53 protein-coding genes (2 of these 53 only partly in view) are annotated in these 55,930 nt (G+C 65.5%); 28 read left to right on the plus strand and 25 right to left on the minus strand.

Annotated features, from left to right (window positions below):
• Window positions 1-42, plus strand: partial view of a xylulokinase gene (locus AC4D2W_RS10925; RefSeq protein WP_490927424.1) — the end only. 1,365 nt of this gene lie to the left of the window's left edge; only the last 42 of its 1,407 coding nucleotides appear in the window; its start codon lies beyond the left edge, outside the window; its stop codon occupies window positions 40-42.
• 98 nt (window positions 43-140) lie between these two features.
• Window positions 141-497: a DUF3021 domain-containing protein gene (locus AC4D2W_RS10930; protein ID WP_490926933.1), complete on the plus strand. Its 357-nt coding sequence runs from the start codon at window positions 141-143 to the stop codon at window positions 495-497.
• 277 nt (window positions 498-774) lie between these two features.
• Here AC4D2W_RS10930 and AC4D2W_RS10935 read toward each other — a convergent pair whose 3' ends face one another.
• From AC4D2W_RS10935 to AC4D2W_RS10945, 3 genes are all read right to left on the minus strand, one after another.
• Window positions 775-1,746, minus strand: coding sequence for an acetylxylan esterase (locus AC4D2W_RS10935; RefSeq protein ID WP_490926934.1), 972 nt, complete (start codon window positions 1,744-1,746; stop codon window positions 775-777).
• Window positions 1,747-1,906: 160 nt separating this feature from the next.
• A complete protein-coding gene (locus AC4D2W_RS10940) occupies window positions 1,907-2,659 on the minus strand; it encodes a ZIP family metal transporter (RefSeq protein ID WP_490926935.1) in 753 nt (250 codons plus the stop codon).
• 60 nt (window positions 2,660-2,719) lie between these two features.
• A complete protein-coding gene (locus AC4D2W_RS10945; RefSeq protein ID WP_490926936.1) occupies window positions 2,720-4,018 on the minus strand; it encodes a multidrug effflux MFS transporter in 1,299 nt (432 codons plus the stop codon).
• 255 nt (window positions 4,019-4,273) lie between these two features.
• On the opposite strand from AC4D2W_RS10945, the gene AC4D2W_RS10950 reads away from it, so the two are divergent.
• Entirely contained in the window at window positions 4,274-5,182 is a 909-nt protein-coding gene (locus AC4D2W_RS10950; RefSeq protein ID WP_490926937.1) for a DUF5996 family protein, read from the plus strand.
• Between the two features lie 27 nt (window positions 5,183-5,209).
• On the opposite strand, the gene AC4D2W_RS10955 is transcribed toward AC4D2W_RS10950, so the two are convergent.
• Both AC4D2W_RS10955 and tcuA read right to left on the minus strand, forming a co-directional pair.
• A complete protein-coding gene (locus tag AC4D2W_RS10955; RefSeq protein ID WP_490926938.1) occupies window positions 5,210-5,893 on the minus strand; it encodes a GntR family transcriptional regulator in 684 nt (227 codons plus the stop codon).
• A 65-nt stretch (window positions 5,894-5,958) separates the two neighbouring features.
• Window positions 5,959-7,443 (minus strand): FAD-dependent tricarballylate dehydrogenase TcuA, encoded by a 1,485-nt coding sequence (gene tcuA / locus AC4D2W_RS10960; RefSeq protein ID WP_490926939.1) that lies wholly within the window; start codon window positions 7,441-7,443, stop codon window positions 5,959-5,961.
• 237 nt (window positions 7,444-7,680) lie between these two features.
• Here tcuA and AC4D2W_RS10965 point away from each other — a divergent pair, with 237 nt between their 5' ends.
• The 13 genes from AC4D2W_RS10965 (at window position 7,681) to AC4D2W_RS11025 (ending at window position 21,047) form a co-directional block, all read left to right on the plus strand.
• Entirely contained in the window at window positions 7,681-8,661 is a 981-nt protein-coding gene (locus AC4D2W_RS10965; protein WP_490926940.1) for a Bug family tripartite tricarboxylate transporter substrate binding protein, read from the plus strand.
• Window positions 8,658-9,305 (plus strand): tripartite tricarboxylate transporter TctB family protein, encoded by a 648-nt coding sequence (locus AC4D2W_RS10970; protein WP_490926941.1) that lies wholly within the window; start codon window positions 8,658-8,660, stop codon window positions 9,303-9,305. Before AC4D2W_RS10965 ends, AC4D2W_RS10970 begins: the two co-directional genes overlap by 4 nt.
• The gene (locus AC4D2W_RS10975) at window positions 9,305-10,843 is read left to right on the plus strand and encodes a tripartite tricarboxylate transporter permease (protein ID WP_490926942.1); all 1,539 of its coding nucleotides are present in this window, start codon (window positions 9,305-9,307) and stop codon (window positions 10,841-10,843) included. The genes AC4D2W_RS10970 and AC4D2W_RS10975 overlap by 1 nt, the downstream gene beginning before the upstream one ends.
• A 121-nt stretch (window positions 10,844-10,964) precedes the next feature.
• Window positions 10,965-11,915, plus strand: a complete 951-nt coding sequence (locus AC4D2W_RS10980) for a sugar-binding transcriptional regulator (protein ID WP_490926943.1) — start codon at window positions 10,965-10,967, stop codon at window positions 11,913-11,915.
• Between the two features lie 99 nt (window positions 11,916-12,014).
• Complete coding sequence (deoC, locus tag AC4D2W_RS10985; RefSeq protein WP_490926944.1) at window positions 12,015-12,671, plus strand: deoxyribose-phosphate aldolase; 657 nt, start codon at window positions 12,015-12,017, stop codon at window positions 12,669-12,671.
• Window positions 12,671-14,017, plus strand: coding sequence for an L-fucose:H+ symporter permease (gene fucP / locus AC4D2W_RS10990; RefSeq protein WP_490926945.1), 1,347 nt, complete (start codon window positions 12,671-12,673; stop codon window positions 14,015-14,017). The genes deoC and fucP overlap by 1 nt, the downstream gene beginning before the upstream one ends.
• A complete protein-coding gene (locus tag AC4D2W_RS10995) occupies window positions 14,004-15,026 on the plus strand; it encodes an aldose 1-epimerase family protein (protein WP_490926946.1) in 1,023 nt (340 codons plus the stop codon). The genes fucP and AC4D2W_RS10995 overlap by 14 nt, the downstream gene beginning before the upstream one ends.
• 4 nt (window positions 15,027-15,030) lie before the next feature.
• Window positions 15,031-15,948 (plus strand): ribokinase, encoded by a 918-nt coding sequence (gene rbsK / locus AC4D2W_RS11000; RefSeq protein WP_490926947.1) that lies wholly within the window; start codon window positions 15,031-15,033, stop codon window positions 15,946-15,948.
• Between the two features lie 244 nt (window positions 15,949-16,192).
• Window positions 16,193-16,648: a DUF3817 domain-containing protein gene (locus tag AC4D2W_RS11005; protein ID WP_490926948.1), complete on the plus strand. Its 456-nt coding sequence runs from the start codon at window positions 16,193-16,195 to the stop codon at window positions 16,646-16,648.
• Window positions 16,649-16,923: 275 nt separating this feature from the next.
• On the plus strand, window positions 16,924-17,862 hold the full coding sequence (locus AC4D2W_RS11010; protein ID WP_490926949.1) for a carbohydrate ABC transporter permease: 939 nt from the start codon (window positions 16,924-16,926) through the stop codon (window positions 17,860-17,862).
• Window positions 17,859-18,773, plus strand: a complete 915-nt coding sequence (locus tag AC4D2W_RS11015) for a carbohydrate ABC transporter permease (RefSeq protein ID WP_490926950.1) — start codon at window positions 17,859-17,861, stop codon at window positions 18,771-18,773. Before AC4D2W_RS11010 ends, AC4D2W_RS11015 begins: the two co-directional genes overlap by 4 nt.
• A gap of 74 nt (window positions 18,774-18,847) precedes the next feature.
• Window positions 18,848-20,248 carry an ABC transporter substrate-binding protein gene (locus AC4D2W_RS11020; RefSeq protein WP_490926951.1) on the plus strand — a complete coding sequence of 467 codons (1,401 nt, stop codon included), beginning with the start codon at window positions 18,848-18,850 and terminating at the stop codon, window positions 20,246-20,248.
• Between the two features lie 7 nt (window positions 20,249-20,255).
• Window positions 20,256-21,047: a glycerophosphodiester phosphodiesterase gene (locus tag AC4D2W_RS11025; protein ID WP_490926952.1), complete on the plus strand. Its 792-nt coding sequence runs from the start codon at window positions 20,256-20,258 to the stop codon at window positions 21,045-21,047.
• 34 nt (window positions 21,048-21,081) lie between these two features.
• On the opposite strand, the gene AC4D2W_RS11030 is transcribed toward AC4D2W_RS11025, so the two are convergent.
• The 3 genes from AC4D2W_RS11030 to AC4D2W_RS11040 form a co-directional block, all read right to left on the minus strand.
• On the minus strand, window positions 21,082-21,936 hold the full coding sequence (locus AC4D2W_RS11030) for an NAD-dependent epimerase/dehydratase family protein (protein WP_490926953.1): 855 nt from the start codon (window positions 21,934-21,936) through the stop codon (window positions 21,082-21,084).
• 6 nt (window positions 21,937-21,942) lie between these two features.
• Window positions 21,943-22,644: a type 1 glutamine amidotransferase domain-containing protein gene (locus AC4D2W_RS11035; RefSeq protein WP_490926954.1), complete on the minus strand. Its 702-nt coding sequence runs from the start codon at window positions 22,642-22,644 to the stop codon at window positions 21,943-21,945.
• Window positions 22,645-22,720: 76 nt separating this feature from the next.
• Complete coding sequence (locus AC4D2W_RS11040; RefSeq protein WP_490927425.1) at window positions 22,721-23,587, minus strand: aldo/keto reductase; 867 nt, start codon at window positions 23,585-23,587, stop codon at window positions 22,721-22,723.
• Between the two features lie 147 nt (window positions 23,588-23,734).
• On the opposite strand from AC4D2W_RS11040, the gene AC4D2W_RS11045 reads away from it, so the two are divergent.
• On the plus strand, window positions 23,735-24,124 hold the full coding sequence (locus tag AC4D2W_RS11045; protein WP_490926955.1) for a VOC family protein: 390 nt from the start codon (window positions 23,735-23,737) through the stop codon (window positions 24,122-24,124).
• 31 nt (window positions 24,125-24,155) lie between these two features.
• On the opposite strand, the gene AC4D2W_RS11050 is transcribed toward AC4D2W_RS11045, so the two are convergent.
• The 4 genes from AC4D2W_RS11050 to AC4D2W_RS11065 all read right to left on the minus strand — a co-directional run bounded on the left by AC4D2W_RS11050 (window position 24,156) and on the right by AC4D2W_RS11065 (window position 30,763).
• A complete protein-coding gene (locus tag AC4D2W_RS11050; RefSeq protein ID WP_490926956.1) occupies window positions 24,156-25,121 on the minus strand; it encodes an aldo/keto reductase in 966 nt (321 codons plus the stop codon).
• A 79-nt stretch (window positions 25,122-25,200) separates the two neighbouring features.
• Complete coding sequence (locus AC4D2W_RS11055) at window positions 25,201-28,020, minus strand: FAD-binding and (Fe-S)-binding domain-containing protein (RefSeq protein ID WP_490926957.1); 2,820 nt, start codon at window positions 28,018-28,020, stop codon at window positions 25,201-25,203.
• Between the two features lie 94 nt (window positions 28,021-28,114).
• Window positions 28,115-28,861 carry a FadR/GntR family transcriptional regulator gene (locus AC4D2W_RS11060; RefSeq protein ID WP_490926958.1) on the minus strand — a complete coding sequence of 249 codons (747 nt, stop codon included), beginning with the start codon at window positions 28,859-28,861 and terminating at the stop codon, window positions 28,115-28,117.
• Window positions 28,862-29,026: 165 nt separating this feature from the next.
• A complete protein-coding gene (locus tag AC4D2W_RS11065; protein WP_490926959.1) occupies window positions 29,027-30,763 on the minus strand; it encodes an L-lactate permease in 1,737 nt (578 codons plus the stop codon).
• Between the two features lie 192 nt (window positions 30,764-30,955).
• Between AC4D2W_RS11065 and AC4D2W_RS11070 the strand changes: the two genes are divergently transcribed.
• From AC4D2W_RS11070 to AC4D2W_RS11080, 3 genes are read left to right on the plus strand one after another with little or no spacing between them, the layout of a single operon-like run.
• Complete coding sequence (locus AC4D2W_RS11070; RefSeq protein WP_490926960.1) at window positions 30,956-31,756, plus strand: (Fe-S)-binding protein; 801 nt, start codon at window positions 30,956-30,958, stop codon at window positions 31,754-31,756.
• Window positions 31,753-33,255, plus strand: a complete 1,503-nt coding sequence (locus tag AC4D2W_RS11075) for a LutB/LldF family L-lactate oxidation iron-sulfur protein (RefSeq protein WP_490926961.1) — start codon at window positions 31,753-31,755, stop codon at window positions 33,253-33,255. Before AC4D2W_RS11070 ends, AC4D2W_RS11075 begins: the two co-directional genes overlap by 4 nt.
• On the plus strand, window positions 33,252-33,887 hold the full coding sequence (locus AC4D2W_RS11080) for a LutC/YkgG family protein (RefSeq protein WP_490926962.1): 636 nt from the start codon (window positions 33,252-33,254) through the stop codon (window positions 33,885-33,887). Before AC4D2W_RS11075 ends, AC4D2W_RS11080 begins: the two co-directional genes overlap by 4 nt.
• Window positions 33,888-33,914: 27 nt before the next feature.
• On the opposite strand, the gene AC4D2W_RS11085 is transcribed toward AC4D2W_RS11080, so the two are convergent.
• Complete coding sequence (locus AC4D2W_RS11085; protein WP_490926963.1) at window positions 33,915-35,018, minus strand: alpha/beta hydrolase; 1,104 nt, start codon at window positions 35,016-35,018, stop codon at window positions 33,915-33,917.
• A gap of 139 nt (window positions 35,019-35,157) precedes the next feature.
• Window positions 35,158-35,469: a primase-like DNA-binding domain-containing protein gene (locus AC4D2W_RS11090; RefSeq protein WP_490926964.1), complete on the minus strand. Its 312-nt coding sequence runs from the start codon at window positions 35,467-35,469 to the stop codon at window positions 35,158-35,160.
• A 146-nt stretch (window positions 35,470-35,615) separates the two neighbouring features.
• Between AC4D2W_RS11090 and AC4D2W_RS11095 the strand changes: the two genes are divergently transcribed.
• The 3 genes from AC4D2W_RS11095 to AC4D2W_RS11105 all read left to right on the plus strand — a co-directional run bounded on the left by AC4D2W_RS11095 (window position 35,616) and on the right by AC4D2W_RS11105 (window position 38,438).
• Window positions 35,616-36,332, plus strand: a complete 717-nt coding sequence (locus AC4D2W_RS11095; protein ID WP_490926965.1) for a TetR/AcrR family transcriptional regulator C-terminal domain-containing protein — start codon at window positions 35,616-35,618, stop codon at window positions 36,330-36,332.
• A gap of 163 nt (window positions 36,333-36,495) precedes the next feature.
• Window positions 36,496-37,377, plus strand: coding sequence for a manganese catalase (locus tag AC4D2W_RS11100; RefSeq protein WP_490926966.1), 882 nt, complete (start codon window positions 36,496-36,498; stop codon window positions 37,375-37,377).
• A 68-nt stretch (window positions 37,378-37,445) separates the two neighbouring features.
• The gene (locus tag AC4D2W_RS11105; protein WP_490926967.1) at window positions 37,446-38,438 is read left to right on the plus strand and encodes a glycosyltransferase family 2 protein; all 993 of its coding nucleotides are present in this window, start codon (window positions 37,446-37,448) and stop codon (window positions 38,436-38,438) included.
• A 20-nt stretch (window positions 38,439-38,458) separates the two neighbouring features.
• Here AC4D2W_RS11105 and AC4D2W_RS11110 read toward each other — a convergent pair whose 3' ends face one another.
• The 4 genes from AC4D2W_RS11110 to AC4D2W_RS11125 form a co-directional block, all read right to left on the minus strand.
• Complete coding sequence (locus tag AC4D2W_RS11110) at window positions 38,459-39,484, minus strand: alpha/beta hydrolase (RefSeq protein WP_490926969.1); 1,026 nt, start codon at window positions 39,482-39,484, stop codon at window positions 38,459-38,461.
• Between the two features lie 48 nt (window positions 39,485-39,532).
• On the minus strand, window positions 39,533-41,266 hold the full coding sequence (locus AC4D2W_RS11115) for an L-lactate permease (protein ID WP_490926970.1): 1,734 nt from the start codon (window positions 41,264-41,266) through the stop codon (window positions 39,533-39,535).
• A gap of 229 nt (window positions 41,267-41,495) precedes the next feature.
• Window positions 41,496-42,053: a GNAT family N-acetyltransferase gene (locus AC4D2W_RS11120; protein WP_490926971.1), complete on the minus strand. Its 558-nt coding sequence runs from the start codon at window positions 42,051-42,053 to the stop codon at window positions 41,496-41,498.
• 52 nt (window positions 42,054-42,105) lie between these two features.
• The gene (locus AC4D2W_RS11125; RefSeq protein WP_490926972.1) at window positions 42,106-42,810 is read right to left on the minus strand and encodes a YoaK family protein; all 705 of its coding nucleotides are present in this window, start codon (window positions 42,808-42,810) and stop codon (window positions 42,106-42,108) included.
• A 165-nt stretch (window positions 42,811-42,975) separates the two neighbouring features.
• On the opposite strand from AC4D2W_RS11125, the gene AC4D2W_RS11130 reads away from it, so the two are divergent.
• On the plus strand, window positions 42,976-44,724 hold the full coding sequence (locus AC4D2W_RS11130; RefSeq protein ID WP_490927426.1) for a gamma-glutamyltransferase family protein: 1,749 nt from the start codon (window positions 42,976-42,978) through the stop codon (window positions 44,722-44,724).
• Between the two features lie 55 nt (window positions 44,725-44,779).
• Here AC4D2W_RS11130 and AC4D2W_RS11135 read toward each other — a convergent pair whose 3' ends face one another.
• Both AC4D2W_RS11135 and AC4D2W_RS11140 read right to left on the minus strand, forming a co-directional pair.
• Window positions 44,780-45,487, minus strand: a complete 708-nt coding sequence (locus tag AC4D2W_RS11135) for a hypothetical protein (RefSeq protein ID WP_490926973.1) — start codon at window positions 45,485-45,487, stop codon at window positions 44,780-44,782.
• Window positions 45,484-45,921 (minus strand): hypothetical protein, encoded by a 438-nt coding sequence (locus AC4D2W_RS11140; protein WP_490926974.1) that lies wholly within the window; start codon window positions 45,919-45,921, stop codon window positions 45,484-45,486. Before AC4D2W_RS11140 ends, AC4D2W_RS11135 begins: the two co-directional genes overlap by 4 nt.
• Before the next feature lie 198 nt (window positions 45,922-46,119).
• Between AC4D2W_RS11140 and AC4D2W_RS11145 the strand changes: the two genes are divergently transcribed.
• The gene (locus AC4D2W_RS11145) at window positions 46,120-47,082 is read left to right on the plus strand and encodes an L-lactate dehydrogenase (RefSeq protein WP_490926975.1); all 963 of its coding nucleotides are present in this window, start codon (window positions 46,120-46,122) and stop codon (window positions 47,080-47,082) included.
• Between the two features lie 49 nt (window positions 47,083-47,131).
• Here AC4D2W_RS11145 and putP read toward each other — a convergent pair whose 3' ends face one another.
• The 3 genes from putP to AC4D2W_RS11160 all read right to left on the minus strand — a co-directional run bounded on the left by putP (window position 47,132) and on the right by AC4D2W_RS11160 (window position 50,751).
• Window positions 47,132-48,643 (minus strand): sodium/proline symporter PutP, encoded by a 1,512-nt coding sequence (gene putP / locus AC4D2W_RS11150; RefSeq protein ID WP_490926976.1) that lies wholly within the window; start codon window positions 48,641-48,643, stop codon window positions 47,132-47,134.
• A gap of 175 nt (window positions 48,644-48,818) precedes the next feature.
• Entirely contained in the window at window positions 48,819-50,207 is a 1,389-nt protein-coding gene (locus tag AC4D2W_RS11155; protein ID WP_490926977.1) for an aspartate aminotransferase family protein, read from the minus strand.
• Between the two features lie 229 nt (window positions 50,208-50,436).
• Window positions 50,437-50,751 (minus strand): DUF3253 domain-containing protein, encoded by a 315-nt coding sequence (locus tag AC4D2W_RS11160; protein ID WP_490926978.1) that lies wholly within the window; start codon window positions 50,749-50,751, stop codon window positions 50,437-50,439.
• Between the two features lie 224 nt (window positions 50,752-50,975).
• Here AC4D2W_RS11160 and AC4D2W_RS11165 point away from each other — a divergent pair, with 224 nt between their 5' ends.
• The 3 genes from AC4D2W_RS11165 to AC4D2W_RS11175 all read left to right on the plus strand — a co-directional run bounded on the left by AC4D2W_RS11165 (window position 50,976) and on the right by AC4D2W_RS11175 (window position 53,885).
• The gene (locus tag AC4D2W_RS11165) at window positions 50,976-51,965 is read left to right on the plus strand and encodes an LLM class flavin-dependent oxidoreductase (protein ID WP_490926979.1); all 990 of its coding nucleotides are present in this window, start codon (window positions 50,976-50,978) and stop codon (window positions 51,963-51,965) included.
• Between the two features lie 25 nt (window positions 51,966-51,990).
• Entirely contained in the window at window positions 51,991-52,458 is a 468-nt protein-coding gene (locus AC4D2W_RS11170) for an acyl-CoA thioesterase (RefSeq protein WP_400927133.1), read from the plus strand.
• 137 nt (window positions 52,459-52,595) lie between these two features.
• Window positions 52,596-53,885 (plus strand): TetR family transcriptional regulator, encoded by a 1,290-nt coding sequence (locus AC4D2W_RS11175; protein WP_490926980.1) that lies wholly within the window; start codon window positions 52,596-52,598, stop codon window positions 53,883-53,885.
• Here the strand turns inward: AC4D2W_RS11175 and AC4D2W_RS11180 are convergent.
• On the minus strand, window positions 53,882-55,084 hold the full coding sequence (locus AC4D2W_RS11180) for a flavin reductase (RefSeq protein WP_490926981.1): 1,203 nt from the start codon (window positions 55,082-55,084) through the stop codon (window positions 53,882-53,884). The two genes, AC4D2W_RS11175 and AC4D2W_RS11180, sit on opposite strands and share 4 nt — an antisense overlap.
• Window positions 55,085-55,115: 31 nt before the next feature.
• A protein-coding gene (gene dmpG / locus AC4D2W_RS11185; protein WP_490926982.1) for a 4-hydroxy-2-oxovalerate aldolase crosses the window boundary here: on the minus strand, window positions 55,116-55,930 show its 3' portion. It continues 193 nt past the right edge of the window; only the last 815 of its 1,008 coding nucleotides appear in the window; its start codon lies off the right edge, out of view — the gene reads right to left on this strand; the stop codon is at window positions 55,116-55,118.

Consider the following 55,930-nt stretch of genomic DNA (forward strand, 5'->3'; position numbering starts at 1 on the left):
ATTCTGGAGCGTTACCGGAAGGCAGCCGCCACGGCGCGGTGATGTTCGGCTTGGGCTTCCGTGCGTGCGCGGGCCGGTAAGTTGGGCGCATGAAGCTTTGGGGGCAAGCAGTATTAAGGGGCGGAATTCCGCTCGTTCTGATGTCCGGAATTGCCGTTGCGCTCTATACACAGGGGCAGGCGGAGGACGGCCGCAGCACGCTGTGTGCCGCGATCATTTTCGGCGTGGTGTCGGCGGCGTCAGCTATTTACGACGTCGAGAAATGGTCGCTCTTTTGGCAGACGGCGGTTCACTTCGCCGTGATGATCGGGACCGTCCTTCCCGTGCTCTTTGTCAGCGGCTGGTTTCCGACCCGGACGGCGTCGGACTACCTCGCCATCGTGGGCATGTTCCTGCTGGTGGGGCTCGTGCTGTGGACTGCTGCGTTCCTGGTGTTCGGCGTGCTGGTTCCCCGGCTTCAGTCGCGGTCTGCCGCTCGCAGCCGAGTGTCGAGCTAAGGCCCCTTCGCTGCGTCCATTGTTGAGATGATGCGGGAATGCGCGCCTGAATGAGACATGACGTCGACACTCGGCGAGGGCATGCGGCGCGACGTCGACACTCGGCGAGGGCAGCGGCACGACGTCGACACTGGGCGGGCGCCGGCAGCGTGTCGGGGCTGCTCCAGCAAGAGGCCGCTCTGACCGCGCGGTGGTGCTGGCCGCCGTCGTCACCTTCTCCTTCGCCGTGGGATAGGCCGATGCTCGACTAGCCGGCAGCCCCGGCGGCGGCGACGTCCTAGCCGGCAGCGGTCATTTCACGCAGGAAGTGCACGGCGGCGACGTCGTCCTCGGCGCCTCCGCCTTCGTGCCCGTTGAACGGCCACGCAGTGATCTGCTTCGGACCGGCGTAGGCGTTGTAGGCCGCGTAGACGGTGGACGGGGGAGTGGTGACATCCATGAGTCCGGCAGTGAACATAGCCGGAATGGTTGCGTGGGGGGCGAAGTTCACGCCGTCGAAGTAGCGCAGCGTCGCCTGCGCCCGCTCCGCTTCGGTGCGGTGGACGGAGAGGAAATCGCTGACTTCTCGGTAGGGATACGCGTCGGTGATCTGCAGGGCCCGCGGAAAGTCGGAGAGGAACGGAACGCGTACGACGGCGGCACGCAGGTCCGGGCAGAGCGCCGCGGCGGCCAGCGCGACGCCGCCGCCCTGACTGATCCCGGTGACCGCCACCCGGTCCGGGTCCACAGCCGTCAGCTCGCGCGCTGCCTGAACGGCACGGACCGCGTCGGTGATCAGCCGGCGGTAATAATAGGTCTGCGGGTCCAGGATGCCCCGGGTCATGACGCCGGGAACCTGCGGCCCGGCGCTGCCCGCACCGTCCGGCGTGGCACCCCGGCTCCAGCTGGCTCCCTGGCCGCGGGTATCCATCTGCAGGTGGGCAAATCCGGCCCCGGCCCAGAGCAGATTTTCATGGGCCTCGCCGCGCCCGCCGCCGTAGCCGACAAACTCCACCACACAGGCCAGCGGTCCGGTGGCGCCGTGCGGCACGCGCAGCCAGGCCCGGACCGGTTCGCCGTTCCAGCCGGCGAACTCAACGTCGTAGATGTCGATGGTTTCCAGGACCGTCGGCTTCGGCGTGATTCTGAGGTTCAAGGGATGGGACTGTGCCTGCTCCAGGGTTTCGGACCAGAACCCGTCAAAGTCCTCCGGGCGGGTCTGGGAGCTGGTGTAGGCCTTGAGCTGGTCGGCGGGCAGATCGGAATACATGGCGGGAGAGGTCCTGTCTGTCAGGGGAAACGGCCGTCCTGCTGCGCGGGGACCGCCCACGCAGGACCGCGAGGAGACTAATGTGCGGTGAGATCCACGACACAGTGTAACCGCCGGAAGGGCGGTGTTCCTGACAGCGGGTGCGCAGTGCCGGAGCGGCTCAGCCCAGCTCGTGGATGGAAAAGGCCGCAAGGAAACCCAGTGCGGCAATCAACCCGGTGAACATGTGGCTTTCCTCGAAGGCTTCCGGAATCATCGTGTCCGCCAGCATGGCCAGGATTGCGCCGGCGGCAATGGCCGTGATGAAGGCGATGAGTTCCACGGGGGCGTTCTGCAGGGTCAGAAAGCCAACCATTGAGGCAATGCCGCAGATGACTGCGATGCCGCCCCAGACACCAAAAACGTATTTGGCGCTGCGCCCCGAGCCCTTCATGCCGGCGGTGCTGGAGAGACCTTCAGGGACGTTGGAAATAAAAACTGCCGCCAGCATCGCCGGGCTGACGGCCGAAGCGGTCACCAGACCGAGCCCGAGCACCACGGATTCGGGGATTCCGTCCAGCAGGGCACCGATGGCAAGGGCACTGCCGCTGCCGGGCTGGTCGGCTTCGCTGGGCTGCCGGGAGCCGGAACGCTTGCGGTGCCGCGCACCGGCCCGGGCCAGCAGGAGGTTGGCCCCAACGTAGGCAACCGCGCCGGCCAGGAAACCGCCGATCGTGGGCCGGAGCCCGCCGCCTTGGACGGCCTCGTCAACAAGTTCAAAGGCCAGCGCCGAAATCAGCACCCCGGAGCCGAAGGCCATGATCGAGGAAACAACCTTGGGGTTGATCTGCCATTTCCAGGCGATACCGGAGCCGACCACCAGCGCCGATCCGGCAACCGTTCCCCACAGTAATGCCGCAAACCACGAGCCCAAAGCGTGTCCTTCTCCTGAATGCCGATATCCGGTACTCAGGATACTTACTTTTTTCCGTGGCTAATTTTTACCCAGGTCCACGGTGGCCGCGGTATCGGCCTGCTCGCCTGCGCCGTCGCCCGGGCCGTCCAGCCTGGCCACTCCGCCGCGCCGGTAGGCCGGCGTGGCCAGGGCAAGGATGAGGGTCATCAGCACGCAGCAGCCGATGATGACGCCGGACATCGCCAGCGCCCCGCCGCCGAACACTCCCACCAGAGGACTGACGACGCCGGCGATTCCCACCTGCAGGGCGCCAATCAGAGCGGCTGCGGAACCGGCCATGTGGCCGTAGCCGCCCAGGGCGGTGACGGTGGCGTTGGCGGCGATCAGTCCGTGCATGCCCAGCACCAGCCACAGGCCGGCGGCCAGACCGAAGACCCCGCCCAAACCGGTGAGGATGATGACCGGCAGCAGCAGGGACAGTCCCAGCAGGACGGGGACGGTGACGCGCATGATCCGGGTGGGGGAGGAGCGGTGGACCAGGGCGGCGTTGAGCTGTGCGGAAAGGACCATTCCGGCTCCGTTGATGGCGAACACCAGGGCATACTGCCCGGGGGTGAGGCCGTATTCGTCCTGGAACACAAACGGGGAGCCCACCACGTAGCTCATGATCACGGCCATGCCGAGGCCGGGAATGATGGACAGGGCCAGGAAATGCCGGTCCCGCAGGAGCACCTTGTAGCCGCGGAAAACGCTTGGCCCGCCGCTGGTGCGCCGCCGTTCCGCCGGCAGCGTTTCAGGCATGAACCGCCAGACAATCAGCACCAGCACCAGGCCGATCAGGGCCAGCGCCACGAACACGGCCCGCCACTGCCAAATGCCGGCGACCGCCTGGCCGATCGTGGGCGCCAGCAGCGGCGCCAGTCCGATGACCAGCATCAGCCGCGACAGCAGCCTTGCGGCGTCCGAGCCGACAAAACGGTCCCGGATGACGGCGATCGCCACCACCCCGGCCGCGGCGTTGAAGAATCCCTGCAGGACCCGCAGGCCAATGAGCGTGCCGATCCCCGGTGCAACGGCACACAGCAGGGACACAATGACGTGGAGGCTGATACCGATCAGCAGGGGCAGGCGCCGGCCGAAGCGGTCCGAAAAGGGTCCGATCACCAGCTGCCCGACGGCGGCTCCAATGAGCGTTCCCGACATCGTGAACTGCGCTGCGGCCTGGCTGGTATGCAGTTCCGTGGCGACGGTGGGCAGCGACGGCAGATACATGTCCGTAGTGACCGCCGGCAGCGCCGCCAGGGCGCCCAGCATCAGGACGTATTTGATCCCCGGGCGATGCTGGGGGCGGGTGCCGGTCCTGGGGGGAATGCTCAACGGTGCTCCTGGGTTCAGTGCAGGGGAAGAAGGAGGAAAGGACGACGGCGGCCCCGTCCAGCCTAGGGGTGCCCCCGGTACGGAACAAGAGCGGCCCGCAGTGGCGTGCACCACTTCCGCACACCCCGGGTCCGGCGAAGCAGCCTCCGGATGCCTGCAGTTCGTTGACCCCGAAACAGCCGTCTTTCACACTGGGAGGAGCCCGGAGGTGCAGTACCGGCTGCGGCTCCCGCCACTTTCGAAGGGGCACATCCCATGGACAAGAGATTCCTCAACTACGACGACTGGCAGGACACCGCCGACACCCTGCATCTGTTCCTGCAGATGGCGGGCAAAGTGAAGCTGGAGCGCAGCTACAAACGGCCCCAGTGGGCGCACATCCGCCTGGACACCACCATCCATGGCATCGGTACCGGCATCATTCCCGCCGAGAACTGCAATTTCGAGATTTATTTCAATCTCGCCCGGCACCATGTGGATGTGCAGAACAGCCTGGGCACGCGGGTCCGGATACCACTGCTGGACGGACTCAGTGTTGCCGATTTCCACCGCGAGCTGATGGCGTCGCTGGATACGATCGGCACGCCGACGCCCATCAACACAACGCCGCAGGAGTTTTACGACCCCACACCTTTCGAGCGGGACACCAAACACCACTCCTATGACCGGGACGCGGTGGAGCTGTTTCTGGCGAACCTGCAGTTCGCCTACCGGTCGCTGGCCGGGTTCCTGGCGCCGATGCGCGGAAAGGTGGATATGCCGGCATTCTGGTTTGGCACCATGGACCTCTCCGGCAACGTCTTCAGCGGCCAGCCCGCACCCTACACGGGAACGGATTCCATTGGCCGGAACGGCTTCGATGAGAAGTTCTGCGAGTTTGGCTTCTGGCCCGGGGATACCAAGTGGGATGCGCCGTCGTTCTACGCCCTCCCGTATCCCTTCGTGGCGGATATCGGCAGCTACGGATCCCTGCTGGCGCCGCGAAAGGCACAGTTCCTGGCCGAGGAGAGCGAGTTTGTCTTCCGGCTGGAGGATGCCTTTGCCGCGCCGGATCCGCAGCGGGCGGTGGAGGAATTCTGCCGGAGCAGCTTCGCGGTTCTGCAGCGGGTGGACCGCTGGAAAGACTTGGACTGGATCACCGAACCGCTGACCTACGGGAGTTAGCTGCCGCGGAACCCGGCGGGTAGGAACCTAGCGGGTGTAGGGACGCAGCGGCTGTTCCAGGGCGCCCTCGCGCAGCAGCATCAGCCGGATCCGCCGCGCGGTTTCCATGTGTTCGCGGGCCACCCGGCGCGCGGTCGAAACATCCTGCCGGTCAATGGCGCCGATCAGCGCTTCATGTTCGTCCAGGGCATCAGTCCAGCGCTGCTCCACGGACAGAGTGGAGCGGGGCGCGTGGATCAAGTGAGTGGAGAGGCGTTCCAGCAGGTCGGTGAGCACCGGGTTGTGCGCGCACTCCCACACCGCGGCGTGGAACTCGAGGTTGGTGGTGATCCGGGTGTGGTCATCCGGATCCGAAAGCTTCCGGTCCCGTTCCAGCAGTGCTTCAAGCCGCATGAGGTCAGTGAACTGGCGGGACCGGGCCGCCTGTCCCGCTGCTTCTTCCTCCAGCAGGATGCGCATGTCGTAAACCTGGATGACCTGCGCAGGGTCCACCTGGGGAACCTGCAGCCCCCGGGCCACCCGTTCCAGCAGCCGTTCCTGCTGCAGGCGGGAGAGCGCCTCCCGGACCGGAGTGCGGGAGACGCCGAAGCGCTCCGCCAGTGTTATTTCCCGCATCGGGGTCCCGGGGCCGTGCACGCCGGAGAGGATCTCGCTGCGGAGCGCCGCGAAGATTGCCTCGCCGTCAATACGTGCTGATGCTGCTGGGGCCACGGGCATGTCCTAGGAAGAGTAAAGGAAAAGTGCTGAAACGAACGGAGCCAACTTTACGCCCGGTCCTAGGCCAGCGAACCCGCCCGCCGGCCAAACACGCAGCCCGCCGCCAGGCCTGATCCGCCGGGGTAGTTGATGCTGAACAGTCCGCCCAGCATCTCGCCGGCGGCGAAGAGCCCCGGGATGGGGTTGCCCTCGGCATCGAGCACGCGGCCCGAGGTGTCGCCCTTAACCCCGCCGAAGGTGAAGGTGATCCCGCAGGTGACGCCGTAGGCGTAGAACGGTCCGGTCTCCAGGGGAACCGCCCAGTTGCTCTTGGCCGGTTCGGTGGCTGCGGCGCGGCCGTCCAGGACGTTGGGATCAAAGTCCACGCTGCGGTCAATGGAGGAGTTGAATACGGTGACGGTCTTCTCCAGCGCCTCGGCGCTGATGCCGATCTTCGCGGCCAGTTCGCCGATGGTGTCCGCGGTTTCCACCGAGACCCCGGGCATGTCATATTCCTCGGTGCGCAGCATGGGCCGCAGCATGGCATCGAAGATCTGCCAGGCGACGGAGCCGGGCTGCTTCAGGATTTCGCGCCCGTACTTGGCATAGGTGTAGTTCCGGAAGTCCGCGCCCTCGTCCAGGAAGCGCTCGCCGTCGCGGTTCACGATGATTCCCAGCGGATAGCTCTGCCGGGTCAGGCGGTTGGTGAGCTCGCGGTTGCTTTCGTTGTCCTCGGTGAAGGCATCCCACTGCACGCTGTGGCAGGTGTTCCAGTCGCCGCCGCGTGCCGCGCCGATTTCCAGTGCTGCCAGGATCATGTCGCCGGTGTTGCAGGGCGTGCCGCGCACCTTGGCGTTTTCCCAGCCTTCGCCGAGGTGCTCGCGGCGCAGCGCCGGGTCAGATTCGAAGCCGCCGGCAGTGAGGATCACGGACTCGGCCTGGATTTCATAGTCGCCGTCCGGACCGGCAACGACGACGCCGGTCACGCGGCCGCCGTCGTGCAGCAGCCTGGTGGCCGGGCTGGCGTAACGGATGTCGACGCCGTGTTCCCGGGCCGCGCGGGTGTGGTCGGCCATCATGCCCTCGCCGCCGCCCACATTGCCGACATGCAGCCCGCCCCAGAACAGGTAGCCGCCGTCCGGGCGCTCGTAGGCCTGGCGCTCGTACATGAGGCGGTACTTCAGCCCGAGGCTGTTCAGCCAGCGCAGCGTTGACTGGCTCTCCTTGATCAGCACCTCGGTCATGTCCGGGTCATTGCGGCCCTCGGTGACCTTGGCCAGGTCGGAAGCGTAGTTCTCCGCCGTGTAGGGAGGCACCTCCGTAGTGGCGTGCCTGTCGTCAGGCTCGATGAGTCCGGCCAGGTCCTCCAGGCCGCCATGGACAATCCGAGTGGCACCGGCCGTATAGAAGCTGTTGCCGCCGGAGAGGGCCTCGGAACCCTTCTCCAGCAGGATCACCGACCGCCCGCGCTCGGCGGCGGCGTGTGCGGCAGTGAAGCCGGCGTTGCCGCCGCCCACCACCACTACGTCCGTGCTGACGGAACCGGGATTTTCTGCCACTGCCATGTGCTGCTCCTGACTCATTGCATACCGTTGTATACATCGACGCTGCGAATGGCATTGAGTCTACGGTTTCCGGCGCCTGCGTCAAATACGGGTCACGACGGTTCCGATTGTTACCTGGGACACACGGGTTTATTGTGGTGATCCACGTCACCTGCGATATATGTATGTCCTTGTGTACAACCAATACACCTGCACGGGGCATCGTCCGTCCGACAACGAAGTAATGGAACGGGAACAATGAAACAGTCCATCCGCACGGGGGTCTTTGCCCTCGTAGTCGCCGTGGTTACGGTCCTGGCGTTCGTCAACGCGGCAGCATCAGGCGGCACCGCCACCGCGCGCAGCAAACTGACCCTGATTGCGCCGGCAGCGCCGGGCGGAGGCTGGGACGGGTTCGCCCGCGAGTCCCAGCAGGCTCTGCGCAGCAACGGAATCGTCAACAATCCGCAGGTGGTGAATGTCCCCGGCGCCGGCGGCACCATTGGCCTGAGCCAGTTTGTGCAGACTCCGGGCCGGGAGGACGCCCTGCTGGTCACCGGCGGCGTGATGATCGGCGCCATCGAGCTTGCCGACAACCCCGAATCGATGGCGGACGTCGTGCCGATTGCCCGCCTCGCGGACGACTTTGACGTCCTGGTGGTCACGGCTGATTCTGACTTCCAGACCCTGGACGACTTCCTGGCGGCCTGGAAGGAGAACCCGGGCGGCAACTCCATCGGCGGCGGTTCGCTGGGCTCCATCGACAACCTGCTTAGCGGCCTGCTCGCCCAGGAAGTCGGCATCGACCCCAGCGAGGTGAACTATGTGGCCTACTCCGGCGGCGGCGAGGCCCTCACCTCGCTGCTCTCCCACACCACCGCCGTGGGCATGTCCGGCTACAACGAAGTTGCGGACCAGATCGAGGCCGGCACCCTGCGGGCTTTGGCCATCTCCTCCGAGGAGCGGCTGGACGGTGTGGACGTCCCCACCTTCAAGGAACAGGGCGTGGATGTTTCCATGTCCAACTGGCGCGGTGTGGTGGCTGCCCCCGGCATCACCGACGAGGCCAAGGCCGAGTTCATTGCCATCATCACCGAAATGCGCGAGTCCGATGAATGGAAAGACACCCTGGAGCGCAACAGCTGGACTGACAGCTTTGCCACCGGGGAGGAATTCGAAACCTTTATCGAGGACGAAGTCTCAACGGCCAGCACAATCGTAAAGGAGCTTGGACTATGAGCCTCGCCCAGGACAAGCCCGCACCGCTGAAGACTGACGCGCCGCCGCGCCGGCCGGCGCTGGAGGGCCGCAGCGAACTGGTGGTGGTGGCGGTGCTTTATGCCGTGGCCGTTTTCCTGACCATTGGCACCGCCACTATGAACGTCCAGGGCAGCGCCTCGCCCGGACCCCGGTTCTTTCCGATCCTCGTGTGCATTGCGCTGTATACCGTGGCTACGACCCTTGCCATTTCCGTGATCCGGCGTCCCAACGTTCCCGATACCCGGATCCATCCGGGCCGCGGCAACTTCTCCGGCGCCATGCTGGATGACCTGTCCGGCGAGCATGAGTTCGCCGCCCGGCATAACGACGACGGCGGCGATGCCGCCCGAGCAGGGGCTCCCGCCGTCTACAAGACCTATTCCGACTGGCGCACCGTCGGCCTGGTGATCGGCGGCGTCGTGGTCTTCACCGCAGCGCTGAACATCCTCGGCTGGATCATCAGCGCCGCCTTCTTGTTCTGGGTCATCTGCTACGCCATGGGCAGCAAGCGTCCGCTCTTTGATGTGGGCGTCTCACTGCTGTTCGCCTCCGCCGTCCAGCTGGCGTTCAACGCCGGCCTGGGCCTGAACCTGCCCTCCGGCTTCCTGGGAGGGATGCTCTGATGGATCAGATTGGACTGCTTTTTGAGGGATTCGCGCACGCGCTGACTCCCGTGAACCTGCTCTGGGTGCTGATCGGCGCCGTGCTGGGCACCGCCGTCGGCGTCCTGCCCGGCCTGGGCTCCGCAATGGCCGTGGCGCTGCTGCTGCCGGTGACCTTCTCGCTGGAACCCACGGCCGCGTTCATCATGTTCGCCGGAATCTACTTCGGCGGGCTCTTCGGTGACTCCACCGCGGGAATCCTGCTGAATACCCCCGGCAACTCCTCCGCCATTGCCTCCACCTTTGAGGGCCACCGCATGGCCAAGAACGGCCACGCCGCCAAGGCGCTGGCCACGGCGGCCATCGGCGCCTTCATCGGCGGGCTTATCGCCACCACGCTGGTGGTGTTCTTCGCTCCCACGCTGGTGCGCCTGGCCACGGTCTTCGGCCCGGCGGAGTACTTCGCCCTGGCCGTCTTCGCCTTCCTGGCCATCTCCGCCGTCGTGTCCGAATCGGTAATCCGGGGCATCGCCGCCCTGGGAATCGGCCTGGCCTTGGCGCTGGTGGGCATCGACGGGCCCAGCGGCACCGCCCGCTTCACCCTCGGCCTGCCGCAGCTCTTTGACGGCATCTCCGTCATCGTCATCACCGTGGGCCTGCTGGCACTGGGCGAAGTGTTCCATGTGGCCTCCCGCATCCACCGCGACCCGGTGGCCACCCGGCTGGAAACCCGCGGCAACGCGCGCATCAACTTCAAGGACTTCCGCAAGGCCCTGCCGGCCTGGCTGCGCGGCACCGCCTTCGGTGCCCCGTTTGGCCTGATTCCCGCCGGCGGCGCCGAGGTTCCCACCTTCCTGGCCTACGGCACGGAAAAGACGCTGGCCAAGCGGCGCAAGGACCCGGAGTTCGGCACCACCGGCTCCATCAAGGGCCTCGCGGCGCCGGAAGCGGCAGCCAACGCGACGGCGGGAACCGCCATGGGCGCGCTGCTGGCCCTCGGTTTGCCGACGTCGGCCACGGCGGCCATCATGCTCGCCGCATTCCAGCAGTACGGCATGCAGCCGGGTCCGCTGCTCTTTGAGCGCAGCGGCGATCTGGTCTGGGCGCTGCTGGCCTCGCTGTTCATCGGCCTGGTCATGCTGCTGATCATCAACCTGCCGTTCGCCAGCGTCTGGGCCAAACTGCTGACCATTCCCCGGCACTACCTCTACGCCGGCATCACGGTGTTCTCGGTGCTGGGCGTGTACGCGGTGAGCTCCTCGTTGATCGACCTGTGGCTGCTCATCGCCGTCGGCCTGGTGGGCTTCATGATGCGCCGCTACAGCATTCCGCTGGCCCCGGTGCTGATTGCGGTGATCCTGGGCCCGATGGCGGAGACTGAACTGCGCCGCGCCCTCGCCGTGTCCGAAGGGGATCTGGGCATCCTGGTGGGCAGCCCCATCACCGTCACCCTCTACCTGGTGCTCGTGGTTGCCCTGGTGGTCAGTGCCCTGCAGCACCTGCGGCACCGCCGCGAGGACCGCCGGGCGGCAACTGCACCGGAGCTTGAAACGGTGTAACCTCCCGTCACGAAAACCTAAGGGCCGGCCGCGGTTAACCGCGGCCGGCCGTTTTGTGCGCCGGAAGATGGAAGAATCACTGTGGGCAACCTCACGGTGAGGGGCGGACAAAGGAGTTCCAATGGATGCGCGCGAGAACCAGGCGCTGGACGCGGTCAAGCTGTATTACGAGGCCGGACTGTCCCAGGGCGAAGTGGCACAGCGCCTCGGTTTGTCGCGTCCCACGGTTTCCAAGCTCATTCAGTACGGCAAGGACCGGGGTTACGTCACGATCGCCATCCACGACCCCCGGGAGCAGGGATCCACCCTGGCAGCGGAGCTGCGCGAAGCTTTCGGCCTCGCGGATGTCCGGCTCGCCGTCGTTCCCGATGCCCCGCAGCTGCTGGGCGAACTCGGCAAGGTGGGAGCCGGCGTGCTCGCCGAGAACGTCCGCGACGGGGATCTTGTGGGCGTCACCTGGGGTTCCACCATGTACTCGGTGGCCCGGAGCCTGTCCCGGCAGGAACGTCACGGCGTGGAAATCATCCAGCTCAAGGGCGGGGTTTCCTACACAACCCGCGCCACCAATGACTTCGAAACCATCACCTTGTTCTGCAATGCCTTCGGCGCGTTTGCCCGCACCCTTCCGCTGCCTGTCATTTTTGACAGCGTGGAGGTCAAGCGGCTCGTGGAGGAGGAAAAGCACATCCGCAAGGTGATCGAGATGGGCCGGGAGGCCGACGTCGCCGTCTTCACCGTCGGCGCCATCCGCCCCGATGCCATGCTGTTCAACCTCGGCTACCTCAGCGAAACTGAAAAGGCCGGCATCTCCGCCCGCGCCGTCGGCGACATCTGCTCCCGCTTTATCGACGACGACGGCAACGCCTGCGTGCCCCAACTGGACGAGCGGACGGTCGGCATCACCCTGGCAGACCTGCGCGGAATCCGCACCCGGCTTCTCGTCGCCGGCGGGGAAGAAAAGGTGACAGCCATCGAGGCCGCCCTGCGGGCCGGCTACGCGACGCACCTCGTGATCGACTCCGATACGGCGCAGCGCGTGCTGAATGCTACCCGGCGGCGGGCAGCCTCCTAACGCGGCGTGCCGCAGGCAGGCACACATGTAAAACAGCAATTTGACATGTGTTCCAAGCCACTTCTACAGTGAGTAAAAACCCTCAATGAGGAGGCTCACATGTCGAAGATTTCGCAGCTCATCGATCACACACTGCTTGCCCCGACGGCAACAGCCACGCAGATCGAAACCCTTGTCCAAGAAGCCGTTGAACACGAGTTCAAAACGGTCTGCGTCAACCCGGCCTGGGTGGCCCTGGCCAGCCGTGCCGCTGCAGGCACACCGGTTGGCGTCTGCACCGTCGTCGGGTTCCCGCTGGGCGCCTCCACCACCGCCGTCAAGGTTTTTGAAACCAAGGACGCGCTGGCCAACGGTGCGGATGAAGTGGATATGGTCATCAACATCGGCTGGGCACTCGCCGGAGCCTGGGACGACGTCGAAGCGGAAATCCGCGCCGTCGTCGAGGCCGCCGGGGGCAAGGCGCTGGTCAAGGTCATCCTGGAAACCTGCCTCCTCGATGACGAGCAGATCGCCGAAGCCTCCCGCTGCAGCGTCGCCGCGGGTGCCGACTTCGTCAAGACCTCCACCGGCTTCTCCAAGCACGGCGCCACGGTGGAAGCCGTGCAGATCATGCGCGAAACCGTTGGCCCGGACCTGGGCGTCAAAGCCTCCGGCGGCGTCCGCACCGCCGAGGATCTGGCCCGCATGGTCGAGGCCGGCGCCACCCGGATCGGCGCTTCGGCGGGAGCAAGCATCCTCGCAGGCAGCACCCTCTAATGCTCTTCAAGACTTCCGCCGTCCAGCAGCCGGACGGCTACCTCAGCCGTATTCCGTGGTTCCAGTTCCTGCTGATTTCGCTCTGTTTCCCGATGTGGGGCGCCGCTGCCAGCCTGAATGACATCCTCATCACCCAGTTCAAGTCCGTGTTCACGCTCTCGGACCTGGCCACTGCGTTTGTACAGTCCGCCTTCTACGGCGGCTACTTCGTCATCGCCATTCCGGCCTCGCGCATCATCCGCCGGTTCACGTACAAAACCGGCATCCTGATTGGCCTGGGCGTGTACATCCTTGGCTGTGCCGCATTCTTCCCGGCCTCACACATGGCCACCTACAGCATGTTCCTGGTGGCACTGTTCGCCATTGCGATCGGCCTCAGCTTCCTGGAGACCGCCTGCAACACCTACTCCACGCTGCTGGGCCCCAAGCCCACTTCCACCTGGCGCCTGAACGTTTCCCAGACCTTCACGCCCATCGGCTCCATCCTGGGCATCCTGCTGGGCAAGTACCTGGTCTTCACCGACGGCGACACGCTGGAAAGCCAGATGTCCACCATGTCGGCGGAGGAAAAGGTTGCCTTCAGCGCCGACATGCTGCAGCGAACCCTGATGCCGTACAAATACATCATCATGATCCTCGTGGTGGTCTTCATCGTGGTGGCACTGACCCGGTTCCCGCACTGCAAGCCGCTGCGGGACAAGACCCACGAGGCCACCGCCCGGATCGGGGAAACCCTGGCCTACCTGGCGCGCAACAAGGAATTCCTGCGCGGCATCTTTGCCCAGTTCATGTACGTGGGCATGCAGACCGCCGTATGGTCCTTCACCATCCGGCTGGCCCTGAACTTGGACGATTCGCTCAACGAGCGCAACGCCACCAACTACATGTTCTTCGCCTTTGTGGCCTTCTTCCTGGGCAAGATGGCAGCCAACTTCCTGATCACCCGGTTCAACGTCAACGCAGTCCTGATGGGCTTCGCCGTGCTCGGCAGCCTGGCCCTGGTCTACGTGATGCTGGTACCGAACATCACCGCCGTCTGGGCCGCGATCCTGGTTTCCGGGCTCTTCGGACCCTGCTGGGCCACCATCTTCGGCCGCACCCTGGACACCATTGAGGATAAGCGCCACACGGAAACCGGCGGCGCGGTGCTGGTCATGGCCATTGTCGGCGGTGCAGTGATCCCCGTGGTCCAGGGCCTGGCCTCGGACCTGACCGGCTCCCTGCAGCTCTCCTTCGCGGTCTCCCTGGTCTGCTTCCTGGCGGTCTTCCTGCACTTCCGCCACCTGCGCCGCAGCGAGGGACGGGCCGCCGGCCTGGAAAGGACCGCAGACCATGTATCGCATTAATCTGGCGCGCGGCTCCTTCTCCGCCGCTGAAACCACTCTGGTGGAATCCTCGGAATTCACCGTCACCGCCGTCCGTTACCCCAGCGGCGTCGAATCCGTGACCCTCCGCAACTCCCGCGGCCGGGTGGAAGTCCTGCCGTTCCTGGGCCAGATGATCTGGGACGCGGAGTTCGACGGCGTGAGCCTGCGGATGGATTCCACCTTCCGCCAGCCCCGGCCGGCCCAGCTGATCGAGGACACCTACGGCTGCTTCGCCTTCCACTCGGGCCTGCTCTCCGCCGGATGCCCCTCCCCGGAGGATACGCATCCGCTGCACGGCGAGTTCCCCTGCGCGGACTTCGACGAAGCCTGGCTGGAAATCGACGCCGACTCGGTGGCGGTCTCCGGGCGCTACGAATATGTGAAGGGCTTCGGGGACCATTACGACGCCGTTCCCGCCGTCCGGCTGCATGCCGGTTCGGCGATGTTCGACATCGACCTGACGGTGACCAACCTGTCCGCTGCACGCACCATGCCGCTGCAGTACATGTGCCACATGAACTACGCCTTCGCGGACGGGGCGCGGATGACGCAGTCCTTGCCTGAGGGTGCTTTCGTACTGCGGGACAGTGTTCCGGCGCATGTCACGCCCACGCCGCAGTGGACGGCCCTGAACGAGGCCATCCGCAGCGGGCAGGTCAATCCGGACATCCTGGATGCTGCCGCGGGATATGACCCGGAGATTGTCTTTTTCGCCGATGGGCTGGATTCCCTCGGCGGGAAGCTGGAGTTCCTCCTCGAGCGGACCGACGGCGTCACCTTCGCCACCCGGTTCGCCGGCGCGGACTTCCCGGTGGCCACCCGGTGGCTGCTGCACAACGGTGACCAGCGCGTGGCCGCCTTTGTGCTGCCGGGGACATCCCGGCCGGAAGGATCCCTCGCCGCAAAAGCAGCGGGAACGTTGATTGAACTGGCGCCGGGAGCATCCCGCTCCTTCTCCGTCAGCACCGGCATCAAAGAGAAGGCTTAGTTTCATGGATATTGCAGTAATCGGTTCCAACATGGTGGACCTGGTCTCCTACCTCAGCCGGATGCCGGACGAGGGCGAAACCGTCGAAGCCTGGGATTTTCAGATGGGCTGCGGCGGCAAGGGCGCCAACCAGGCCACGGCCGCCGCACGTATGGGTTCCGCGGTGCTGATGCTTACCCGCGTCGGAAACGACGCCTTTGCCGAAACCACCCGGCGCAACTTCGAAGCCAACGGCATCGACACCACGTACGTGCTGGAATCCGAGGCCACCAGCGGTGTGGCGCCGATCTTCGTGGACGACAACTCACGCAACTCCATTGTCATCGCCAAGGGCGCCAATGCCCTGCTCACGCCGTCGGACATTGAAGACGCGGCGGACGCCATCGCCGCGTGCTCACTGATCGTGCTGCAGCTGGAAGTGAACCTCGAGACTGTGTACGCGGCCATCGACTTCGGCAACCGGCACGGCATCCCGGTGCTGCTCAATCCGGCTCCGGCCACTGAGGACCTGGACTTTGCCCAGGTGGCCCGCTGCGACTACTTCGTGCCCAATGAAACCGAACTGGCCCTGCTCACCGGCATGCCGGTGCAGACCCTCGAAGAGGTGCAGGCCGCAGCGCAGACCATCCTGGACCACGGCGTCAAGAACGTCATTGTGACCATGGGTTCCCGCGGTGTCCTCTGGCTCTCCGCAGCTGGATCCGTCCTGCTGGAGGGACGCACCGTTCCGGCCCTGGACACCACGGGTGCCGGCGACGCGTTCATCGGCTGCTTCAGCCACTGCCTGGTGGAGACCGGGGATATCCGGGCCTCGCTGGTAACAGCCAACGACTACGCCGCTGACTCGGTGACGAAGCGCGGCACGCAGACGTCCTACGCGACCCGCGCTGAGTTCGATGCGGTTCTGGCCGCCCGCGGTTGATTCTCCCGCGGCTGATCCTTACCCGGAAAAGGGCGTCCCTTTCCGCTTGCAAAAGCGGCAGGCGGCGCCCTTTGCCGTTGGACGGCAACGTAAACAGGGTCCCACCGGGGTCAATCAAAGGGTTGATCTTCCTCGCATTGCCTCCTCTGCAGACCGGCCGGGGGCGCCTGCCGCGGTACGATACTGACAACTCGTTGGTAACTTCGCGTTACCGCAAGCTCCACGCCCCGACCGAGAGAGCCCGATGACTCCCCGTACTTTGTTCCGCAGCCTGGCCTTCGCCGAGGCCGTCACCTGGACCCTGCTGTTGGCCGCCATGTTCACCAAATACGTCCTGGACAATGAAACCTTCATGCCGATCGCCGGGGGAGTGCACGGCTTCGTGTTCCTCTCCTACGCCGCCAGCACGGTCTTTGTGGGAGTAAACCAGAAATGGTCCGTGCCGACCATCTTCCTGGGACTGGTCACTGCCGTCATTCCGTACACCACCATTCCGTTTGAACGCACCATGGACCGGCGCGGAAAGCTCGACGGCGGGTGGCGCCTGGCTCCCGGCGGCGAGGCCCCCGCGGGTCCCGCCGAGAAGGTCCAAGCCGTGGTGCTGCGCCGTCCGGCCCTGTCGGCAGCGGCGGCGCTGGTGGTCATCGCCGTCGTCTTCATCGCCCTGCTGGTCATGGGCCCGCCGGTTTCCGTAAGTTAGCCCCGAATTACCTGTCCAGGCATATGCAATGAAATTTGCATATGCCTGGTTTTGTCTCCGCCCATGTTCACAGATTATTGGCCCTGAGTTTCCTTGCCTATCTTCAAAGATTAGGTACTGTGACTCAGGCAACACTAACGTGCCGGCCCTGATTTAGGCCGGATGATCATGGACGGAAAAGCAATGAAAATATCATGCAGTAAATTACTGCATCCGGAGGGGACCGTCCGCTGTCCACGCACCGCCTCAAACCCCGCTTTCACGGACACCGAAGCATGAGTTCCATCAGCAAACCAGCCTTGGAAACACCGCCTTCGCCCGCAGCGCCGCGGCTCGCGGCGGACCGCGGCAGCATCAGGGCCTTGTGGTATCTGGTTCCCGCCCTGCTGGTTTTTGCACTCTTCCTTTTCTACCCGCTGGGCCGGTCGGTTTTCCTCTCTTTCCAGGGCAGCGACCTCTTTGGCAGGCCTTCGGGTTTTGTCGGTTTCGACCAGTACACCCGGCTCTTTACCGATTCCGGTTTTTGGACCGTCATGGGAGTAACCCTCGGTTTTACGCTGCTGACGGTGATCCCCTCCATTGCAATTGCACTGGGCCTCGCCCTGCTGCTGCACCAGAAAATCAAAGGCGTCCGGTTCTTCCGTACGGCCTTTGCGCTGCCTTTCGCCTATTCGGTGGCCACCGCATCCGTAATTTTCGGAGTGATGTTCAACCAGGCCACGGGAGTGCTCAACGGGATGCTGGGCTTCTTCGGACTGGACCGCGTGGGATGGCTCACGGATCCCGCCTGGGCACTGGTTTCCGTTTCACTGGCCACGGTCTGGATGCAGCTGGGCTACAACCTCCTGGTCCTCTCCGCGGGACTCGGCGCCGTGTCGGAGGACGTGGTGGAGGCGGCCCGGCTGGACGGCGCCCACGGATGGCGGATGCAGCGTTCCATCATCATGCCGCTGCTGACCCCGCAGCTGTTCTTCCTGCTGGTGACCGGAACCATCCACGCCCTGCAGAGCTTCGGGCAGATTCACATCCTCACCAAGGGCGGCCCGCAGGACAGCACCACCACGCTCGTGTACTCCATCTACGAGCAGGCTTTCGCGAACAATAATTCAAACTTCGGCTATGCCTCCGCCCAGGCCGTCGTGCTGCTGATCATCGTGGTTGCGGTGTCCGCGGTCCAATTCGGCGTCCTGGAACGAAAGGTGTTCTACCGATGAGCCGCGCAACTGTCTCCGCAGCCGCACCCCGGACGACCGGTGCCCGGAGGTCCGAGGGCCGTGCCGCTGCACCGCTGAAGCGGCAGCGGCGCCCACTCACGCTGGGCCGTGTCCTGTCCTACGCCGCCCTGACCCTGGGCGCCGTCGTCGTTCTCTTTCCGGTCTACTTCGGATTTGTTGGCTCCTTCATGGGCCCGGCGGACATCAACGCCTATCCGGCATCCCTGTGGCCGCTGCACGGATTCCAGTTCGAAAACTTCACCGGCGCCCTGGACAACATTCCGCTTGCCCGCCAGTACCTGAACTCCGTGGTCATGGCGGGGCTGATCACCGCCGGACAACTGATTACCTCACTGCTGGCCGCCTACGCCCTGGTGTTCCTGAAGGTGCGCTGGAAGGCATTCTGGTTTGGCCTGTTCCTGTGCAGCATGATGGTGCCCGCCGAAGCGATCATCATCCCGAACTACCTGACCATGTCCTCAGCCGGACTGATCAACACGGTGCCGGCCCTGGTGCTCCCGTTCCTGGCCCACGGATTCGGCATCTTCCTGCTGCGCCAGGCGTTTATGTCCTTCCCGGTGGAACTATGGGAAGCCAGCCGCATCGACGGCGCCGGACATTTCCGGTTCCTCTGGTCCGTGCTGGTTCCGCTGTCCAAGCCCACCCTGGCCGCACTGGGAATCTGGTCCTTCCTCTCGGCGTGGAACATGTATTTCTGGCCGCTGCTGGTGACCCAGACTCCGGAAATGCAGACCGTCCAGATCGGCATCACCCAGCTCCGGTCGGCGGACAACTTCAACGCCGGCCTGGTCCTCGCCGGCACGGTGCTGGCCATCATTCCCACCCTGCTGCTGGTGATCTTCGGCCAGCGCTTCATTGTCCGCGGCCTCACCGCGGGATCCATCAAATAAGCACCCATAGGCCACTGCGCCTGTGGAACCATCCGGAGCATCCGCTTCGGAACAAACCTTTGAAGGGAAAATCAATGCGAACCACACGTCGAGGGCGCTGCCTGCCAATGATGGCTGCCGGCGCCGCTGCACTGGCTCTGACGCTGTCCGCATGCGGCAGCAGCGGCGGTGACGCGGGAGCGGCAGGGGAAGCCCCGGCCGCCGACGCGCTGGAGAAGGCCGACGGCGTCACCGAGGTCAATTTCTGGCATTCGATGGACGGCACCAACGGTGAGACCCTGAACCAGCTGATCACCGACTTCAACACTGCCAATGAGGGCAAGATTGAGGTCAAAGGTGTTTTCCAGGGCGACTACGACACCACCATCACCAAGTACAAGGCCGCGGTTCAGTCCAACAGCACGCCCAGCATGGTGCAGATCTATGACATCGGCACCCAGTTCATGATCGATTCGGGCGCCGTGCTGCCCACACAGGCCTTTATTGACCGGGACGAATACGACGTCTCCGATCTGCAGCCCAACATCGCCGGCTACTACTCGATCGACGATGACCTCTGGTCAATGCCCTTCAACACGTCCATGCCCGTCCTGTATTACAACAAGACGCTGTTCGAGAAGGCGGGCCTGGATCCCGAGACGCCGCCGGCAACGCTGGATGCCATCACCGACGCTGCCAACAAGCTGTCCAAGACGAACGGCGGGCCCGCGGAATTCGGCTTCAATGCAGCCATCTACGGTTGGCTGCTGGAGCAGGAAGTCGCCGCCAACGGTGAGCTGTACTGCAGCCCGGACAACGGCCGCAGCGGTGAGCGGGTGGACGAGTACTCGTTCAACAACGACACCGCAGTGCAGTTTGCAAACTGGTGGAAGTCGCTGGTGGACACCGGAGTGGCAGGCAATACCGGCCGCGCCCTGCCCGACGCGCAGAACGCCTTCAAGAGCGGCACCATCGGCATCACGCTGGAATCCACCGGTGCGCTGCGGGGAATGCAGAAGGCAGCGGACGAGCAGGGATTTGAGCTCGGAGTCGGCTACTACCCGAAGATCAAGGAGAACGAGTCCGGGCCGATCATCGGCGGAGCTTCGCTGTGGGTTTCCGGTGACGGGCACTCCGACGCCGAGAAGGAAGCCACCTGGCAGTTCATGCAGTTCCTGGCCGAGCCGGCCAACCAGGCCACCTGGCACACCGGAACGGGATATTTCCCGATCTCCAAGAGCGCCCTGGACGACCCCAAGGACGTGGCCTGGCGTGAGCAGTACCCCCAGTTTGATGTGGCCGTGCAGCAGCTTGAGGACACCGAGCTGACCGCCGCCACCCAGGGCTGCTCCGCAGGCTCCATGCCCCAGGCACGGAAGGCCGCCGAAGATGCCCTGGAGGGAGCCCTGCTCGGCGGGGACAGCAAGACCGAGCTGACGGATTCAGTGAACGAACTCAAGGCCGAGGTTGAGAACTACAACAACTCGGTGAAGTAATTAACATATGAAAAACAGGGCACGTAGCGGAACGGCAGCTTCCAGCAGGCCATTGGTAGTTGGACATCGGGGGAACAGCGGATCAGCCCCTGAGAACACAGCTGTCGCCTTTGCCCGGGCCCGGGCATCCGGTGCCGACATGGTTGAGACCGATGTCCGCCTCAGCGCGGACGGAGAATTATTCCTCTTCCATGACGGCACCGGCGCCCGGACCACCAATATTGCGCAGGTTTTCCCGGACCGCGCCGATGATCCGATCACGTCCTTCACAGCGGCGGAACTCCGCCGGTTGGACGCCGGCGGCTATTTTGGCGAGGAGTTCAAGGGGGAGCCCATCGTTTTCCTCAACGAACTGCCCGACGCCGTCGGCTCCGGCCTGGGAGTCAACCTGGAGCTGAAAGCCCCGGCCGATTCCCCCGGGGTGGAAGCGGCCGTCGCTGCGGCGCTGGCCGGTCCCGAGTGGACCCGGCTGAGGGAACACCACCCGGTCACGGTGAGTTCATTCGATCCTGCCGCAGTGCGGACCTTCGCGGGGTTTTCTCCGCAGGTGCCGGCCTGGCAGCTGGTGGAGGAGGTTCCGGACGCGGACCTGCTGGCTGAAGGCGCCGGATATGCGCAGGGCATAGTGGCATCCCATGTGGGCCTGACGCCGGCCGGCGCAGCCGCCGTGCGGGCAGCGGGACTGGGCCTGTGGGTCTATACCGTGAATTCCCCCGCTGACATGGATGCCGTCCTGGCTTTGGGGGTGGACGCGGTGATTACCGATTTCCCTGACACCCTCATTGCCCGGCTGGCCTGACGGACCGGAGGCCAGCCGCTGAAATGCCGGCCGGTCAGGGGTGGCGGACGCCGGTTCCGGCGAGCACCGCGCGGTACCCTTCCCGGAACGTGGGATACGCAAACTCGAAGCCGGTGCCCCGCAGCCGCCGGTTGCTCAGCCTGCGGTTCCCGCCGCGGCTGCTGTCGGTCTCCTGCGGGGCCGGCAGTTCCCGGTCCAGCTCGGCGGCCAGGAACCTCAGCACCTCGGCGAGGTCAACGGGTTCGTCGTCAACGCCTACATAAAGCGGTTCCGGCCCCGGCACCTGTGTCATCAGATGCACAATGGCGGCCGCGGCGTCGTCGCGGTGAATCCGGTTGGTCAGCTGCGGGGAGGCGGGAACCGCGGCGGTGCCGGCCGTGACGGAATCAATCAGGCGGGTGCGTCCCGGCCCGTAGATTCCTGACAGCCGGAGCACCACGGCGTCCGGCCGCCGCGAATGCAGCAGTTCCTCGGCTTCGAGGATGACCGCGCCGGTTGCGGAGGCGGGCGCAGGCTCAGTTTCCTCGTCCACCTCCTGCCCGTCGGCGTCGCCGTACACCGCCGTGGAGGAAACAAACAGGATCCGGTGCGGATGCACGCCGTCGCGGTCCAGCGCGTCCAGGACATTCGCCGTGCCGTCCACATACGCGGCCCGGTAGGCCTCCTCGCTGCGCTGTCCGGCAGCCACCGCAATGACGACGACGTCGGTGTCCGCCGGAATGCGCGGCAACTCACCGCTGCGGCCGGTGAGGTCCGCGGCCTGTCCGGTCAGCGGGGCGGGGATGTTCTCGGGGGAGCGGCGCCATCCGAGCACGGGAAAGCCGGCCGCGGCGAACCGCAGGCCGGCTTCCGTGCCCAGATCGCCGCAGCCGGCAATCAGGACGGTCATGGTGCTTTACTCGCCCAGGGCGGAGAGCACGGCATTGGCCACGTCTTCGCTGGACTGCGGGTTCTGGCCGGAAATCAGGTTCCGGTCGCGGACCACAAAGCTGGTCCAGGCGGGGCCGGATTCCACGATGGCACCCTTGTTGCGCAGGACATCCTCGCAGAACCAGGGAGTGTTTTCCCCGGTGCCGCCATTGAGTTCCTCTTCATCCGTGAAGACGGTCAGCTTGCGGCCGGCAAAGACGAAGTCGCCGTTTTCGGTCTCGGCGCTCAGCAAACCTGCCGGGCCGTGACAGAACGGAGCGATGATCTTTCCGTCGTTGTCGGCTGCAATGAGAATCCGTCCCAGGTCCTTGTCGAAGGCCAGGTCCGCCATGGGGCCGTGCCCGCCCGGCATGACAACGGCGTCGTACTCCGTGATGTCCGCGTCGGCGAGCACCAGCGGCGAGGAGAGCTCGGCGTCGATGTAGGAGAGGTAGTTGGTGAAGGCGGTGGCCCGCTCTTCTCCGCCGGCCTGCGACGGATCCAGGCTGACCTTGTCCACGGTGGGCTTGGTGCCGTTGGGGGTGGCGATGCGCACGGTGTGCCCGGCCTCGCGCAGGACGCGGTGCGACTCAACGAGTTCCTCGGCCCAGAAGCCGGTGGGATGCTCGCTGCCGTCCTTCATCGTGAGGGAATCGGCTGCTGAAACGACCATGAGGATATTAGCCATGGATAAGTTCTCCTTTTAATTGCGAAAGGGTGGGGAAGTTTGGTGTCCGCGGGCGGACGGGGAGCTTGCCGCAGCGTTACTTGCTGGCGGCGTTGAGCTCTTCATAGGTTGCGTCATCCAGCACCAGATCAGCAGCAGCGAGGTTTTCCTCGAGGTGCTTGATGGAGCCGGTGCCCGGGATGGGCATCATGACGGGGGAGCGGCGCAGCAGCCAGGCCAGGGCCACCTGGGACTCTGTGGCGTTCAGTCGCTCGGCGGCTGCGGCTACGGGCCCGCCCGGCAGGGCCAGCTCGCCGGCGGAAATCGGAGCCCACGGAATGAAGCCGATGCCGTTGGCCTCGGCGTATTCCAGCACGTCTTCGGAGGAGCGGTCAGTGAGGTTGTAGCGGTTCTGCACGGTGGACACCGTGAAGTATTCGCTGGCAGCCTTCAGCTCTTCCACCGACACCTGGGACAGGCCCAGGGCCTTCACCTTGCCCTCCTGCTGCAGATCGCGCATCACGGCGAACTGGTCATTGGCCGGAACCGTGGGATCAATGCGGTGCAGCTGGAACAGGTCCAGGGAGTCCACCTTCAGGCGGCGCAGGCTCAGCTCCACCTGCTGGCGCAGGTATTCGGGACGGCCAAGCGGCACCCAGACATCGGGTCCGGTGCGGACAAAGCCGGCCTTGGTGGCAATACGCACGCCGTCGGGGTAGGGGTACAGCGCTTCAGCAATGATTTCTTCGCTGACGGTCGGGCCGTAGGAATCTGCGGTGTCAATGAAATCGACGCCCAGCTCGACGGCCCGGCGGACGACGTCGACGGCGGTGCCGCGGCTTTCGGGTTCGCCCCAGACGCCGGGGCCGACAATGCGCATGGCGCCGAAGCCCAGACGGCGGACCGTGCCCAGGTCCAACAGATCAATGGTCGGGGGGACGGGGGTTACGTTCTGCTCTGTCATATAGGCGGCAACGCGGGTGGGGCGGGGCTTATTCCGCAGCACCTCCTTCTTCCGTCCCTCGTTCCCTCCCTCATCTCGGCGGGGCCACGGACCGGAGCTGACCGCAAGGACATCCTTTGGGCCGGGAACGGCTTCTAGTGTCGAGGCATGGACTGGAAAATTGAGCTCGTGCCGGTACCGGTGTCCGACGTCGACGCCGCCAAAACCTTCTATGTGGACCAAGTGGGGTTCAACGCGGACTTCGACGAGCGGGTGAATCCAGAGCTGCGTTTCGTGCAGCTCACGCCGCCCGGGTCTGCCTGCTCCGTGGTGATTGGCCCGGGGACCACTGACATGGAGCCGGGAACCCAGCGCATCCAGGTGGTGGTCCCGAGTGCGGTCGATGCCCGGCAGCATTTGGTGGACCACGGGGTGGCAGCCAGCGAGATCACTCCGCTGGAGTGGGGAACGTTTGTCTACTTCAGTGATCCCGACGGCAACCAGTGGTCGCTTCAGGAGCTGCCCGAGCTTCCGCCCACGCTGCCCTCGGAGTCCTGACCGCAGTCGGTGCGGGCCGCAGGGGGTGTCTTCAGCTGATGTAGCCGAGCGCCGCTGCTTCCTGCCAAAAGACGTCGGGGACAGGTTCACGGTGGAGCTGGACGTTCTGCATCACCTGTTCGGCCGTGCGCATGCCCAGGACCACCGAAACCACCGCAGGTTCCCGGTAGGGGAAAGCCATGGCAACGGCCGGAAGAGTGGTTCCGTGTTTCTCGGCAAGGTCGGCCAGGGCATTGGCGCGGTCCAGCATGGCAACAGGGGCCGGCGCATAGTTGTACATGGCATCGGAAGCCGGGCGGGCCTTGGAAAGCAGGCCGGAATTGAACACGCCCACGTCCACGATGCCCACACCGCGCTCGCGGCAGGCCTCGATCAGACTGCGCGAATCGGACTGTTCCAGCAGGGTGTACCGGCCGGCCAGCATCACCAGGTCCAGATCCGCTTCCCGCACAAAGCGTTCGAGCATCGCGGACTGGTTCATGCCGGCACCGTAGGCCCCGATGACGCCCTGGTCCCGCAGTTCCGCAAGGGCGGGGACGGCACCGGAGATGGCTTCTTCCCAGTACTCGTCCGGGTCATGGATATACACCACGTCCAGCCGGTCGGTGCCCAGCCGGTCCAGGCTTTCCTCGATGGAACGAAGCACCCCGTCCCGGGAATAGTCATAGACCCTGGTCAGATCATCAGGCATGTCAAAGCCCTCCGGGTCCCGCCCCTGCGGCGCCGGGTTGGGACGCAGCAACCGACCCACTTTTGAGGAGAGCAGATAGCTGTCCCGCGGCTGGCCGGACAGTACGTCTCCGAGCCGGCGCTCCGCCGCTCCGAGACCGTAGTGCGGCGCGGTGTCGTAATACCGGATGCCGTGCTCCCAGGCAGCTTCCACTGCGGCGCGGGCCACGTCGTCGTAAACAGCGCGGTACAGATTGCCGATTGGTGCCGTACCAAAGCCGAGGGACCCCTCGCTGCGCAGCCGGTCCACTGTCTGGTTCTCATGCATGTGCGGTTCCTTCTTTCCGGTCATCCGTTCGGCGTTTCCCCGGGCCGCGGCCTCGTCATCCGGTCGCGGATGCCCGGACTTATCGAGTGGCCTCCGCCAGGTACTCCAGCACATGCCGGTACGTGTGGCCGGTCGCCTTGGACATGCCGATTTCACAGGTCCGGTTCACCGAGGCGTAGGCGGCGAACTCGCGTTCGTTGATTTCTGCTGCCTGGGTGTCCGTGGCCGAGGCCGTCAGCTCCGGATGCAGCAGCCCGCGGTCACCGGCGAAGGCGCAGCAGCCCCAGCTCGGCGGCACGAACACTTCATCCGCCGTGGCCCGGGCAATCACCTGCAGGGCGTCATTGGCGCCCAGCTGCGTGGAGGAGCAGGTGGGGTGCAGTGCCATGGACGGCAGTTTCCGGGTTACGGTCAGCTGCGGCAGGACTTCGTCCCGCACAAAGTCCACGGAGTCAATGAACTGCAGCCCGGGATAGTCCGGGCTCTCGCCGGCCAGCCGCTTCATGGTGTCCAGGCCCTCGGTGCAGGACGCGGCGTCGCAGATCACGGGCAGCGCGCCGCCGCCGGTGGCATTCCACAGGTTGGCCAGCACGCGTTCAGTCATTGCCGCATATCCCTTGGCGAAGCCCTTGGACTTCCACGGCGTGCCGCAGCACAGGTCCCCGATGCCCGAGGGAATGCGCACGCCGATGTTTGCCCGGCCGCACAGCTCCAGGAAGGCCGCTGAGACGCCTTCGCCGCCGCCGGCCGGGCCGAACATCGTGCCGATGCAGGCCGGGAAATAGACGGCAACGGCGTTGGGATCTTCCCGCGGCGTCCGCTCGGAGCCCCCGGCGGGCAGCACGGTTTCATAGGCGGGAACATTTTCGGTACCGGCCACGGCGCGGGCGACGGCGGTGGCCGCCTTGGGCAGCAGCGCCGGCATGGCGTTGGCCAGGCTGAGGGCCTTGCCGCCGGCCACGGTCACCGTTGACCAGTGTTCGGCGGCGGTCTTCCATCCGGTGTCGGCTACCGCGTTCGCGTTTTCCTTGCGCAGCCGGCGCACCAGGTCCCCGGTGTTGATGAGAACCGGGCAGGCCGTGACGCACATGCCGTCGGCTGCGCAGGTCTGGACGCCGTCATACTCGTAGTCCTTGCGCAGTTCCTTGGCCAGGGCGGCATCGCCGCGGGCCTCGGCGGCGGCAATCTCGCGGCGCAGCACAATGCGCTGGCGGGGCGTGGTGGTCAGATCCTTGCTGGGGCAAACGGGTTCGCAGTAACCGCACTCGACGCAGCGGTCCACCTCCGCCTCCACGGTGGGCGCCACCTTCAGATCCGCAATGTAGGACGCCGGATCATCGTTGATGATGACGCCGGGGTTGAGCAGGTTCGGCGGATCCACCAGTGCCTTCAGCTGGCACATCACCTCGTAGAGTTCGTCGCCGTACTGCCGGCGGACAAAAGGCGCCATGATTCGGCCGGTGCCGTGTTCGGCCTTCAGCGAGCCGCCGTTGCCGAGCACCAGGTCCACCATGTCCTCGGTGAATGCCTGGTAGCGGGCCAGCTCAACGGGGTCGTCGAAGCGCTCGTTGAGCATGAAGTGAATGTTGCCGTCCTTGGCGTGGCCAAAAATCACCGAGTCCTGGTAGCGGTGTTCGGTGAAGAGACGGGACAGTTCCGCACAGGTGGAAGCCAGGGTTGGCACGGGAACCACAATGTCTTCCAGGAGGGCATTGGTCCCGGAAGGGCGGGCGCCGGCAACCGTGGTGTACAGGCCCTTGCGCAGGTGCCACATGGCAGCGCGGTCCTTGGCATTGTCGGTCATCGCAAAGGGGACGGCCAGGGCGAGTGATTCAAAGAGGGCGCGGGATCCTTCGCGCTTCTCCGCCAGTTCCTCGGCCGTGCGCCCCTGGTGCTCCACGAGCAGGGCGGCGTGGGAAACGATGTCCAGTCCGCGCAGTTCCGGCGGGGCGGTGGGATCAGCAGCGGCCACACGCAGGGAGGTGGAATCCATCAGTTCAATGGTGGCAAGGCCGGACGCCACCAGCTCCGGAAGGGCGGTGGCGGCGCGGTCCAGCGAGTCGAAGAACATCAGGCCGGTGGCCACCTTGGGCAGGGCCGGCACGGTCCGGAACGTGGCTTCGGCCACGAAACCCAGGGTGCCTTCACTGCCCACCATCAGGTGGGACAGGATGTCCACCGGACTTTCGTAGTCCAGGAAAGCATTGAGCCCGTAGCCCATGGTGTTCTTCATGGAAAACAGCCGCTCAATGGTGGCTACGGACTGGGGGTTGGCAACGATGCGTCCGCGAAGCCGCAGCAGACCCTCAAACAGTTCGGGTTCCAGGGTGCGCAGTTTTGTTTCCGCGTCAGGGGCTGCGGTGTCAATCAGGGTTCCGGACGCGAGGATCAGCACCATGGAGTCGATGGTCTGGTACGTGTTGAATTCAGTGCCGCAGGCCATGCCGGACGAGTTGTTGGCTACCACGCCGCCAATGGTGCAGGCGATTTCGGAGGCGGGGTCGGGGCCGAGCTTCCGTCCGTGCGCGGCGAGCCGGGAGTTCACGGCGCGGACGGTGGCGCCGGGCTGCACACGGACCCGGGCACCGCCGTCGAGCACTTCGATGCCGCGGAAATGCTGGCGGGTGTTGATCAGGAGGCTGTCGCTCTGGCTTTGGCCGGACAGCGAAGTTCCACCGGAACGGAAGGTTGCCGGAATCCGCAGTTCTCTGCTCCGCCGCAGCAGGACGGCCACATCCTCGGCAGTGCGCGGGGTGGCCACCGCCTCGGGGATCAACAGGTAGTGGGAGGCATCGTGGGCCATTTTGCGCCGGTCGATGTCCCGGGTGCTGATGTTCTCGGTGCCGAGGTCAGCTACCGAGGCCGCTGAAGGGGCGGGGGCTTCCGTGTGAAGGCTCATTTTTTGTTCCAACCGATCCTGGGAGCCGCGGTGCTCCGCCTCTAAATGTAGGCCTGATCACGGCTGGGCGAAAGTTGGTCAGACCACATGTTGGCTATTTCTCCGCCGCGGAGCTGCCGATGTTCTCCGCGTCCGGGATCTGCGCGTAAAACCATTCGATGTGTTCGCGCAGCAGGCGGGCGGCGTCATCGCCCCGGCCGGAGGCAACGGCGTCATAAATCCCGTGGTGCTGGGCCTGCAGGTGTTTCATCACCGCGGGCCAGTCTTCCATGACGTCCACGGCGTTCTTCACGTACCCGCTGATGGCTCCGCTCAGGGAGGCCATCATGGTTTCAATGACTGCATTGCCGGCCATCGAGCTGAGCTGCACGTGGAACTGGGCGTCCAGGAGGTGGAAGGCCTCGCGCTCAATGTTCGGGGCATCCATTGCTTCCAGCAGTGCTGCGGCGCGTGCCAGGGCTTCCTCCGCGGAGTCCGACGGCGGGCGGGCTGCGGCAGCGGCGGCTGCCCAGGTTTCCAGCAGCACCCGGGTCTGGACAATGTCCGCCACCGGCAGCCGGCTGCTGGCCATGTGCAGGCGCAGGGCGGAGGAAAGCCCTGCAGACGGCTCGGAAATGATGATGGCTCCGGACTTGGGGCCGGATCCGGACGATGAGCGCAGTACTCCCATGGCGTCCAGGATGCGGATGCCTTCCCGGACCGAGGCCCGGGAAATGCCGTAGGTTTCGGCCAGCGTCCGCTCTCCGGGCAGCTGGTCGCCCAGTGAGATGACCCCGGAGCGGAGGTCTGCTTCGATGTTTTCCAGCAGCAGGTCATAGCTGCGGCGCGGTTGGTCTGTCACCGCTCCATCCTGCCATGTGCCGGCTGCCGGAGGCGGCAGATGCGGCGGCTATCCGCGACGCTGCCAAGCCCATGGACTGCGGTCGTCGTTTTGCGACAAACCCGATTAACGAAAATGCGGGGCCGGATAACTCCGGCCCCGCATTTTCATTGCCCGGCTGAACAGTTACGGCAGCATCCAGCCCAGGACCGGCGTGGACTGCAGGTACACCAGGGTGCACAGCACCAGCAGCAGGCCGACGCTCCAGCCCACGACCTTGCGCAGCAGCACCGATTCCTGGCCGTCCAGCTTCACGGCGGTGACGGCAATGGCGAGGTTCTGCGGGCTGATCAGCTTGCCCACCACGCCGCCGGTGGTGTTCGCGGCCACCAGCAGGTTCGGATCAATGCCCGCTTCAATGCCTGCCGTCTGCTGCAGCCGGGCAAAGAGTGCGTTGGCCGAGGTGTCCGAACCCGTGACGGCGGTGCCGATCCAGCCCAGCACGGGGGAGAGGAAGGCGAAGAACGCGCCGGTTCCGGCCAGCCAGGTTCCGATGGCCACGGTCTGCCCGGAGAAGTTCATGACGTAGGCCAGGGACAGTACGGAGAGGATGGTTGCGCCGGCCCAGCGCATGTTCCAGACCGTCCGGAAAATGTCTGCCACACCGTTGCCGACCGTCATCGCATACCGGCCGCCGTCGTCGTATTTGGCGTAAACCGCGCACACAATCAGTCCGGTAATCAGCAGCAGCGTGCCGGGGCTGGAGAGCCAGTTGAAGGTGTAGATGGTGGAGGACACGGGTTCACCGGCATCGCTGAGCAGGCGGTCGTGCAGCCAGAGCCAGGGGACCTTGATATCGGTGGAGGCGAGCAGCGAGGGGATGTCCGCACCCCATTTCCACAGCTTGGCGATGCCGAAAATCAGGATCACCAGGAAATAGGGGAAGAGGGCCAGCAGGGTGCGGGAGCGGGTCAGCGAGTCCCCGTCCTTTACTGCTGCGGTGCTGCGGCCGCGTGCCCCGGCAGAGCCGGCGTTGATGGAACCGGAACCGGCGGCTGCCAGGGCCGGCAGGCCCATGCGCTCGCGGGCGGACTCCAGGCCCTTGGGCTGCCAGAACTTCAGGAAGACGACGGCGGCACCCAGGCCGGCCAGCGCTGCCACAATGTCGGTGAGCTCGTAGGAGAAGAAGGTGGAGCACAGGACCTGGGCGAGGGCAAAGGCAACACCGGTAACGACGGCGGCGGGCCAGGTGTCCTTAACGCCGCGGCGGCCGTCGAGGATGAAGACCAGGATCAGCGGGACGAAGACCGCCAGCAGCGGTGCCTGGCGGCCGACCACCATGCCGATGTGCCCGGCATCCAGGCCGGTGAGGGAGGCGGCCGTGGTGATCGGAATGGCCATGGCGCCGAAGGCGACCGGAGCGGTGTTGGCTACCAGGACGGCTGCGGCTGCCTTGAGCGGCTTGATCCCCAGTGCCACGAGCATGGTGGCGGTGATGGCTACCGGTGCACCGAAGCCGGCCAGTGCTTCCAGCAGTCCGCCAAAGCAGAAGGCCACGAGGATGGCCTGCACCCGCACGTCCCCGCCCCCGATCACGTCGAACACCCGGCGCAGGTCCTCGAACCGGCCGCTGAGCACGGTGATCTGGTAAAGCCAGATGGCCATGATGACAATCCACAGCACCGGGAAGGCGCCGAACACAGCGCCCTGGGTGGCTGAGAGCACTGCCAGGCCCGCCGGCATCTGGAAGGCGAAGACAGCCACGGCAAGGGCGACCAGCAGGGCAATTGCGCCCGCGACGTGGGCCTTGACCTTCACATAGGCCAGAAGCACAAAGAAGGTCAGCAGCGGCACCACGGCCACCAGCGCCGAGACGGCAACACTGTTGAGCACTGGATCGGTGCTGGGTATGAACGACTCCACGGGGTCCTCCGCATAGGTTCGGACAAGAAGATGGTCAGACCACTGTGGTCTGACCAACACCGATACTAGCGCAAGTTCCTGGTTTCTGTGATGGTAGTCACCAGAACATCGGGGCTTGGACGTGACGTGCCCTACATGCTCTACTATGGTCAGACCACACGTTCGGGGTGCTGCCCCGCTGAAAGGCAAGCCATGAGAATTGCTTTATTCGCCACCTGCATCGTGGACGCGATGTATCCGCGCACCGCCCGGGCAACGGTGGCCATCCTCGAACGGCTGGGCCACGAAGTGGTGTTCCCGGCCGGCCAGGCATGCTGCGGCCAGATGCACGTGAACTCCGGCTACCTGCCCGAAGCCGGTCCCGTGGTCCGCAACCACATTGAAGCCTTCGAATCGCAGGAGTACGACGTCGCCGTCGCGCCTTCCGGTTCCTGTGTCGCCTCCGTGAAGCATCAGCACCCGATGGTGGCCCGGTCCTGCGGCGATGCCGGGCTGGAAGCCCGCGCCGAGGCGGCGGGCGCCAAAACCTACGAGCTTTCCGCACTCCTGACCGATGTGCTGGGCGTGACCAACGCCGCCGAACAGCTGGGCTCCTGGTTCCCGCACAACGTCACGTACCACCCCAGCTGCCACGGCATGCGCCTGCTGCGGCTGGGAGACCGTCAGCTGAACCTGCTCCAGAGCGTTGGCGGGATCACCGTGCAGCCGCTGCCCCAGGCGGACCAGTGCTGCGGCTTCGGCGGAACCTTCTCCATGAAGAACGCGGATGTATCCACGGCCATGCTGGAGGACAAAACAGCAAACATCAGATCCACCGGAGCCGAGCTGTGCGCCGGCGGCGACGCATCCTGCCTGCTGCACATCGGCGGCGGGCTCTCCCGGCAGGGCAGCGCCGTCACCACCCTGCACCTCGCGGACATCCTCGCCAGCACCCGGGAGAATCCGGTATCCGTCACCGGAGACGTCCTGGTGAGCGGAAAGGCTTCCCGATGAGCACCACGTACCTGGGCATGCCAACGCTGCCCGTCTTCGGACAGGGCAACCTCAACGCCACCGAGTCCTTCCCGTCGGCCGCCAAGCGGGAACTGGGCAACAGCCAGCTGCGCGCCAATCTGGGCCACGCCACGCACACGATCCGCGACAAGCGCCTGCGCGTAGTCAGCGAACTGCCGGACTGGGAGGACCTGCGCGACGCCGGCAGCGCCACCAAGCAGGCCGTCATGGCACGGCTTCCCGAGCTCCTGGAACAGTTCGAACGCAACTTCACCTCCCGCGGCGGCGTTATCCACTGGGCCCGGGATGCCGCCGAAGCCAATGAGATTGTCCGTGACCTGATCCGCGAACAGGGCGCGGACGAGGTGGTCAAGGTCAAATCCATGGCCACGCAGGAAATCGGCCTGAACGAGTACCTGGAAGAACAGGGCATCGCCGCATTTGAAACCGACCTGGCCGAGCTCATTGTCCAGCTGGATCATGACAAGCCCAGCCACATTCTGGTTCCGGCCATCCACAAGAACCGCACCCAGGTCCGGGACATCTTCCTGCGGGAAATGCCCGACGTCGATCCCGCGCTCACCGACAACCCGGCGAAGCTCGCCGAGGCCGCGCGGGCGCACCTGCGCCGGAAGTTCCTCTCCGCGAAGGTGGCCATCTCCGGCGCCAACTTCGCGATCGCGGACGCCGGGACCCTCGCCGTCGTCGAGTCCGAAGGGAACGGGCGCATGTGCCTGACCCTGCCGGAAACCCTGATCACCGTCATGGGTGTGGAGAAGCTCCTGCCGTCCTGGCAGGACCTTGAAGTGTTCATGCAGCTGCTGCCGCGCTCCTCCACGGGGGAGCGGATGAACCCCTACACCTCGCTGTGGACCGGCGTGACCGAAGGCGACGGCCCGCAGAACGTGCACCTGGTGCTGCTGGACAACGGCCGCAGCGCCGCGCTGGCTGATGAGATGGGGCGTTCGGCGCTGCACTGCATCCGTTGCTCGGCCTGCATGAACGTGTGCCCGGTCTATGAGCGCACCGGCGGACATGCCTACGGGTCCACGTATCCGGGGCCGATCGGTGCAATCCTTTCACCGCTGATGACCGGGATTACGTCCGAGGAAAACAACTCGCTGCCGTACGCCTCCTCGCTGTGCGGTGCCTGCTACGACGCATGCCCGGTGAAGATCAACATCCCCGAAATCCTGGTGCACCTGCGCGCGGAGGACGTGGACAGCAAGCGGGGCAAGAAGAAGCTGCCCTCCCAAATGGACCTGATGATGAAGGGCGCCGCGTGGGCCTTCTCTTCGGGCAAGCACCTTGGACTGCTGGAAAAGGGGCTGCCGCTGGGCCGGATTGCTGCCGGACGCAAGAAAAAGATCACCAAGCTGCCCGGCCTTGTCGGCGGCTGGACGCAGAGCCGGGATATTCCGGCTCCGCCCGCGGAATCCTTCCGGGACTGGTGGGCGAAGGACCACAAGGATTCCACCACCACAGGAGAACAGGTATGAGCGCGCGCGAAGACATCCTGGACCGGCTGCGCTCGGCCCTGCGGGATCACCCGGAGGCACCGGAAATCCCGCGCACCTACCGCGGGGACTCCGGCATGAATGCCGACGAGCGCATCGACATGCTCGTGGACCGGCTGGTCGATTACAAAGCGGGCGTTACCGTGGTGGATGAAGCGGGACTGGCGCCGCGGATTGCCGAGCTGCTCCTGGACGCGGCCAGCTACGTGGTTCCGGCCGGGCTCGACGACTCCTGGCTGGCCGACGCTGAAACCCTGGCTCCCGGACGGCGCCGGACTGATGCCGCCGAAGCGCCGCTGAGTGTGGCGGAGCTGGATGCAGTGGACGCCGTCGTCACCGGCAGTGCCGTGTCGGTGGCGGAAACCGGCACGATCATCTTGGATGCCAGCCCAAACCAGGGCCGGCGGGCCATCACTCTGGTTCCCGACCACCACATCTGCGTGGTCCGCGAAGGGGACGTGGCCGGCATCCTGCCCGAAGCCCTGCGCCGGCTGGACGGAACGCGTCCCCTGACCTGGATCAGCGGACCCAGCGCCACTTCCGACATTGAACTGGAACGGGTGGAGGGCGTGCACGGTCCGCGGAACCTGGACGTGATTATCGTCCGGAGCTGAGTCCTTGCAGGTTCCTGCAGCGAATGGCTAGGCGGCGAGCCGGTCTTCCAGGCGGTGCAGGTCCTCGCCGAGTTCCTCATGTACGGTCGCAACCTTTTCCGGCGGTACCCCGGGCAGAGCCGACACACCGGTGACGTCCGCCAGGAACGCAACGGTCGCGTGCAGCGATTCCACGGCCTCGGGGCGGTGCAGCTGGAACTGATATTCATGTCCCAGGGCCGGTTTGTACTCTTTCGGCCAGAACCGGCGGACCACGGGGACCCCAAGCTCCTCCAGCCGGTCGGCCAGCGGGATGGACTGGGTGAGGGTTAGGTCGTCACCGTTTCCGCTGGAAATGTACGTGGGCGGAAAGCGGTGATCCACCTGCTGCAGGATGGACATGTGCTCCGCGGCAGCGGTGGAGGCCCAGTTCCGGGACCCGGTGTAGGACCAGAGAGCCTTTCGCAGGCCCCAGCCTATGGGTCCGGCCAGCCGGGCGATGGAAGGAAAGTCGAAGACGCCGCAGTTCAGCAGGATTCCGCGCAGCTGGTGAGGCGCGGCAGCCGGGACAACTCCGGTCTGGCGGGCGTACTCCGGATTGGTGATGGCCAGCGCCAGCTGTGCGGCGAGCTGAGCTCCGGCGGAGTCACCGGCAAGGACGATGCGGTTCGGGTCCAGTCCGTAGCGGTCCGCGTGTTCACGGATAAACCCCAGCGCCGCATTGAGCTGTTTGATGGCGGTGGGATAGACCGCCTTCGGTGCGATCGAATATCCAACACCCGCCACGGCGTAACCGTACCCGGCAAGAACCTTCAGATACGGCGCCACATCTTCCTTTGAACCGGAAATCCACGCACCGCCGTGAATCCACATCACCACGGGAAGTGGTTTCCGGACCGTGTCCGGAAGGAACAGATCCAGGCACGGCTGGCCCTCGGAGCCGAGGTACTGCAGTTCGCGGTGCCTGGTGACCTTGCAACCGGCAATGGAGGGCCGGTCCTTCTTCTGAAACATGCCGGCACCGGAAAACACTCCGCGAATGAGCAGTGCCGATACACGGCGATCCCAGTGCAACGATGCAGCGGCGGCCAATCCTGCAACGGCGGCCGCTCCGGCTGCCAGCCCGGCCGCGGCGAGCGGAGAGATCTTCATACTTTTAAGTTAGGAAGCGGGGCTGGATACCCTTCGGTGCATTCCCCGCCGTCAAGCGGATGTCAGCCGTATGCTGCGAGGAAATTCACGGTCACCAGTGGCCGGCGGTACTCACGAGTGGGTGGGAGAAGGGGCAGGATCACCCTGGGAGCATTCCCAACGGGCTGTTCGGGCTGGGAGCTTTATCGGTCTCAAGGATGTACTGGATCGGAATCGGGCCGGTGGCCATCACACCTTTGACCACCCGTTCCTTGCGTGAGGTCCCGGCCGCGAGTCCTTCCTTCCGCATTGCCTGCGAGAAGAGCTGGCCGGCCAGCGGGTCAGCCCCGTGTTGTTCGCACCAGATGATGTACATGCCGTACAGATCGGCAACCGGCAGGATGTCGCTCTCATCGAGGCCTCGTATGGTGCATTCAGCGAGGAATTGAGGGATCTGGTCTTGGGTTTCCATTGAGTTTCCCCTTCCGGGGTTCAAGCGCGGGTACCGGTGTCGACGGTCTATCTACACTGTAGACTCTAGGTGTAGACCTACGCATTAGCAAGCGTGGTTATAGACTGGGAGTTCGCTCCCCGCAACCATCAAGGACGGAAGACTCCATGGCAGAAGCCCACGAATCGCCTACCCGGACGGCCCCTCGGAAGCCCCGCCTGAGCCGGGATCTGGTCCTGGCGACCGCCCTTGCCATGGTGGACGCTGAAGGACTCGAAGCGCTGAGCATGCGGCGTCTGGCGCAGCAACTTCACTGCGATCCCATGAGCCTCTACCGGTACGCAAAGAACCGCGCGGCCCTGCTCGACGGCGTCAGTGAGCGGGTCTTCGATGAACTGACCATCGTTGCCGGGGACGAGGACTGGCAAACCCAACTGCGCCGCATTGCCCACGACATCCGTGTGTTGGCACTGCGCCACCCCAAGGCGGTCCCGCTGCTGGTAACGCGGCCGCTGTCCACGCCGCTGGGTTTGCGTCCGCTGGGGACGCTGCGGCCGCTGGAACAGATCCTGGCACTGCTGGTAGGAGCAGGCTTCTCCCCGGAAGGCGCCCTCCATGTTTACCGCGCCTTCTATGCGTTCCTCTACGGTCACATCCTGAATGAGCTTCAGGAGCTGGTTGTGGACCCTGAAGAACAGGAAGCCATTCTGCGCCTTGGGTTGCACCGGCTGCCTCCGAAGGAATTCCCCAACCTCCGGGCGCTGGCGCCCGTTCTTGCAGAGTATGACGGGGCAGGTGAGTTGGACCAGGGGTTGACTATTCTGCTTTCGGGCCTCGCTGACCAACTCGGCAATAGCTACAATCCACCCGGCCGGCGGGACTGACCCGCATCCGGGGAGGGGTCGCTGCTCCACCATATGGGCAGGCATGGCCAAAATAGTAAGCCTGCTGATAAGTTTTTGGGGAAGCCGCCCGGATTGAACCGTCTGCAGTCATTCCCGGGGTGATGTCAGGAACAAAAAGTCCGAAACGTAGGTGGAGGTATGCATGTTTTTCCATAAGCAGGAACTTCAATTCAAGGCGACACCCGAAAAGCCGGATGCGGTATATGCGCGCAAGCTCCAGGAAGTCCTCGGCGGCCAGTACGGCGAAATCACCGTTGCCATGCAGTACGGCTTCCAGGCGTGGAACTCCCATATCCCCGGAAAATACCGTGACCTGCTGTACGGAATCGGCGCCGAGGAAATGGGCCACGTGGAGATGCTGGCCATCATGATTGCGCAGCTGCTGGAGAAAGCACCGCTGGGCATCACCGAAGACGCGGTGCAGTCCGACCCCACCGTTGCAGCAGTGGTCGGCGGCATGGATGTGCAGCAGGCGATCGTGGCCGGCGCGGGGGCACGGCCGGTGGATTCCAACGGCAACCCCTGGCAGGGCAGTTACATCACCGCCAGCGGCAACCTTTTGGCAGACTTCACAGCCAATGCCAATGCGGAAATGCAGGGCCGGCTGCAGGTCGCCCGGCTTTATCACATGACCGATGACCACGGGGTCCGGGATATGCTCTCCTTCCTGCTGGCCCGCGACACCATGCATCAGAACCAGTGGCTGGCGGCAGCGAAGGAACTGCAGGCCGAAGGCTCCGAATCCCTGCCGGTGCCGTCCAACTTCCCGATTAAGAAGGAAGAGCGTACGGTGTCCTACCAGTACCTGAACTTCTCCGACGGAAAGGCAGCCTCCGAAGGATCCTGGGCTTCCGGTCCCACCCCGGACGGCCTGGGCGAATTCAGCTACCACGACGGTCCGACGACGTCGGCCCCGATGCCCGCGCCCACCCGCGTGGACGCCCGTTATTACGGAACCACCGACCTCCCTAACGTGGTGGAAAAGGCCGCGGGCAGCATTCAGGACAAGCTGCACAAGGAATAAGGCCAACCCCGGCAGGCACTGCTCCGGACGGGGCGGTGCCTGCTTCCGCAGGACAGGAGGAGGCGCCGGTGAGCACAGGGCCAACATTCATTGATGCCGGATATGTCCTGCCGCTGAAATGGACCGATGATTCCGGTCTGGAATCTCTGTGCGCGTATCTGGAAGAACTGGCCGGATGGATCCCGGTCATGGTGGTGGACGGATCGGAGGAACCCTTCTATTCCGCCCACGCCAAAGCCTTTCCGGAAATGGTCCAGCACTGCCGGCCATTCAATCTGGGCTGTTCCAACGGCAAGGTGGAAGGTGTCCTGACCGGAGTTCGGCTCAGCACCTTTGAACGCCTGGTGATTGCCGACGACGACGTGCGGTACACCCGCCAAACCCTGCAGCACGTGGTGGATCTGCTCGCCGGTGCAGACATTGTGCGGCCCCAAAACTACTTTCCGGATCCGCTTCCGTGGCATGCCCAGTGGGATACGGCGCGGATGCTGATCAACCGGGCCTTCGGTTCCGATTACCCCGGAACGCTGGGCCTGCGCCGGTCAACCCTGCTCAAGGCAGGCGGCTACAGCGGCGACGTACTGTTCGAAAACCTGGAACTTCTCCGAACCGTCCGGGCAGGGGGAGGCCGCGAAGTCCGGGCCGATGCCCTGTTCGTGGCTCGGGTCCCCTGTTCGGCTGCGCACTTCCGGCATCAGCGGGTGCGCCAGGCCTACGACGATTTTGCCCAGCCCGGCCGGTTCCTCCTTGAAGCGGCGCTGCTGCCGCTGCTGCTGTTGTTGGCGCGGAAACCCGCAGGACTGGCGGCGTTGGCTGGGCTGAGCGTCCTGGCGGCCGAGGCCGGACGCCGGCGTGCTTCCGGCCGGGAAGTCTTCCGGGTGCAAACCCCGCTGTGGGCACCGGTGTGGGTCCTTGAGCGGGCGGTCTGTATTTGGGCTGCGGTGGGGTGCCGGTTCCGCGGCGGCGTTCCCTACGCCGGGACCCGGCTCAGCATCGCCGGCCATTCGATGCGGCGGCTGCGCCGGACATTGCAGGAGCGAACGTCGGCAGATCTGGCCTAAGCGGACAGGGGAGGGGCGGCTCAGCTTTCGGGTTCGGCTGCTTCCGGCACCGGCCCGGGCCCGCACACCGCCTGCAGGAAATCCAGCGTATCCACCAGGGTTTGCTGCGCTTCCGTTCGGTCCAGGTGGAATTGGTACTCATGCGGCAGGGCGGGGCGGTGGTCCGACGGCCAGAACCGGGTGCGCACGTCCGTATTCAGCGCCGTGAGCCGGGCGGCCAGCGGTACCGACTGGGTGGCGGTGAGACTGTCGCCGTTGCCGCCGGTAATGAACGCGGGCGGGAATCCGGCGCCGACGTCGTTAAGCACGGACATCTCCCGGCCGGCTGCGGTCCGGGACCAGTCCCGCTGACCGGAGTAGGCCCACAAGGCCGTTTTGAAGCCCCAGCCCAGGATGCCCCGCAGCGACGCCAGGGCGGCGACGTCGTACACTCCGCAGTGCAGGATGATCCCGCGAAGGCGGTCGGCCTTCAACGGCGAGGAAAGCCCGGTCCGGCGGGCATAGTCCGGGTTGGTGGCCAGCACGGCCAGCTGCGCTGCCAACTGCGCACCGGCAGAATCCCCGGCCAAAACGATCCTGCGGGTATCCACGCCAAAGTCTGCACCGTGGTCCGATAGGAACGTCAGCGCCGCAGACAGTTCCTCTACCGCCCGGGGATAAACGCCCCGCGGAGACACGGTGTACGTCAGTCCTGCGGCGGCATAACCGGAAGCCGCAAGCAGGCGCAGGTAGGGTTCGACGTCGTTCCGGCTGCCCGAAAGCCAGGCGCCGCCGTGGATCCACACCACCAGGGGCGCCGGACCCGCCGCCTCCGCCGGCACGAACAGGTCCAGCGTCCCGCTGCGGCCGCCCGCTTCAAAGCGCAGGCCCCGGAACGGGATAACGCCGGCGGCAGGAGCGTAGCGGCGCATGACAGCCGCGAGCCGCCGGGCACCCCGGTAAAACACAGCGCGGATCAGAAGCGCAGCGGGCCACGGGCTGAGCCGGAAGCCGGCTGCGGCAGCCATCACCGCGGCCGCGGCGGGGAGAAGACGGGTTCTAGCCATGAGTCGAGTGTTACCCATGTGGTTGCGTTGTCCCAAAGCGGGGGAGGATTAAGGCAGCATCCAGTCCAGTACCGGAGTGGACTGCAGGAACACGATGCAGCACAGGGCCAGGAGCAGTGCCACGCTCCAGCCCAGCACCTTGCGGAACAGGACGGACTCCTGCCCGCTCATATTGACCGCAGCGGCACCGATGGCCAGGTTCTGCGGACTGATCAGCTTGCCCATTACTCCGCCTCCGGTGTTCGCCGCCACCATGAGCTGCGGATCGATGCCGGCCTGGATGCCTGCTGTCTGCTGGAGCTTGGCGAACAGGGCATTGGCCGAGGTGTCGGAACCGGTCACGGCGGTGCCGATCCAGCCCAGCACGGGGGAGAGGAAGGCAAAGAACGCGCCCGTGCCCGCCAGCCAGGTACCAATGGAAATGGTCTGGCCGGAGAAATTCATGACGTAGGCCAGGGCCAGCACCGCCAGGATGGTCAGCGCAGCCGAGCGCATCCGGACGGCAGTTCGCCCGATTTCCTTGACCGCGTCGCCCATCTCGAGCCGGTACCGGCCGCCGTCGTTGAACCGGGAGTAGACCAGGGCAACAATCAGGCCGCTGATCAGCAGCAGGGTCCCGGGGCTGATCAGCCATTCAAAGCTGAAGATCGTGGAGGACTGCGGCTGCCCGTTGGCGTCCACGAGGGCATCATGCAGGACGGGCCAGGGAATTTTGATGATCGTTTTTTCCAGTGCTTCGGGGATGTTCACGCCCCAGGTCCAGAGGTTTACGATCCCAAAAACGACGATCACCAGAACGTACGGAAACAGTGCCATCCAGGCGCGGCCGGGTGTGAGCCGGTCCGCTGCAGTGTCGCTGGCCGCCGTGCCAACGTGGGCGGATCCGCCGGAGGGCGTCCAGCCGGAGGCGCGCGTTTCGGCCAGTTCCTTGGTCATCCGCGCGTCGGCCTCTTCTCCGTTGCGCGGATGCCAGATCCGCAGGAATCCGACGGCGGCCACCATGGCCACCAGCGAGGCAACAATGTCCGTGAGTTCGTAGGAGAAGTAGTTGGAGCACAGGAACTGCACAACGGAGAAGACGACGCCGGTCAGCAGCGCCACCGGCCAGCAGTCCCGCAGTCCCCGGCGCCCGTCCAGGATGAACAGCAGCACCAGCGGGATAAAAAAGGCCAGCAGCGGGGTTTGCCGTCCCACCACGGCCCCGATTTCCTCGCCCGGATAGTTGGTGAGGTTGGCCGCCGTCGTGATGGGGATGGCGAGTGCGCCGAAGGCCACGGGTGCGGTGTTGGCCACCAGGACGGCGGTGGCCGCGCGGATGGGCGCGATGCCCAGGGCCAGCAGCATGGTGACGGTGATGGCCACCGGGGCCCCGAATCCAGCCAGTGCTTCCAGCAGTCCGCCGAAGCAGAAAGCCACGAGGATGGCCTGCACGCGCAGATCCCCGCCGCCCACGGCGTCGAACACGCGGCGCAGGTCCTCGAACCGGCCGCTGAGGACCGTGACCTGGTAGAGCCATACGGCCATGATGATGATCCACACCACCGGGAACAGGCCGAAGGCGGCACCCTGGGTGACGGACAGCAGAGCGAGCCCAACCGGCATGTGGAAGCCCAGGACGGCAATGATCAGCGCCGTCAGCAGGGCCCAGGCGCCGGCAACATAAGCCTTGGTTTTGGCGAAGGCCAGCAGGAGGAAGAAAACAAGCAGGGGGATCAGTGCCAGGAGTGCGGACCAAGTGATGCTGTTGGCGACGGCGTCAGTGGCGGGGGTGAAATGTTCCATGGATACCTCCGGGTCGCGCCGGACGGCGGCGCCAACGGAAAACACGGCCGGGCCGTGCCGCCGAATGCGGGCTGCGACAAGCACGGGGAATGCCCATCAAAAGGTTAAGGCCGAGAAGAACCTTTACTGCCGAGTGCCGGAGAAATGCCTACGGGTAGGGCCGCAGGGTTGACGGGGCGTATGGAACGGGGGTCGTTTTGCGGGGGAAGGGCTGGATTGCCGGGGTCCCTTAACGGGGCGGTTCGGTGTACCAGCCGCGGGCAAGATAAACGTCCTGATAAGTGCCGCGGTCCACGTCGAGGTCCTCCCGGCGTATCAGTCCGGCGGCGAGCGCCGTCCGCTGGGATCCGATGTTGTCCGGCGTGGTGTAGGCAACCACCGGCAGGCCGGGAAGGAGCTTTTCCGCGAGCCGAACGGCCTCACGGGCGCCTTCGGCTGCGTATCCCTGACCCCAGACCTCAGGAAGGTAGCGGTAGTAGAGGTTAAGCGCCGGCCGGGCGTGGACCAGCCGGTGGGACAGGCCGGTGAATCCGATCAGCGCCTGCGGCTCGTCCTGGGTGCACACCGCCCACACCCCGAAGCCATGGCGGTACCAGTGCAGTCCAATTTCATGGAAAATCCGCGCGGAGGAGGCCCGGGTGACAGTGTGCGGAGTGGGGTGGTGAACGTTGGTCCGGGGATCGGTGTGCAGGTCCAGGGCCGCGCTCTCATCGCCTCCAACAGGACGCCGCAGTATCAGCCGATCCGTGTGCACCGGAGTCCAGTCAGCTACATCCTGTGAGGGCATGGACCCTACTCTAGGGCACGTCGGCGGGCCGGGGCGCCGGCCCTAATTGCTCTCAGCCGCGTTCGCCGCCGGCCTGAATCTCACGGTGGTGGCGAACATAGCCCATCACGGCCACGGCGATCGAAATGGCGGCCGAGACCGCCAAGCCCAGCCACAGATCCACCTTCAAAGCCGCAGCACCGACAAGGGCGCCCAGCAGGATCAGCGCTATGGCCAGAGCCCGACGCTGCCAAAACTGACTGTTGCCGCCGGCCAGCCTGGAGTCCGAGGCCAGCCCGGTGATGGTGGAGGTGACCACTACGGTGGTGATTTCAGCTACCTTCAGGCGCTTAGCCGTTGCTGCCTGCACACCCATGACCGTGGCCATGGAGGAGGTGGTGAGGCTGCCCAGGGCTTCGCTGCCCTGCACGTCCGCCACGGCCACGAACACGGCGAGCGCACTCAGGCCGGCAGCCACGACGGTCAGGGCAACGGAGGTGCGCCAGGACCAGCCTTCCGGGCCCTTGCGCAGCAGCCGTCCGGCCAGAGCGGCGCCGAGCATGAAGAACACCAGGGCCAACGCGGGCCGCAGGATCGGCAGGTCAGCGCCGCCCGCGAAGGCCATGCCCAGAAGGACAACATTTCCCGTCATGTTGCCGGTGAACACCCGGTCCAGGCCCAGATAGCCGACGGCGTCCACCACTCCGGTGGAGAAGGTCAGCAACAGCATCAGCCACAGGTGAACCCTTTCGGTGGGCACCGCATTCAAACGCTTCACGCCGGGAACTCCTTCAACTGATGTGATGCAGGCAACTGTATACGATCTGCTGGGTGTAGCTTCGATGGTATTCAGCAGTGACCCCGTCCAGCGGAAAGCGACCCCGTGACCTACACAGCACCCGATTCCTTCACCACCCGCCCCACGCTCCAAGGCACCTTCGGCATGAGCGCTTCCACCCACTGGCTGGCCACTGCTTCTTCCCAGGCCGTGCTGGAACGCGGCGGCAATGCCTTTGACGCGGCCGTCGCCGCAGCCTTTGTCCTGCACGTGGTGGAGCCGCACCTCAACGGTCCCGGCGGAGATATGACCGGGGTCTTCGTGACCGCCGACAATCCGTCGGAACCGGTGGTGCTGATGGGCCAGGGAGCCGCGCCGGCGGCTGCCACCCGGGAGCATTATCTTTCCGAGGGCCTGGAACTGGTGCCCGGGGCCGGTGCCCTGGCCGCAGCCGTTCCCGCCGCCGTCGACGCCTGGCTGATGCTGCTGCGGGACCACGGCACCTGGGAACTTGGTGACGTGCTCGCTTTCGCGGCGGGGTATGCGCGCAACGGCCATCCGGTGGTGGGGCGGGTCGGCAGCACCATCGCCTCCGTAGCGGATCTCTTTACTGAGCACTGGCCCAGCTCGGCCGCCCAGTGGATGCCCGAAGGGAAGATTCCGGCGGACGGGGACATGATCCGCAACGAGGCGTATGCGGCGGTCCTGGACCGGCTGGTGGACGCGGGCAGTTCCGCAGGCAACCGTGAAGAACGGATCGACGCCGCCCGCCGCGAATGGCGCGAAGGCTTCGTGGCGCGCGCTGCCGTGGATTTCCTGTCCGTGCCGCACCGCCATTCCTCCGGCGCAGACCATGCCGGGGTGATGACGATGGAAGACTTCGCCTCAGGCAGTGCTTCCTACGAACCGGCACTGACGTATGAGTTCCGCGGCCACACCGTCGCCAAGACAGGTCCCTGGGGGCAGGGGCCGGCGCTGCTGCAGACTCTGGCCATTCTGGCCGGCTACGAGGACGAGTATCTGGATCCCTCCACCGAACTTGGCGCGCACACGATCCTGGAGGCGCAGAAGCTGGCCATCGCCGATCGCGAGGCCTACTACGGCGACGCCAATGTGCCGATGGACTACCTGCTCAGCGAGGAATACGCCGCCTCCCGCCGCGCGCTGATCACGGAAAAGGCCTCACACGAGTTCCGCCCCGGCACGGTGCCCGGGCACACTCCGTTTCTTCCGCCGCTGCGCACCGAGTACTTCGCGCCGGCACTGGCCGGGCAGCATGCCTTCGCCGGCGTGGGGGAACCCACCGTTATGCCCACGGGGGAGACCCGCGGCGATACCTGCCATGTGGACGTGGTGGACCAGTGGGGGAACATGGTCTCGGCGACACCGTCGGGCGGCTGGCTGCAGTCATCGCCCACCATTCCGGAGCTCGGCTTCTGCCTGGGTTCACGGCTGCAGATGACCTGGCTGGAGGAGGGTGCGCCGTCCACCCTCGCCGCAGGCAAAAGGCCACGGACCACACTGACACCCACCCTGGTGCTCAAGGACGGCAAACCGGTCACGGCCCTGGGCTCGCCCGGCGGCGACCAGCAGGACCAGTGGCAACTGCTGTACCTGCTGCGTACGCTCGTGGGCGGATACTCGCCGCAGCAGGCTGTGGACGCCCCCGCCCTGCACACCACCTCCATTCCCGGGTCCTTCTATCCGCGGACCTGGACACCCGGCGGGGCCGTGGTGGAGGACCGGCTGGGCGACGCCGTCATCGAAGGTCTCGAGGCCCGTGGCCACGTGGTCACCCGGGCAGGGGACTGGGCCCTGGGCCGGCTGTCGTCCGTGGTCAGCGATCCGGCCACCGGGCTGCTCAAGGCCGCCGCCAACCCGAGGGGAGCGCAGGGATATGCAGCAGGACGCTAACGAATAGAAGCTGCCGCTCCGGCGGGGAGCAGCAGCTTCTATTCGGGGAGATCGGTTAGGCAGCCGGCACCGCTGTGCCGCCGCCGGCGGTGCGCCGGCGCTGCCAAAAGGTCCAGGCCAGCCACGCGCCCCACACGAGAAGCAGCGCCACGGCTCCCATGATGAAAGTGGAGATATCCAGTGGTCCGGTCCGGCCCGCGATGATCAGGAATCCCCACCAGGAAACGGCGGCCACAGCCAGCAGGTTCACGGCCGGCGCCAGGGCTGCCGCTCCGCTGCGGGTCCGGACGGCTGTCACCACCACGTCAACTGCCATCAGGACGGTCACGGCGGTCACCGTACCGGTGGCGAAGGCCACCACCTCCGGGGAGACGTCGCGGTTGGCGAACCACAGGATCAGGATCATCACCGCGGCTGCCAGTGCCAGCGCCTGCACGACGGCGGCAAGCAGGTTCAGTCCCAGCAGACGCCGATCAGCATCCCGGCGCTTGCCCGGGATGTTGGACCAGGCCTCGCGCCGGAACCACGCCGATGCGAGGTTGGCAAAAAGCAGGGTTGATCCGGCCGCGATGAACGGCGTCACGAAGTTGTTGCTCAGCACCCACATGAGGGCGGCGACGGCCGCGAATACCTGCGGTGACCCGATGATGCCCAGCAGCCACGAAACCAGGAAAGGCCGGCGGGCGGCTGCCAGATCCAACGGGTGGACCAGATACTGGTCATTGGCGTCGGGAAGCTGGACGCGTTCATTGATCTGTTTCACGGAAACCTCCAGGGGACCGTGTCCAGGTGCGGGCCGCGCAGGCCGCCCCGGGCGATGTCATAGATTTTCTGCCGGGACACGCCCAGCTCTTCGGCAACCGTGACGGCGCTGAAGTCCTCCAGCAAATCCGCCGCGGCGAGTGATCGGATACCGGAAGCCCGGCGGCCCAGCTGGGCCGCCAGGGCCCCAACTTCTCCGGCGAGCAGTGCGGCGGCAAGCATGCCGCCAAAGGAGTCCGCCCAGCCGGGCGCTCCGGCCAGGGCTGCCGCATACAGCCGGTCCCCGCCGTCGGCCAGGACGGCTTGGACCTCCAGTGCGGACAACCCCGCGGCCTCGAAGCGGGCGGCAACGCCTGCCCGTTCTGCCGGAGGCCGGTGGGTCAGGACCCTGTCCCACGATGGTTTGGGGATGTCATCCCCGGGGTGACTGAACATGTTTCCGAGTGTGCGCGCGGTCCAAAGTCCTGTCTACCCCCTGGTGACAACTTTTTGAAACGGTCAGTTCCGGTTGGTGTGAGGGGGTAAGTTACCCGTCCTGGCCCGTTCCGTCAGTCCCGGCCCGTTCACAGGTTGCGGGCCCTCGCCTACGATGGGCTGAAAGCGGGATCCATCCTATGTGAGCGAGGCTCTGCCATGGCCAACATCACCACTCGACCGGTCACCAAACTGGGAATCGTGGGCGCGGGGAGCGTGGGAACATCCCTCGCCTACGCAGCCATCATCCGAGACGCCGCCCGCGAAATTGCCATCTACGACATTGATGCCGCCAGGGCCGAAGCGGAGGGACTGGATCTGGCCCACGGCACGCAGTTCACCGGTGCCAACACTGTGACCGGCGGCGGCCGGATTGAGGCGCTCGCGGGCTCGGACGTCATCGTTATCACCGCCGGTGCACGGCAGAAGCCCGGCCAGTCGCGGCTGGAACTGGCGGGGGTCAACGTAGGAATTATCCAAAACCTTATGACGCAGCTGATGGAGCAGGCGCCGGACGCGGTGTACGTGATCGTGACCAACCCCTGCGATGTCCTGACCGTGGCTGCCCAAAAGGCCTCGGGCCTGCCGTGGAACCGGGTCTTCTCCTCGGGCACCGTGCTGGATACGTCCCGGCTGCGGCTGCTGCTGGCGCGCGAAGCGCATGTGCTGATGACCAGCGTGCACGCCACCATCATTGGCGAGCACGGGGACTCGGAATTTCCGGTCTGGTCCAGCGCTTCCATTGGACCGGTACCGATCCGTGAATGGATGCTCAGCGGTCGGCAGGTGTTTACGCAGGAATACCTCGACGCCGTCACGCAAGATGTGGTGACCGCGGCGTACAAGGTGATCGAAGGAAAGGGTGCCACGAACTATGCGATCGGCCTGGCCGGCGTGCGGATTGTGGAGGCCATCATGCAGGCGGAAAATGCGGTGCTGCCGGTATCGGCGATCATGCACGGAGCCTACGGAATTGACGGTGTGGCCCTGTCCCTTCCGTCGATCGTGGGGATCAACGGCGTCTACCGGATGCTGGAGATGCCCTTGGACGACCTCGAAACACGGCACCTGCAGGCTTCCGCAGAGACGCTGCAGAACACCCTCACCAAACTTGGTGTGTAGCCGGTGAGGGTGTTCGGAACAGTGTGCCCGGCGGCCGGGCCGCGCGGACCTAGGCGCGGACGGGCACTGCCGGTTCGGCGCCGTCCTTGGAAATTCGCACGGCGTCGTCGAATTCGGCGTCGATCTCAGCTGAGGGCTTGAAAGTGAAACGGCTGACCAGCACGGTCAGGACCAGATTGACGAGGAAGCCCGGGATGATTTCATACACGTCGCCCAGGATGCCGGGCAGCTCGACGGTTCCCCAGACATAGGCGGTCACCGCACCGCCGATCATGCCGGCCAGTGCACCGGCTGTGCTGAGCCGGCGCCAGAAGAGCGCCAGGATGATGGTGGGGCCAAAGGCTGCACCGAAGCCCGCCCAGGCAAAACCGACCAGGTCCAGGATGCTCGCGTTGCGGTCCAGCGCAATCACGATGGAAACCACGGAGACCAGCAGCACGGCCAGCCGTCCCAGCATCACCATGGAACGCGGCGACGCGTTCCGCTTGAGCACAATCCGGTACAGGTCCTCCACCAGGGCCGAGGACGTGACGATCAGCTGTGAGGAAATAGTGCTCATGATCGCGGCCAGGACGGCCGCCAGGACAAAGCCCGCCACCAGCGGATGGAAGAAGATCTGCGAGAGCTCCAGGAACACGGCCTCGGGATCAGCCAGGGTGAGGTTGTTCTGCTGGAAGTACGCCGCCCCGATCAGGGCGGTCATCAGGGCGCCGATGACGGTCAGGAGCATCCAGCCCACGCCGATCCGGCGTCCGGCCACGGCGTCCCGGGGCGAGCGCAGAGCCATGAAGCGGACAATGATGTGCGGCTGCCCAAAGTAGCCCAGGCCCCAGGCCAGCGCGGAGACGATGCCGACGGCGGTGCCGCCGGCGATGGGGTCCAGCATGTCCGGGTTGATCTCGCGCAGCGAGCCGGTCATCCCGCCGAGGCCGCCCACCTGGGTCAGCCCGACCGCCGGAACGAGGATCAGGGCGGCGAGCATCATCAGGCCCTGGACGACGTCGGTGTAGCTGGCGGCGAGGAAGCCGCCGAAAAGGGTGTAGGCGATGGTCACGCCGGCCACGATCAGCATCCCGACCAGGTAGCTGGAGCCGAAGGAGCTTTCAAAGAAGACGCCGCCGGCCACCATGCCGGAGGAAACGTAGAAGGTGAAGAACACCAGGATGATGAGGCCCGAAACCACCCGCAGAACCCGGGAGCGGTCCTTGAGCCGGTTCTCCAGGAAGCTGGGGACCGTGATGGAGTTGTTGGAAACCTGGGTGTAGGAACGCAGGCGGGGCGCCACGAACTTCCAGTTCAGCCAGGCGCCGGCGGTAAGGCCGACGGCGATCCAGCCTTCCACCAGTCCGGAAACGTAGATGGCGCCCGGCAGGCCCATCAGCAGCCAGCCGGACATGTCCGATGCTCCGGCGCTGAGGGCGGCGACACCTGGCTTCAGGTCCCGGCCGGCCAGCATGTAGTCGTCAAGATCGGTGGTGCGCCGGTAGGCCCACCAGCCGATCGCGAGCATGGCGAGCATGTAAATCGCCATGGCGATTAACTTGTACGTCTGGTCAGTCATGGTTTTTTTAGCCGTTCACTCTGGTTACGTATCTCGGTCAGGGCCCGGAAGCCCGTCCAAGTATGCCAAGCGTCACAGTGAGCGGGAAATTGGCGTCCCTGCCCGGACCCGGACGGGCAAGGCAGGGCCGCAGGCCGGTCCGGATCATCCAGCCGGGATGATCCGGACGCGGCAGCTAGGCGCTGACGAAGCCGTCCGCGATGGCCAGCACCTCGTCCAGGATGTCCAGTCCCGCGCGGGCCTGGACATCGGTGATGTTCAGCGGCGGCACCACGTGGAGGCGGTTGAAGTTGGCGAAGGGCAGCAGTCCGCGGTCCTTGCACGCGGCAATCAGCGTGTTCATCTCCGGGCTGGAGCCGCCGTACGGGGCCAGCGGCTCCCGGGTTTCCCGGTCCTTGACGAGCTCGATGGCCCAGAAGACACCGGTTCCGCGGACCTCGCCGATGCTGGGGTGCCGTGCAGCGAGTTCCGCCAGCCCGGGTCCGAACACGTTTTCGCCGAGCCGGGCGGCATTCTCCACCATGCCTTCCTCGCGCATGGCGCCGATGGTCGCCACGGCTGCGGCGCAGGCCAGCGGGTGTCCGGAATAGGTCAGGCCGCCGGGGTAGGCGGTGTCGGCAAAGGTGGCGGCAATTTCATCGGAGATCGCCACGCCCCCCAGCGGCACGTAGCCGGAGTTAATGCCCTTGGCGAAGGTGATCAGGTCCGGAACCACGTCCCCGCCGTGTTCGACGGCGAACCACTTGCCGGAGCGGCCGAAGCCGGCCATGACCTCATCGGCAATGAACATGATGCCGTAGCGGCGGGTCAGTTCGCGGACCCCGGCGAGGTAGCCCGGCGGCGGGACCATGATTCCAGCGGTGCCGGGGATGGACTCCAGCACGACGGCGGCAAAGGACGCGGGTCCTTCCAGCTGGATGATGGATTCCAGGTGCTCCAGGGCCCGCCGGCATTCTTCCTGTTCCGTGCCGGCGTGGAACTGGGACCGGTAGAGGAACGGGGCGTGGAAATGCACGGTTCCGGCGGTGCCGTAGTCGTTGGGGATCCGGCGCGGGTCGCCGGTGACGTTGACCGCCAGCGCGGTGCCGCCGTGATAGGACCGGTAGGCGGAGAGGACCTTGTAGCGTCCAGTGTGCAGGCGGGCCATGCGGACGGCGTGTTCAATGGCGTCTGCGCCGCCGTTGGTGAAGAACACCGTGTCCAGGTTTCCCGGAGTCAGTTCGGAGACCAGCCGGGCTGCTTCGGACCGGGCGTCGTTGACGTACTGGGGTGCGACGGTGCAGAGTTTGGCGGCCTGTTCCTGGATGGCGGCCACCACCTTCGGGTGCTGGTGGCCGATGTTGGTGTTGACCAGCTGCGAGGAGAAATCCAGCAGCTTCCGCCCTTCGCCGTCCCACACATAGGAGCCTTCTGCGCGGGTGACGGTCATGGGAGTGATCTGCTTCTGCGCGGACCAGGAGTGGAAGACATGCTTGCGGTCCAGCTCATACGCGCGGCGGCCTGCGGCCAGTTCTTCGGGGGATACCGTGGCGTCCGTGGTGCCGGGTTCAGTGGCTGTGCTCATGGTGCTGTTCTCCTTTTGCCGGTCCGGGGTCTAAGCGTTATGTGGGAACCACTTTGCCACGGGGAAGGAAATGTGGGCCTCGGTGCGTGTGCGAGTCGCCGTCGCCGGACTGATAGCCAGGACGGTGCCGCAGGCTCCCATGGTCCAGACCGATATCGTTTATCGACAATATCGGTAGACGATAATCCGCGGCGGTCCTTTGCGGAAGGCATCGGGGCAAGGCCCTGGGTTACCGCCTGACACGGATACGGATGGGCCCCTTAACCTCGGCGAGGTCCACTACTTCACCATGCTGCGTGATTTCCACGGCGCCGCGTTCCACCAGCCGGGCGGCTGCCTGCCGGGCACCGTCCATTAACGGGCGCCAGTCGTCGGGGGCCACCGCCCGCGCCGCATCGGAGGGGCAGATGGTGGAGGTGTCAGCCCGCACCGCGAGCAGGGCCAGGATGGTTTCTTCCAGGCGCCGGCCGACGTCGTCCTGCCGGGCGCCCGCACCTGCGCCCGTATCCGTTCCCGTGCCGCCGTTCATGCCGCTGTTATCCATGCAGGCCATTGTGCCGCGGAAACCTGCGCCCCGGAACCAGCCGCGGGCCGGGTGCGGGACCGGGTGCTTATGACGCAGGAGTGACTCCTCCGTCCGCCGGCTCACCCTTTATCTGGCCGCGTCACAGCGGCAGCGTGAAATAACACAGGGTCCTTCGCCGTTGCACCTACCGTGCCCGGGTAAACAGCCACAGGGCGCAACGTGCAACGAAAGGCCGAAAACCCATGACTGTTCCGCTTTCGATCCTCGATCTGGCCATCATTGACGAGGGCGAAACCGCGCGCGATTCCTTCGCCTCCAGCCTCGCCCTGGCGCAGCACGCCGAAAAGCTGGGCTATCGGCGTATCTGGTACGCCGAGCACCACAACATGCCCACCATCGCCTCCTCGGCCACCAGTGTGCTCGTTGGCTACATCGCCGCGCACACTGAAACCATCCGGCTCGGAGCCGGGGGAGTCATGCTGCCCAATCACGCGCCGCTGACCATCGCCGAGCAGTTCGGCACCCTGGAGACACTCTTCCCTGGCCGGATCGACCTCGGACTGGGCCGCGCACCGGGCAGTGACCAGAAGACCATGCGCGCCCTGCGCCGTGATCCCATGTCCTCGGACAGCTTCCCGCAGGATGTGCAGGAGTTGCAGGGCTACCTGACCGGCCACACCCTCATTTCCGGCATCGACGCGACGCCGGGCAGGGGCACCAATGTGCCGCTGTACATCCTCGGCTCCTCCCTGTTCGGTGCGAAGCTCGCCGCCGCCCTCGGACTGCCGTACTCCTTCGCTTCGCACTTTGCGCCGCAGGCGCTTCAGGATGCCGTGGCCATCTACCGCCGGGACTTCCGTCCCTCCGAACAGCTGGCCGAGCCGTACGTTATTGCCGGCGTGAACGTCATCGCCGCGGACACCTCCGAAGAGGCCCGGCAGATGTTCGAGGACGGGCAGCGCCGGCGGGTTACCCAGCTCTTCGGCCGGGACCGCACGTTCACCCCCGAGGAAGCCGACCTCATCCTGGAGTCCCCGGGCGGACAGCAGGTCAAGCAGATGGGACGCTACTCGGCAGTGGGCACCCCCGCCGAGGTCCGCGAATACCTGGACTGGTTCGCCACCCATGCCGACGCCGATGAACTGATCGTTGCCACCCAGACTCCGACCCTTGAATCACGGCTGCACTCGTTCGAGCTGCTGGCCGGCGTGACGGAGCTTGCCGGGGCATAGCCCGGGCCTGTGCTAGAAACGAAGCATGATTGAAACTCCGCAGGTCATCCAGTGTTCCGTCGGCATGCGCTGGGGGGACATGGACGCCTACGGCCACGTGAATAACGTGGAGATCCTGCGAATTCTGGAAGAAGCACGGATCCACGCCTTCGGCCCGCCCGGCGGTACGGGCGGGCCGGGGCGGGAACCCGTCGTCGCACTCTTCAATAACGTGCCTGAAGGCACCCAGGCGCTGGTGGCCGAGCACCGCGTGAAGTATCTGTCTCCGCTCACCTACCGCAACATTCCCGCTGACATAGCCGTGTGGATCAGCGCGCTGAAGGCTGCCAGCCTGACAATTGCCTACGTCATCCGCGATCCGGTGACGGCGGAACCCTGCGCCAAGGCCGAAACAACACTGGCCTTTGTCGACGGCGGAACCGGCAGGCTGCTGCGGGTCTCCCCGGAACAAAAGCAGCTCATGGTCCCGTATCTGGGCCCGTCCGTCTTCTAACCGTTCTCCTGCCCAGCGGGACTGGCGGAGTCCGCCCGCGCCGTGTTGGCTAGGGTGGAGGCCAACAGGGGCGCACAGCGCTTCTGCAGAGATCAACAGGTGGGTTCGTGACGCAGCGCAAGACAGACCGAAAGAATATGCAGGGGGCTCAGACCCGTACGCGGATTCTTGAGGAAGCCATGCATTTGGCCGCCCGCCACGGATACGAGGGCACCAAGCTGTCCATGATCCGGAAGTCCACAGGTCTCTCGGCCAGCTCCATCTACTGGCACTTCTCTGACAAGGACCAGCTGTTCGCCGCCGCGCTGGAACGTGCCTTTGAGATGCAGTCGCAGTCCATTCCCAACTGGCTGGACTCGCCGCCGGGGCAGTCCCGGACAGCGGATTTGTACAGCAACATCCTGCAGTTTCCCCGGATTGACGACACCATGGCCTACTGGCGTTTCGGCCTCTCCATTTCCGTGGTCCGCCCCCAGATTGATTCGCCCGCACGGGCCCGATTCCTGCAGATCCGCCGCGAAAGCACGCAGTGGCTGGCGAAGTGGTGGGAACGCACCCTGCCCGGGAGCCTGGAGCAGAGAAGGGCGGCTGCGCTGCTGCTGGGGCGGCTGACCATTGCTATCCGGGACAGCGAATTCATCCAGCGGCACGGCACAAACGAGCTCGACGACGACCGCGTCACCTGGATGATTGCTGCGTGCCTGCATGCTGCAGCGGACCGGGCCGTCGAACTGGCCTCCGCCCGGCCCCTGGATGCAGACCGGCAGGCTCCTGCTCCCGCCCCGGCGGTCCAGGACGGCGAAGAGAGCACCCGGGATGTGTTCCTGCGGGCCGCCGAGGACACCATTGTGGAGTTCGGCTACGACGGCGTCACGGTGGCCCGGGTATGCGAAAAGGCAGCCCTGCCGGCCAGTTCGCTGTACTGGTCCTTCAAGGACAAAGACGAATTGATGGCCACAGTGGTGGACAACGCCTGCCGCGGGTGGGACAACGCAAAGCCCCAAATGCAGCCGCGCCCTTCCGACGGTGACTGGTCCGTTGTCCTCAAGGGACTGCTCCTGAATACGCTTGAGGGGTTTACGGCCCGGACCCGGATCCGCAGGTTGGGGCTGCTGCTGTTGCTGCGGACGGTTAGCGGTTCCGATGCCGGCACCCAGCGTCTGGAGCCCGTGCTGCAAAGCATGCAAAGCATGACCGATGAATGGTTCCGCAGCGTGCTGGCTCCGGAGCTGGAGCAGGAAGCACGCTTCCAGCTGGCCGCCTACCTGTCCGAATGCCTCTTCCGGATCCTGGACGGCCTGATGCTGAGCAGGCAGATTGATGAGGGGCCCTGGGATCCGGAGCTGCTGGCCGATCTGACGAGCACGGCACTGCACCGTGTTGCCGCCCTGATGCAGGACGGCAACACACCGGCGTTCAGCGCCTAGGCATCCACCTTCACCATGTCAGCGTCCGCGCCCACTTTCCGGGCCGCCCGCTGGAGCTCATCCGCCCAGCCTTGAATGGCGGCAGAATCCGCCTGCCGGGGAAGGTTGGCGATGCGCAGGACCAGGCGGACCTTGCCCTCTGAATCAAATACCGGCGCCAGCAGGGAGTCGACGTCGTACAGCCGGCCCTGTTCCAGGACCACCGGAGCGTAGCTGCTGGAGGTGCGGGAAATGATCTGCCGGATCTCGCGTTCCTGAGCCGGCGTATAAACCCCGGAGGAGTACTCGCGCAGGGCTTCATAGATTTGCTCGTCCTTGTACTCTCCGCGCATCGTCATGGACCAGCCGCGGCTGCGCACTGCTTCGAGGCGGCCGCGGTATTCCTCGGGGGTGCACTCGTCGCTGGGCAGGGCCCTGGACAGCCACCGGTCCACGGTGTCCGCATCCTCCCAGGCCAGGCACAGCTCACCCAGCGGAGGCATGAGCGGAATGCGTTCCCCGAGGCGATCTGCCGTCCCGGGACCCGTTCCGGCAACCGCAACGTTGACAACCATCTGATCGCTGATCACCGCCATGGCAGTGCACTCTGCGTCAAAGCGCTCCGCAAGCCGGTCCATTTCCTCCCGGCCCCGTTCGGCCAGCCGCACCCCGGTGATGAGGTCCGCTTCGAAGGGTGCGCTGAGTGAAAGCGGCGCAAACCGTCCGTAGCCGCCCTGGAAGAACAGCAGCGGAGCCACCGGACTGCACACCTGCAGTTCCTGGACGGCACCCAGCACAATCAGGTGATCGCCGGCGTCGCTGATGGACTCAAAGGTGCAGTCGATGTAGGCCACCACTGAATCCAGCACCGGGGCGCCGAGCGGGGACGGATGCCAGGAAACGCCGTCGAACTTGTTGGCAGTCCGCCCCGCAAACCGCCGGCATAGGTCTTCCTGGTCCGCCGCCAGCACATTGACGCAGAACGAGCCGGCCGTCCGCAGGCGCTTGAAGGTCTGCGAGGCGACGGTGGGAAGGAACGCCACCAGCGGCGGATCCAGGGACACCGAGGTGAAGGACCCCACGATCATGCCCACCGGCTCGCCGTCGTCCGCTATGCCGGTGATCAGGACCACCCCGGTGGGGAAGTGGCCCAGCACGTTGCGGAATACCAGCGGATCGCTGATCGCGGTGCGCTGTTCACCGTTACTGATTTCGCTCATCGTCTATGCCTTTCATCCGCCGTTTGTCCGGCTACTTACTGGCCAGCAGGTCCAGGGCCACGTCCACGATCATGTCTTCCTGGCCGCCGACCATGCGGCGCTTGCCCAGCTCCATCAGGATGTCCGTGGTGGGGATTCCGTACCGGCTGCTGGCCGTTTCGGCATGGCGCAGGAAGCTGGAGTAGACCCCGGCATAGCCGAGGGAGAGGGTTTCCCGGTCCACCCGGACCGGGCGGTCCTGGATCGGGCGGACCAAGTCATCGGCGGCATCCATCAGGGCCGGAAGGTTGCAGCCGTGATCCATTCCGAACTTGTCCGCAGCGGCAATGAAGGCCTCCAACGGAGCATTGCCTGCTCCGGCACCCATGCCGGCCAGCGAAGCATCCACCCGGTTGGCGCCGTGCTCCACGGCGGTCAGCGAGTTGGCGACGCTCAGCGACAGGTTCTCATGGGCATGGATGCCAATCTCCGTGGCGGGATCCAGCACCTGCCGGAATGCATCCACCCGCTCAGCCACACCCGGCATGGTCAGTGCGCCGCCGGAATCAACCACGTAGACGCAGGTGGCCCCGTAGCTTTCCATCAGCTTGGCCTGCTGCGCCAGCTCGGCTGCCGGACTCATGTGGGACATCATCAGGAAGCCCACGGTGTCCATGCCCAGTTCCCGCGCTGCGCCAATGTGCTGCGCTGAAACGTCCGCTTCGGTGCAGTGCGTTGCCACGCGGACCACCGAAGCGCCTGCACTGTGGGCGTCCTTGAGATGGTGGATGGTGGCGATGCCGGGCAGCGCCAGGGTGGCAACCTTCGCTTGCTTCACCACGCCGGCCACGGCGGAAATCCACTCGA

The sequence above is a fragment of the Arthrobacter sp. TJ-58 genome (assembly GCF_058269295.1).

Excerpts from the sequence above, each read along its gene's own strand:
- AC4D2W_RS10930 (WP_490926933.1), top strand. The coding sequence starts at position 141 with ATGTCCGGAATTGCCGTTGCGCTCTATACACAGGGGCAGGCGGAGGAC.
- AC4D2W_RS10935 (WP_490926934.1), bottom strand. The coding sequence starts at position 1,746 with ATGTATTCCGATCTGCCCGCCGACCAGCTCAAGGCCTACACCAGCTCC.
- AC4D2W_RS10950 (WP_490926937.1), top strand. The coding sequence starts at position 4,274 with ATGGACAAGAGATTCCTCAACTACGACGACTGGCAGGACACCGCCGAC.
- tcuA (WP_490926939.1), bottom strand. The coding sequence starts at position 7,443 with ATGGCAGTGGCAGAAAATCCCGGTTCCGTCAGCACGGACGTAGTGGTG.
- AC4D2W_RS10965 (WP_490926940.1), top strand. The coding sequence starts at position 7,681 with ATGAAACAGTCCATCCGCACGGGGGTCTTTGCCCTCGTAGTCGCCGTG.
- AC4D2W_RS10970 (WP_490926941.1), top strand. The coding sequence starts at position 8,658 with ATGAGCCTCGCCCAGGACAAGCCCGCACCGCTGAAGACTGACGCGCCG.
- AC4D2W_RS10975 (WP_490926942.1), top strand. The coding sequence starts at position 9,305 with ATGGATCAGATTGGACTGCTTTTTGAGGGATTCGCGCACGCGCTGACT.
- AC4D2W_RS10980 (WP_490926943.1), top strand. The coding sequence starts at position 10,965 with ATGGATGCGCGCGAGAACCAGGCGCTGGACGCGGTCAAGCTGTATTAC.
- deoC (WP_490926944.1), top strand. The coding sequence starts at position 12,015 with ATGTCGAAGATTTCGCAGCTCATCGATCACACACTGCTTGCCCCGACG.
- fucP (WP_490926945.1), top strand. The coding sequence starts at position 12,671 with ATGCTCTTCAAGACTTCCGCCGTCCAGCAGCCGGACGGCTACCTCAGC.
- AC4D2W_RS10995 (WP_490926946.1), top strand. The coding sequence starts at position 14,004 with ATGTATCGCATTAATCTGGCGCGCGGCTCCTTCTCCGCCGCTGAAACC.
- rbsK (WP_490926947.1), top strand. The coding sequence starts at position 15,031 with ATGGATATTGCAGTAATCGGTTCCAACATGGTGGACCTGGTCTCCTAC.
- AC4D2W_RS11005 (WP_490926948.1), top strand. The coding sequence starts at position 16,193 with ATGACTCCCCGTACTTTGTTCCGCAGCCTGGCCTTCGCCGAGGCCGTC.
- AC4D2W_RS11010 (WP_490926949.1), top strand. The coding sequence starts at position 16,924 with ATGAGTTCCATCAGCAAACCAGCCTTGGAAACACCGCCTTCGCCCGCA.
- AC4D2W_RS11015 (WP_490926950.1), top strand. The coding sequence starts at position 17,859 with ATGAGCCGCGCAACTGTCTCCGCAGCCGCACCCCGGACGACCGGTGCC.
- AC4D2W_RS11020 (WP_490926951.1), top strand. The coding sequence starts at position 18,848 with ATGCGAACCACACGTCGAGGGCGCTGCCTGCCAATGATGGCTGCCGGC.
- AC4D2W_RS11025 (WP_490926952.1), top strand. The coding sequence starts at position 20,256 with ATGAAAAACAGGGCACGTAGCGGAACGGCAGCTTCCAGCAGGCCATTG.
- AC4D2W_RS11030 (WP_490926953.1), bottom strand. The coding sequence starts at position 21,936 with ATGACCGTCCTGATTGCCGGCTGCGGCGATCTGGGCACGGAAGCCGGC.
- AC4D2W_RS11035 (WP_490926954.1), bottom strand. The coding sequence starts at position 22,644 with ATGGCTAATATCCTCATGGTCGTTTCAGCAGCCGATTCCCTCACGATG.
- AC4D2W_RS11040 (WP_490927425.1), bottom strand. The coding sequence starts at position 23,587 with ATGACAGAGCAGAACGTAACCCCCGTCCCCCCGACCATTGATCTGTTG.
- AC4D2W_RS11045 (WP_490926955.1), top strand. The coding sequence starts at position 23,735 with ATGGACTGGAAAATTGAGCTCGTGCCGGTACCGGTGTCCGACGTCGAC.
- AC4D2W_RS11050 (WP_490926956.1), bottom strand. The coding sequence starts at position 25,121 with ATGCATGAGAACCAGACAGTGGACCGGCTGCGCAGCGAGGGGTCCCTC.
- AC4D2W_RS11055 (WP_490926957.1), bottom strand. The coding sequence starts at position 28,020 with ATGAGCCTTCACACGGAAGCCCCCGCCCCTTCAGCGGCCTCGGTAGCT.
- AC4D2W_RS11070 (WP_490926960.1), top strand. The coding sequence starts at position 30,956 with ATGAGAATTGCTTTATTCGCCACCTGCATCGTGGACGCGATGTATCCG.
- AC4D2W_RS11075 (WP_490926961.1), top strand. The coding sequence starts at position 31,753 with ATGAGCACCACGTACCTGGGCATGCCAACGCTGCCCGTCTTCGGACAG.
- AC4D2W_RS11080 (WP_490926962.1), top strand. The coding sequence starts at position 33,252 with ATGAGCGCGCGCGAAGACATCCTGGACCGGCTGCGCTCGGCCCTGCGG.
- AC4D2W_RS11085 (WP_490926963.1), bottom strand. The coding sequence starts at position 35,018 with ATGAAGATCTCTCCGCTCGCCGCGGCCGGGCTGGCAGCCGGAGCGGCC.
- AC4D2W_RS11090 (WP_490926964.1), bottom strand. The coding sequence starts at position 35,469 with ATGGAAACCCAAGACCAGATCCCTCAATTCCTCGCTGAATGCACCATA.
- AC4D2W_RS11095 (WP_490926965.1), top strand. The coding sequence starts at position 35,616 with ATGGCAGAAGCCCACGAATCGCCTACCCGGACGGCCCCTCGGAAGCCC.
- AC4D2W_RS11100 (WP_490926966.1), top strand. The coding sequence starts at position 36,496 with ATGTTTTTCCATAAGCAGGAACTTCAATTCAAGGCGACACCCGAAAAG.
- AC4D2W_RS11110 (WP_490926969.1), bottom strand. The coding sequence starts at position 39,484 with ATGGCTAGAACCCGTCTTCTCCCCGCCGCGGCCGCGGTGATGGCTGCC.
- AC4D2W_RS11115 (WP_490926970.1), bottom strand. The coding sequence starts at position 41,266 with ATGGAACATTTCACCCCCGCCACTGACGCCGTCGCCAACAGCATCACT.
- AC4D2W_RS11120 (WP_490926971.1), bottom strand. The coding sequence starts at position 42,053 with ATGCCCTCACAGGATGTAGCTGACTGGACTCCGGTGCACACGGATCGG.
- AC4D2W_RS11130 (WP_490927426.1), top strand. The coding sequence starts at position 42,976 with ATGAGCGCTTCCACCCACTGGCTGGCCACTGCTTCTTCCCAGGCCGTG.
- AC4D2W_RS11140 (WP_490926974.1), bottom strand. The coding sequence starts at position 45,921 with ATGTTCAGTCACCCCGGGGATGACATCCCCAAACCATCGTGGGACAGG.
- AC4D2W_RS11145 (WP_490926975.1), top strand. The coding sequence starts at position 46,120 with ATGGCCAACATCACCACTCGACCGGTCACCAAACTGGGAATCGTGGGC.
- putP (WP_490926976.1), bottom strand. The coding sequence starts at position 48,643 with ATGACTGACCAGACGTACAAGTTAATCGCCATGGCGATTTACATGCTC.
- AC4D2W_RS11155 (WP_490926977.1), bottom strand. The coding sequence starts at position 50,207 with ATGAGCACAGCCACTGAACCCGGCACCACGGACGCCACGGTATCCCCC.
- AC4D2W_RS11160 (WP_490926978.1), bottom strand. The coding sequence starts at position 50,751 with ATGGATAACAGCGGCATGAACGGCGGCACGGGAACGGATACGGGCGCA.
- AC4D2W_RS11165 (WP_490926979.1), top strand. The coding sequence starts at position 50,976 with ATGACTGTTCCGCTTTCGATCCTCGATCTGGCCATCATTGACGAGGGC.
- AC4D2W_RS11170 (WP_400927133.1), top strand. The coding sequence starts at position 51,991 with ATGATTGAAACTCCGCAGGTCATCCAGTGTTCCGTCGGCATGCGCTGG.
- AC4D2W_RS11175 (WP_490926980.1), top strand. The coding sequence starts at position 52,596 with ATGCAGGGGGCTCAGACCCGTACGCGGATTCTTGAGGAAGCCATGCAT.
- AC4D2W_RS11180 (WP_490926981.1), bottom strand. The coding sequence starts at position 55,084 with ATGAGCGAAATCAGTAACGGTGAACAGCGCACCGCGATCAGCGATCCG.